Origin of the sequence: Streptomyces sp. NPDC058291 (assembly GCF_042880855.1) — a bacterium.
Taxonomy (GTDB): Bacteria; Actinomycetota; Actinomycetes; order Streptomycetales; family Streptomycetaceae; genus Streptomyces.
Map to the genome: position 1 here is coordinate 1 of NZ_JBHVYK010000059.1, position 51,991 is coordinate 51,991.

38 protein-coding genes and 2 pseudogenes are annotated in these 51,991 nt (G+C 68.5%); 26 read left to right on the top strand and 14 right to left on the bottom strand.

Features of this window, described 5'->3' with window-relative positions; translation table 11 throughout:
• Positions 1 to 269 precede the first annotated feature (269 nt).
• Positions 270 to 1,304 (bottom strand): ribosome small subunit-dependent GTPase A, encoded by a 1,035-nt coding sequence (rsgA, locus tag ACFVYK_RS26040; RefSeq protein WP_389778165.1) that lies wholly within the window; start codon positions 1,302 to 1,304, stop codon positions 270 to 272.
• 628 nt (positions 1,305 to 1,932) lie between these two features.
• Between rsgA and rox the strand changes: the two genes are divergently transcribed.
• The gene (gene rox, locus ACFVYK_RS26045) at positions 1,933 to 3,360 is read left to right on the top strand and encodes a rifampin monooxygenase (protein ID WP_389778166.1); all 1,428 of its coding nucleotides are present in this window, start codon (positions 1,933 to 1,935) and stop codon (positions 3,358 to 3,360) included.
• Between the two features lie 316 nt (positions 3,361 to 3,676).
• On the opposite strand, the gene ACFVYK_RS26050 is transcribed toward rox, so the two are convergent.
• Positions 3,677 to 5,164, bottom strand: a complete 1,488-nt coding sequence (locus ACFVYK_RS26050) for a cellulose binding domain-containing protein (RefSeq protein WP_389778168.1) — start codon at positions 5,162 to 5,164, stop codon at positions 3,677 to 3,679.
• Between the two features lie 486 nt (positions 5,165 to 5,650).
• A complete protein-coding gene (locus ACFVYK_RS26055; protein WP_389778169.1) occupies positions 5,651 to 6,970 on the bottom strand; it encodes a radical SAM protein in 1,320 nt (439 codons plus the stop codon).
• A gap of 150 nt (positions 6,971 to 7,120) precedes the next feature.
• Between ACFVYK_RS26055 and ACFVYK_RS26060 the strand changes: the two genes are divergently transcribed.
• From ACFVYK_RS26060 to ACFVYK_RS26085, 6 genes and pseudogenes are all read left to right on the top strand, one after another.
• Positions 7,121 to 8,365 (top strand): D-arabinono-1,4-lactone oxidase, encoded by a 1,245-nt coding sequence (locus ACFVYK_RS26060; RefSeq protein WP_389778171.1) that lies wholly within the window; start codon positions 7,121 to 7,123, stop codon positions 8,363 to 8,365.
• Between the two features lie 151 nt (positions 8,366 to 8,516).
• Positions 8,517 to 9,770: an ROK family protein gene (locus ACFVYK_RS26065; protein WP_389778172.1), complete on the top strand. Its 1,254-nt coding sequence runs from the start codon at positions 8,517 to 8,519 to the stop codon at positions 9,768 to 9,770.
• Between the two features lie 453 nt (positions 9,771 to 10,223).
• On the top strand, positions 10,224 to 11,480 hold the full coding sequence (locus tag ACFVYK_RS26070) for an ABC transporter substrate-binding protein (protein ID WP_389778174.1): 1,257 nt from the start codon (positions 10,224 to 10,226) through the stop codon (positions 11,478 to 11,480).
• 20 nt (positions 11,481 to 11,500) lie between these two features.
• On the top strand, positions 11,501 to 12,466 hold the full coding sequence (locus tag ACFVYK_RS26075; protein ID WP_389778176.1) for a carbohydrate ABC transporter permease: 966 nt from the start codon (positions 11,501 to 11,503) through the stop codon (positions 12,464 to 12,466).
• A complete protein-coding gene (locus tag ACFVYK_RS26080; RefSeq protein ID WP_389778178.1) occupies positions 12,463 to 13,359 on the top strand; it encodes a carbohydrate ABC transporter permease in 897 nt (298 codons plus the stop codon). Before ACFVYK_RS26075 ends, ACFVYK_RS26080 begins: the two co-directional genes overlap by 4 nt.
• 12 nt (positions 13,360 to 13,371) lie before the next feature.
• Positions 13,372 to 16,291 (top strand): annotated as a pseudogene (locus tag ACFVYK_RS26085) (glycoside hydrolase family 2 TIM barrel-domain containing protein).
• A gap of 618 nt (positions 16,292 to 16,909) precedes the next feature.
• On the opposite strand, the gene ACFVYK_RS26090 reads toward ACFVYK_RS26085, so the two are convergent.
• From ACFVYK_RS26090 to ACFVYK_RS26105, 4 genes are all read right to left on the bottom strand, one after another.
• The gene (locus ACFVYK_RS26090) at positions 16,910 to 17,701 is read right to left on the bottom strand and encodes an isocitrate lyase/phosphoenolpyruvate mutase family protein (protein WP_389778180.1); all 792 of its coding nucleotides are present in this window, start codon (positions 17,699 to 17,701) and stop codon (positions 16,910 to 16,912) included.
• A gap of 143 nt (positions 17,702 to 17,844) precedes the next feature.
• The gene (locus ACFVYK_RS26095) at positions 17,845 to 18,216 is read right to left on the bottom strand and encodes a VOC family protein (protein ID WP_389778182.1); all 372 of its coding nucleotides are present in this window, start codon (positions 18,214 to 18,216) and stop codon (positions 17,845 to 17,847) included.
• Positions 18,217 to 18,475: 259 nt separating this feature from the next.
• The gene (locus ACFVYK_RS26100) at positions 18,476 to 20,230 is read right to left on the bottom strand and encodes a DUF2264 domain-containing protein (protein WP_389778184.1); all 1,755 of its coding nucleotides are present in this window, start codon (positions 20,228 to 20,230) and stop codon (positions 18,476 to 18,478) included.
• 89 nt (positions 20,231 to 20,319) lie between these two features.
• Positions 20,320 to 21,363 (bottom strand): rhamnogalacturonan acetylesterase, encoded by a 1,044-nt coding sequence (locus ACFVYK_RS26105; RefSeq protein ID WP_389778185.1) that lies wholly within the window; start codon positions 21,361 to 21,363, stop codon positions 20,320 to 20,322.
• Between the two features lie 190 nt (positions 21,364 to 21,553).
• Between ACFVYK_RS26105 and ACFVYK_RS26110 the strand changes: the two genes are divergently transcribed.
• Positions 21,554 to 23,230: a rhamnogalacturonan lyase B N-terminal domain-containing protein gene (locus ACFVYK_RS26110; protein ID WP_389778186.1), complete on the top strand. Its 1,677-nt coding sequence runs from the start codon at positions 21,554 to 21,556 to the stop codon at positions 23,228 to 23,230.
• Between the two features lie 6 nt (positions 23,231 to 23,236).
• On the opposite strand, the gene ACFVYK_RS26115 is transcribed toward ACFVYK_RS26110, so the two are convergent.
• The gene (locus tag ACFVYK_RS26115; RefSeq protein ID WP_389778188.1) at positions 23,237 to 24,649 is read right to left on the bottom strand and encodes an RICIN domain-containing protein; all 1,413 of its coding nucleotides are present in this window, start codon (positions 24,647 to 24,649) and stop codon (positions 23,237 to 23,239) included.
• A gap of 756 nt (positions 24,650 to 25,405) precedes the next feature.
• On the opposite strand from ACFVYK_RS26115, the gene ACFVYK_RS26120 reads away from it, so the two are divergent.
• The 4 genes from ACFVYK_RS26120 to ACFVYK_RS26135 all read left to right on the top strand — a co-directional run bounded on the left by ACFVYK_RS26120 (position 25,406) and on the right by ACFVYK_RS26135 (position 30,543).
• Positions 25,406 to 27,610, top strand: coding sequence for an autotransporter (locus ACFVYK_RS26120; RefSeq protein ID WP_389778190.1), 2,205 nt, complete (start codon positions 25,406 to 25,408; stop codon positions 27,608 to 27,610).
• 196 nt (positions 27,611 to 27,806) lie between these two features.
• A complete protein-coding gene (locus ACFVYK_RS26125; protein WP_389778216.1) occupies positions 27,807 to 28,040 on the top strand; it encodes a DUF2283 domain-containing protein in 234 nt (77 codons plus the stop codon).
• Between the two features lie 258 nt (positions 28,041 to 28,298).
• The gene (gene mmuM, locus ACFVYK_RS26130; protein WP_389778192.1) at positions 28,299 to 29,240 is read left to right on the top strand and encodes a homocysteine S-methyltransferase; all 942 of its coding nucleotides are present in this window, start codon (positions 28,299 to 28,301) and stop codon (positions 29,238 to 29,240) included.
• A 169-nt stretch (positions 29,241 to 29,409) separates the two neighbouring features.
• Positions 29,410 to 30,543, top strand: a complete 1,134-nt coding sequence (locus tag ACFVYK_RS26135; RefSeq protein ID WP_389778194.1) for an IS630 family transposase — start codon at positions 29,410 to 29,412, stop codon at positions 30,541 to 30,543.
• A 39-nt stretch (positions 30,544 to 30,582) separates the two neighbouring features.
• On the opposite strand, the gene ACFVYK_RS26140 is transcribed toward ACFVYK_RS26135, so the two are convergent.
• Both ACFVYK_RS26140 and ACFVYK_RS26145 read right to left on the bottom strand, forming a co-directional pair.
• Complete coding sequence (locus ACFVYK_RS26140; protein ID WP_389778196.1) at positions 30,583 to 31,206, bottom strand: multiprotein-bridging factor 1 family protein; 624 nt, start codon at positions 31,204 to 31,206, stop codon at positions 30,583 to 30,585.
• A 448-nt stretch (positions 31,207 to 31,654) separates the two neighbouring features.
• The gene (locus tag ACFVYK_RS26145; protein WP_389778218.1) at positions 31,655 to 33,361 is read right to left on the bottom strand and encodes a carboxylesterase/lipase family protein; all 1,707 of its coding nucleotides are present in this window, start codon (positions 33,359 to 33,361) and stop codon (positions 31,655 to 31,657) included.
• Positions 33,362 to 33,717: 356 nt separating this feature from the next.
• Between ACFVYK_RS26145 and ACFVYK_RS26150 the strand changes: the two genes are divergently transcribed.
• From ACFVYK_RS26150 to ACFVYK_RS26160, 3 genes are all read left to right on the top strand, one after another.
• The gene (locus tag ACFVYK_RS26150) at positions 33,718 to 34,731 is read left to right on the top strand and encodes a hydroxyacid dehydrogenase (RefSeq protein ID WP_389778197.1); all 1,014 of its coding nucleotides are present in this window, start codon (positions 33,718 to 33,720) and stop codon (positions 34,729 to 34,731) included.
• A gap of 204 nt (positions 34,732 to 34,935) precedes the next feature.
• On the top strand, positions 34,936 to 36,036 hold the full coding sequence (locus ACFVYK_RS26155) for a LacI family DNA-binding transcriptional regulator (protein WP_389778198.1): 1,101 nt from the start codon (positions 34,936 to 34,938) through the stop codon (positions 36,034 to 36,036).
• A 494-nt stretch (positions 36,037 to 36,530) separates the two neighbouring features.
• Entirely contained in the window at positions 36,531 to 37,568 is a 1,038-nt protein-coding gene (locus tag ACFVYK_RS26160; RefSeq protein ID WP_389778199.1) for a LacI family DNA-binding transcriptional regulator, read from the top strand.
• A 133-nt stretch (positions 37,569 to 37,701) separates the two neighbouring features.
• Here ACFVYK_RS26160 and ACFVYK_RS26165 read toward each other — a convergent pair whose 3' ends face one another.
• Together ACFVYK_RS26165 and ACFVYK_RS26170 are read right to left on the bottom strand one after the other, a co-directional pair.
• A complete protein-coding gene (locus ACFVYK_RS26165) occupies positions 37,702 to 38,676 on the bottom strand; it encodes an oxaloacetate decarboxylase (protein WP_389778219.1) in 975 nt (324 codons plus the stop codon).
• A 165-nt stretch (positions 38,677 to 38,841) separates the two neighbouring features.
• Positions 38,842 to 39,489 (bottom strand): ThuA domain-containing protein, encoded by a 648-nt coding sequence (locus tag ACFVYK_RS26170; RefSeq protein ID WP_389778200.1) that lies wholly within the window; start codon positions 39,487 to 39,489, stop codon positions 38,842 to 38,844.
• A gap of 267 nt (positions 39,490 to 39,756) precedes the next feature.
• Between ACFVYK_RS26170 and ACFVYK_RS26175 the strand changes: the two genes are divergently transcribed.
• A complete protein-coding gene (locus ACFVYK_RS26175; protein WP_389778201.1) occupies positions 39,757 to 40,152 on the top strand; it encodes a VOC family protein in 396 nt (131 codons plus the stop codon).
• 106 nt (positions 40,153 to 40,258) lie between these two features.
• Here the strand turns inward: ACFVYK_RS26175 and ACFVYK_RS26180 are convergent, their stop codons facing one another.
• Entirely contained in the window at positions 40,259 to 40,939 is a 681-nt protein-coding gene (locus tag ACFVYK_RS26180; RefSeq protein WP_389778203.1) for a helix-turn-helix domain-containing protein, read from the bottom strand.
• Positions 40,940 to 41,661: 722 nt separating this feature from the next.
• A complete protein-coding gene (locus ACFVYK_RS26185; RefSeq protein ID WP_389778205.1) occupies positions 41,662 to 42,843 on the bottom strand; it encodes a YihY/virulence factor BrkB family protein in 1,182 nt (393 codons plus the stop codon).
• Between the two features lie 123 nt (positions 42,844 to 42,966).
• Here ACFVYK_RS26185 and ACFVYK_RS26190 point away from each other — a divergent pair, with 123 nt between their 5' ends.
• The 10 genes and pseudogenes from ACFVYK_RS26190 to ACFVYK_RS26235 form a co-directional block, all read left to right on the top strand.
• Positions 42,967 to 44,616 (top strand): acyl-CoA dehydrogenase family protein, encoded by a 1,650-nt coding sequence (locus tag ACFVYK_RS26190; protein WP_389778207.1) that lies wholly within the window; start codon positions 42,967 to 42,969, stop codon positions 44,614 to 44,616.
• Between the two features lie 344 nt (positions 44,617 to 44,960).
• Complete coding sequence (locus tag ACFVYK_RS26195) at positions 44,961 to 46,247, top strand: GAF domain-containing protein (RefSeq protein ID WP_389778221.1); 1,287 nt, start codon at positions 44,961 to 44,963, stop codon at positions 46,245 to 46,247.
• Positions 46,248 to 46,404: 157 nt separating this feature from the next.
• Complete coding sequence (locus tag ACFVYK_RS26200) at positions 46,405 to 47,727, top strand: hypothetical protein (RefSeq protein WP_389778208.1); 1,323 nt, start codon at positions 46,405 to 46,407, stop codon at positions 47,725 to 47,727.
• A gap of 17 nt (positions 47,728 to 47,744) precedes the next feature.
• Positions 47,745 to 48,317 carry a GNAT family N-acetyltransferase gene (locus tag ACFVYK_RS26205; RefSeq protein ID WP_389778209.1) on the top strand — a complete coding sequence of 191 codons (573 nt, stop codon included), beginning with the start codon at positions 47,745 to 47,747 and terminating at the stop codon, positions 48,315 to 48,317.
• Between the two features lie 150 nt (positions 48,318 to 48,467).
• Positions 48,468 to 48,551 (top strand): putative leader peptide, encoded by an 84-nt coding sequence (locus tag ACFVYK_RS26210; RefSeq protein ID WP_309486338.1) that lies wholly within the window; start codon positions 48,468 to 48,470, stop codon positions 48,549 to 48,551.
• 127 nt (positions 48,552 to 48,678) lie between these two features.
• Positions 48,679 to 50,376 carry a nitrite/sulfite reductase gene (locus tag ACFVYK_RS26215; RefSeq protein ID WP_389778210.1) on the top strand — a complete coding sequence of 566 codons (1,698 nt, stop codon included), beginning with the start codon at positions 48,679 to 48,681 and terminating at the stop codon, positions 50,374 to 50,376.
• Positions 50,373 to 50,561, top strand: coding sequence for a hypothetical protein (locus ACFVYK_RS26220; RefSeq protein WP_389778212.1), 189 nt, complete (start codon positions 50,373 to 50,375; stop codon positions 50,559 to 50,561). Before ACFVYK_RS26215 ends, ACFVYK_RS26220 begins: the two co-directional genes overlap by 4 nt.
• The gene (locus ACFVYK_RS26225; protein ID WP_389778214.1) at positions 50,558 to 51,268 is read left to right on the top strand and encodes a phosphoadenylyl-sulfate reductase; all 711 of its coding nucleotides are present in this window, start codon (positions 50,558 to 50,560) and stop codon (positions 51,266 to 51,268) included. Before ACFVYK_RS26220 ends, ACFVYK_RS26225 begins: the two co-directional genes overlap by 4 nt.
• A 31-nt stretch (positions 51,269 to 51,299) precedes the next feature.
• Positions 51,300 to 51,872 (top strand): adenylyl-sulfate kinase, encoded by a 573-nt coding sequence (gene cysC, locus ACFVYK_RS26230; protein ID WP_389778215.1) that lies wholly within the window; start codon positions 51,300 to 51,302, stop codon positions 51,870 to 51,872.
• A pseudogene (locus ACFVYK_RS26235) lies at positions 51,869 to 51,991 on the top strand (sulfate adenylyltransferase small subunit); the annotation flags it as partial. The gene cysC and the pseudogene ACFVYK_RS26235, both read left to right, overlap by 4 nt.

The following is a 51,991-nucleotide window of genomic DNA, read 5'->3' on the forward strand; positions in this document are numbered from 1 at the left end:
GGGAGCGGGCCGTGCCGCCGGGGCACGGCCCGCTTGCCGCGAAGGACGCAGAAGGCCGCGGAAGGCTGCGGAGTCCGCAGCGATGGCAGAGAGGGTGTTGCACAGCGGGCGACCGGCGAGCAGTCTGGGAAACCGGTTACGCAACGGAAAGCGGCTTCGCGACGGGATTCCGTCGCGTCGGAGGTGAAACCGGTTACCGAAGGGGAAGCGCTACGAAATCGTTTCCCGCAAGACAACCGGTTACCCAGCGACTACTGCTAGCCGAACGGTTACCGAGGCGGTGCAGGCCGCCACGGCCCTCGGCCCCTTTTAGCGTCCCCCGCCGCCCGGCCTTCGGCCTGCCTTCGCTTCCAGTCCTGGCGTACGCCGGCCCGCATGCGGGCGTCGGACTTGGCGACGATCCACTGGTTCTCCCGGACGAGTTTGCGGTAACTCTCCAGTCTGCGCAGCGGTAGTTCGCCGTCGTCGACGGCCGCCCGCACGGCGCACCCCGGCTCGGCATCGTGCGCGCAGTCGTGGAACCGGCAGTCCCGGGCGAACTCCTCGATCTCCGCGAAGACTTGGCCGACACCTGTGCCGGCGTCCCAGAGGCCGACGCCGCGCAGGCCAGGCGTGTCGATGAGGACGCCGCCGCCGGGAAGCGGAAGCAGGTTGCGGGTGGTGGTGGTGTGCCGCCCCTTGCCGTCCATGTCACGGATGGCCTGGACGTCCATCACGTCTTCGCCGACGAGCGCGTTGGCGAGTGTGGACTTCCCCGCACCGGACGCCCCGAGCAGCACGGAGGTGCCGCGCCCGATCAGCGCAGCCAGTTCCTCGACGCCCTCGCCCTCCCGTGCGCGGACGGTCAGCACGGGCACACCGGGTGCGCTCGCCATGACGTCCTCGACCAGGTAGGACAACGCGATCGGGTCGGGCACCAGGTCGGCCTTGGTGAGCACGACGACCGGCTGGGCTCCGGACTCCCAGGCCAGGGCCAGGAACCGCTCGACCCGGCCGAGGTCGAGTTCGACCGCCAGGGACATCGCGACGACGGCGTGGTCGACGTTCGCGGCGAGGATCTGGCCCTCCGAGCGCTTGGAGGAGGTGGAGCGAACGAAGGCGGTACGGCGCGGAAGGAGCGTCCGCACGTATCGCGGGTCGCTGCCGACGGGGTCGAGGGCGACCCAGTCCCCCGTGCACACGACCTTCATCGGATCGCGGGGCACGACGAACTCCGTGTCGGCGCGGACCACGCCGGCCTCGGTAACGACGTCGCACATGCCTCGGTCGACGCGTACGACACGGCCGGGCAGCAGCTTCTCCATGAAATAGGGAAGGAACTCGGTTTCCCAGCCCTCGTCCCAGCCGTAGGCGGCGAGAGGATGCGAAGAAACCGATGACGAAGAGGAATGCAAGGGAGACCCTTCACAGGGGCAGCCTCGGCAACAATCCGCTTCCGCATGTGAAAGCGTTCACGTAAGTGAAGCAGAAGGGAACGGAAGGGCAAATCGGTTCAGCCGGAGACCGCGGAGGTGGAGTGAACGAACGTCTGGCCGCTGCGCACAGCGCCCCTCGTGGCGACAGTCATCGGTCACACCCCCTGTTCGTCGTACGGCTGACAACGGCGGCCTCCTCGGCCCCGCAAAGACCCGCCCAGGATAAGGGCGTCAGTATCCAGTTGCCACGCATTTTCCGGCAGGGACTGCGGAGGCAGCGAGGGCGTGAAAGACAGGAACGCGCCAAGCGTCGCGACGGTGTCGGCTGTCCGTCCACCGACCCGCCCCCGCATCCACCCGTCCATCCGAGTGGACGACAAAAGAGACAGAAAAAGGCAAGGAGGTAATCCTCTCCTTGCCACTCTCAACATATAGCGCATTGGGGGGCTTGCGGCAAGACCCCCGCCGCAACGGAGAATTCCCTGCCGAAACAGGAAACTACGGACAAGGGGTTGCGATGATTGATGTCGTCATCGTCGGCGGTGGGCCGACCGGGTTGATGCTGGCGGCCGAATTGCGGCTGGCCGGAGTGCGGACGGTCGTGTTGGAGAGGTTGACCGAGCCGACCGGGCAGTCCCGCGGCCAGGGCCTCCACACGCGCAGCGTCGAGATCATGGACCAACGAGGCCTGCTCGACAGGTTCCTCGCGGTCAGTGGGAAATTCCAAGCAGGCGGTTTCTTCGGCGGTGGCGCCACGTCGTGGCCGGATCGGCTGGACACGGCTCACCCCTACAGCCTTGCCACTCCCCAGCCGGTCACCGAGAAGCTGCTCGCCGAACGAGCCCTCGAACTCGGCGCCGAGATCCGCCGCGGCTGCGAAGTCGTCGGGCTGAGTCAGGACGAGGACGGGGTGACCGTCGGGCTGGCGGACGGCACGCGGCTGCGCTCGCGTTACCTCGTGGGCTGCGACGGCGGCCGCAGCAACGTGCGCAAGCTGCTCGGCGTCGGGTTTCCCGGCCAGCCCGCCACCGTCGAGACGCTGCTGGGCGAGATGGAGGCGACCGAGGAACCGGCGAAGATCGCCGCCGTCGTCGAAGAAGTCCACCGGACTGAGCCTCGATTCGGCGCCAACCCCCTCAAGGGCGGAACCTACCGCGTGGTGGTACCCGCCGACGGCGTGGCCGAGGACCGTTCGGCCACGCCGACCTTGGACGAGTTCAGGCAGCAGTTGCGGGCCTTCGCGGAAACCGATTTCGGCGTGCATTCACCGCGCTGGTTGTCCCGGTTCGGCGACGCGACGAAGCAGGCCGAGCGCTACCGGGTGGGCCGTGTGCTGCTGGCGGGCGACGCGGCGCACATCCACCCGCCGACCGGGGGGCAGGGGCTCAATCTGGGCGTCCAGGACGCGTTCAACCTCGGCTGGAAGCTGGCCGCGGAGGTGAACGGCTGGGCCCCGGATGGGCTGCTGGACACCTACCACGAGGAACGGCACCCGGTCGGCGCACGTGTCCTCGACAACACCCGGGCGCAGATCACGCTGTTGGGGGCCGACCCCGGGGCGACCGCACTGCGGAACCTCCTGTCCACGCTGATGGACTTCGAGGAGGTGAACCGGTACGTGACCGGGATGATCACGGCGGTCGACGTCCGTTATGACTTCGGCGAAGGCCACGAACTGCTCGGTCGGCGGTTGCGCGACGTGAAGCTGAAGCACGGCCGCCTCTACGAGCGGATGCATGCCGGTCACGGCCTTCTGTTCGACCAGACCGGCCGGCTCTCGCCGGAGGGCTGGGCGGACCGAGTGGATCACGTCGTCGACTTCAGCGATGAACTGGACGTGCCCGCAGTGCTGTTGCGGCCGGATGGCCACGTCGCCTGGGTGGGCGAAGACCAGCAGGACTTGATGCGTGCGCTCGGGAAGTGGTTCGGCGCAGCCGTCGCCTGAATCCGACACCTGGCGATGACAACGCCGGAGGCCGCGGCTGCGGCGACCTCAAGCACGCCACGACGTCAGCGATGAAACCGGTTGCAGAGCTGCTGTTTCCGTCGCGGTTCCTGTTGCTGTTTCCGTCGCGGTTCCTGTTGCGGTTGCAGCAAGCCGCGCTCAGCGACACCAGGCAGCCTCAGCGCCGCACGGTCGGCGGGCCTGCCGATGTTCCCATGGCCTGCAGACCAGCGCGTCGACGCCGGCGGGCCGCCATGCCCCGAGAGGCCGCCGTGCCTCGCCGGGCGGGGCCGGGGCCCGATCAGCCTTCGCCTCCTCAAGAAGCGGTGCACGTCTTCCCGTTGAGGGTGAAGGCGTAGGGCGCCGTGTTCTTGTTGTGCCAGGAGGCGAGGAACCCGAAGGTGAGGGTGCCGTTCGCGGAGACGGTCCGGTTGTAGTCGGCGGCCGTCGCGGTGACGCGGGAGCCGTTCTGCGCGAGGCTCGCGTCCCACATCTGGTCCACCCGCTGACCGTCCCGGAAGGACCAGGCCACGCGCCAGGAGTCGAGGGCGTCGGCGGTCGTGACGGTGACGGTGGCCTGGAAACCGTCCGGCCACTGGTTGACGAGGTCGTAGCGGACCTCGCAGGCCGCCTCGCTCTCGCTCCCCCCGGCGCCCGCCGTGGACGAGGAGGTGCCCTGGGGCTCGGGATCGGGTTTGCTCGCATGGGCGGAGCCGTCGGCCGACGGCGTGTCCTCGCCGGACGGCGCCGGACCGGACGAGGACGGCGTGGCGGAGGTGGCCGGCGAGGCGGGCGGCCCGGCGGAGCCTGGACCGGCCACCGGGCTGCTGTCCGTGGGGCCGCTCTTGGCGGTGACGTCGCCCCCGCTGTCGCCGGGCATCATCGAGACGGCGAGGGCCAGCCCGGAGACGAGGACGGCGGCGGTGAGCAGGGCGTTGCGCCGCACGCGTGCCTTGTTGGCGGCGGCTCGTTGGGCCGCGCCCTCGGGGTCGGAGGTGTCGGGGCGTCCGGGGCCGAGGCGCACCTCGGCGGCCCGGCGGCGCCGCTCCAGGTAGGCGAGGCCGCCCCAGCCGATCACGCCCTGGGCGAGGGCCGCGGGCAGTCCGCCCCCGTGCAGGCGCAGACAGGCGGCGGCCTCCGCGCACTCCACGCAGGTGGCGAGGTGCCGGGAGAGGTCCGGCGGGGTGTCGGCGGCGGGCGATCGGGTGACCGCGTCGAGCAGCCGGACGTAGCTGCGGCACTCCGCGTCCATCGGCGTGTCGAGATGGTTGCGGTGACAGCGGTCTCGAAACAGGCCGCGGACTTCGTTGAGTTCTTCCACTGCGGCGGCCGGGTCCAGGCCCTGACGGCGGACGACGGAGTGCAGCGGCAGCGCCTCGACCTCCGCCAGCCACAGAAGGGCCGCGTCCGGTTCCTGCATGTCACGCAGACCGCGCAGGGCGATGGGACGGCTCAGGGGCGGTCCGACGTACCGTGCGGCCTTCCCCGAGTTCAGCCACAGGCGCAGGTCGGGGTCGAGTTTGTGGCCCTGGCCCTGGGCCTCCCAGGCGGCCGCCGTGGCGCGTACGGCGGTCAGCAGCAGGGGGATCCGGGGCAGCCGGGACGAGCGGCGTCCAGCGCCTCGCGCGGTGCCGTCCTCGGCGGCGCGGGCTTCGCGTATGCCGAGCGCGAACGCCTCTCGGGCCAGCTGATTCGCCGCGGTCGAGCCGGACGTGCACAGGTCCGCGTACGACAGGACGGCGTCCCAGCACTCGGAGAACAGCGCGGCCTCGGCGGCGTCCTTCGGGGTCGGCAGGTCGGGCATGGGTCTCCTGCATCCACAAGCGAGGTCAACTCACCATGACGGGGACGGAGTTGGGGGGAACCTCGCGGCAGGGGCAGAGCTTTTCACGTTTCCAACACAACTGACAAGCGCCCTGTTCAGATGTCATGTCAGGACAGGAGGACAGGACACGCAGGGCGGCCGCGCCCGCCACTCCGGCCTCCAGTACGGACGCCGACCGCTTCACATTCAACGCCGACAGCATATTTCGCAACCGGGTTCACGTTCGAAACCGATTTCTCCAACATTTCCCACCAGACCGCCCCGGAAGGCCTGGCGCGACGCCCTCTGCCTGGCTTGGCGTTGCCGGATGACCGGCTTGCCGCGTTGCCGAGCTACCGACTTGCCGAGCTACCGGCCTGTCGGGCTACCGGGTGGCCGAACCGCCGCGTCGCCGAACTGCCTGCTTCGAAACCGCTTCCAGGACCACAGGACCATCCGTCCGGGGACTTCCGGAGCTTCCGGCGACTATACGGTCGCCGTGTCCTGAGCCGGAAGGCTGTCCATGAAGGAACTCACGGAGAACACCGCGCGGCCGGGTCCGGGCGGGCCGTAGCCGGGCGGCGAGGAGAGGCCGAACTCGTCCATCGTCGCGCGGTAGGCCTGCAGCAGCCGGATGTGGTACTCCAGCGGCGCACCCTGCGGGTTGGCCTTGCCGAGCGGGGTCGTCGGCTCCGGGCACCAGGTGGTGAAGCGGGGCGTGATCCCGTGCGACATGAAGAAGCGCAGGCCCTCGGTGGTGGAGGCGATGGCCTCGTCGACGGACCCGAAACCGAACGGCTCGGCCATCTCGACCCCCGCGACGAAGTTCGGGATGACGTTGCGGGCGCCGAAGATCTCCGCCGAGTCGAGGATCCGCTTGTGCCACTCGTCGCGGCCGACGTAGCGCTCCTTGCCCGGGCAGTACAGCTCGAACAGCCTGCGGTCCCAGACCTCGTAGTTCGGGTGGTAGATCTGCACTCCGTAGTCCTTGAAGCGCTGCACGTCGTCGCGGGGCAGCGCCTGGGCGACGACCTTGCCGATCCAGCGGCCCGGGAAACGCTCCTCGATGGCCTTGGCATAGTGGCCGTAGAAGTCGGCCTCGTCGCGGCCGGCGACGGTCTTGGTGATCGCGCCGCCGGTGAGCGTGTAGGCGGTGGAGGCCCTCTGGGTGTCGTAGCGGTCGATGATCTCCAGGGCTTCGAGGACTTCCTCGACGTCCTTCACGCCCGTATAGGGCCGCCCGGCCGCCTTGTGCTGACGCCAGTTGTGGTTGATGTCGCAGTACTGGCACTCCTCCTTGGCGCCGAAGTACTGACACACCCGGAAGACGGTCAGGTAGATCAGGTAACCCCACTGGATGGTGGGCGCCACCTCCATGACCGACTTGCCGTTGGAGAGCTTGTGCCGGTAGTACTCCGGCATCGGCGGCACCCCGACGTCGGCGATGCGCTGTCCGTCGAGGTAGAGGCCGAGCAGGCCCTCGTCGTCCGCCGCGACGCGATACGGCGAGGTGGGGTTCACCCGGACCGAGACGACCGTGCGCCGCAGGTCGTAGGGGCCCCCAGTGAGGATGATCTCCTCCGGCGGGCGGCGCAGCGCGGCCTCGCCCAGCTCGGGCAGGGTGCCGTGGTCGAAGGAGAAGATGAAGTACGACTTCGGCTTGACCTCCCCCGACTCGTTGTCGCTGAGGGCGGAGGCGTCGAAGGCCACGCCTCCGCGCAGCAGGTCCTCCTTGATGACGGCCTCCCGCGGAACATGCGGAAACCGCTCCATCAGATCCTCGACCAGCGCGGTACGGCTGCCCATCCGACTCTCCTCCCGGCTCAGGCGTACGACTCCTCACGGTATGCCCCTGCCGGCGCGGAGGTGGGGGCGGGGGGCCTCGTGTTGCGGGCAGGGTAGGTTCCACCTGGGAACCGAGGGTTCTCGATCTCCTCGGGAGGGACGAGCAGTCGCATGACGGAAACCGTTACCAACTGGGCCGGCAACATCGTCTTCGCCGCGAAGGACGTGCGCCGGCCGGACTCCCTCGGCGCACTGCGCTCGCTGGTGGCGGACAGCTCGCGGGTGCGTGTGCTCGGCAGCGGGCACTCGTTCAACAAGATCGCCGACCCGGGCGGCGACGGGGTGCTGCTGTCGCTGGGCGGGCTGCCGGCCGAGATCGACGTGGACGGGTCGGCCCGGACCGTGCGGGTGGGCGGTGGCGTCCGGTACGCCGAGCTGGCGCGCCGGGTGCACGAGCGGGGGCTCGCGCTGGCGAACATGGCGTCCTTGCCGCACATCTCGGTCGCCGGCTCGGTGGCGACCGGCACGCACGGTTCGGGAGTCGCGAACGGTCCGCTGGCCGGCGCGGTGCGAGAGGTGGAGATCGTCACCGCCGACGGCTCCACCGTCGTCGTCGGACGCGGCGACCGCCGGTTCGACGGGACCGTCACGTCCCTGGGCGCCCTCGGGGTCGTCACCGCGCTGACCCTCGACCTGGAACCCGCTTACGAGGTGGAACAGCACCTTTTCACCGAACTCCCCTTGGAAGGGCTCGACTTCGAGACCGTCGCGGGTGCGGCGTACAGCGTCAGCCTGTTCACGGACTGGGGTGCGCCCGGGTTCCGGCAGGTGTGGCTGAAGCGGCGCACGGACGAGCCGCTCGCCGAGTTCCCGTGGGCCACGCCCGCCGTGGAGGCCCTGCATCCGGTGCCGGGGATGCCGGCCGTCAACTGCACCGCGCAGTTCGGTGTGGCGGGGCCGTGGCACGACAGGCTGCCGCACTTCCGGGCGGAGTTCACCCCGAGCAGCGGAAACGAGTTGCAGAGCGAGTATCTGTTGCCGCGTCGGCATGCCGTCCGGGCCCTGCAGGCGATCGACGGCATCCGGCGGACGGTGGCCCCCGTGCTGCAGATCTGCGAGGTGCGGACCGTGGCGGCCGACGAGCAGTGGCTGAGCCCCTCCTACGGGCGGGACACGGTGGCGCTCCACTTCACCTGGGTGGAGGACACGACGGTCGTGCTGCCGGTGGTGCGTGCGGTGGAGGCGGCGCTGGAGCCGTTCGAGCCGCGGCCTCACTGGGGCAAGGTCTTCGAGCTGGCTCCGGGCATGGTCCGCGGCCGCTACCCCCGGATCGACGACTTCGCCGCCCTCGCGCGGGAGCTGGATCCGGTCGGCAAGTTCAGCAACGTCTTCGTCCGGGACGTCCTCGGCGGCTGACGTCCGACGGCTTCCGCCTACTTTATAAAGCCCCTTTCCTAACCCCTTGTCGAACCGGGCGGCACGCCATAGCCTGGCGCGGCGCCGATGTCGTCGCGGTGCCGGCCCGCCCCGTGCACAGGGGACGGAAGGGATGAGGGGGGCACGTTCCATGAAGCGCGGCACGTCACGGGACATCCGCACCGCGAACCGCTACGAGGTGCTGCGCCAGATCATCGCCGCTTCGCCCACCTCCCGGCAGGAGCTCGCGGCCGCGACGGGGCTCTCGCTCGCCACCGTCGCCACGCTGGTCGGCGAGCTGCTCGACCTCCGCATGATCACGGAGGTCGGTTTCGAGGACTCGGCGGGCGGCCGCCCCCGGGGACTCGTGGCCGTCAACGCGTCGGGGGGCGCGTTGATCGGCGTGGACATCGCGGAGACGTACGTCCACGTCGAGCTGTTCGATCTCGCGCTGAACGTGCTGGCGCGCGCCGAGGAGAACATGCGGCCGGGTGAGAGCCGTCCGCAGCAGGTGGTGAGCCATGTCGCCGCGGCCGCCGGTTCGGTGGTCGCGCAGGCCGGCGTCGAGGCCGCGCGGGTGCTCGGCGTCGGGGTCAGCGTGCCGGGTCAGGTGGATCGCGCCACCGGCGTCTCCGAGTACGCGCCCAACTGGGACTGGCACGACGTGCCGTTGCTCGATCTGCTGGCCGAACACATCGCGTATCCGCTGTACTTGGACAACCCGCTGCGGGCCGGCGCGGTCGCCGAGCTGTGGTTCGGGGCAGCGCGCGGACACGGGGACGCCGTGGTGGTCAACCTCGGGACGGGCGTCGGAGCGGGCCTGGTGCTCGGCGGTGGTCTGCACCGGGGGGTGAGCAACAGCGCCGGGGAGTGGGGGCACACCACTCTCGTGCTGGACGGCCGGCTGTGCCGTTGCGGCAACCACGGGTGCGTGGAGGCGTACGTCGGCGCCCCCGGCATCATGCAGAATCTGCGGGAACTCAGCCCGCACAGCCCGCTGTTGCACTCCGACGACCAGACCGCCACCATCGACGCGCTGGCGGCCGCGGTCGCCGCGAAGGAACCGGTGGCCCTCAAGGTCGTCCGCGAGACCGCCCGTTACCTCGGCGCGGGCATCGCCAACCTGATCAACGTGCTCAATCCCGAGGTGGTCGTGCTGAGCAGCTGGGTCGCCGCCCGGCTCGGCGAACCCCTCCTGGGGGAGGTGCGCGAGGCGGTGGCGCGGCACGCGCTGAAGCGGCCGCTGGCCGCCAACCGGATCGTCATCAGCCCCATTCCGACCGACCCGGCCTGCCTGGGCGCGGCGACGTTCGCACTGGAGGGGGCGCTGCAGTCCGTCGGACAGCGAAACGTCAGACGCACCGCCTCCGTGGGCGTGCGCAGCCGTACGTCGCCGTCCGCGTGAACGGTCGCCCGCAGGACGACTGTCCGACGACGCAGGACGGCGAGCGCACGAGCAGCCGGCCGCGTCGCCCTCATGAGGGTCGAAGGGCGCGACGGTGAAGCGCGGCGCGGGACGTGACGGATCCGTCGGGCCCACGGGGGCCTGAGCGGGCGGTGGTTCGCCCGCGGGTCACCCCTTTGAACCGAGGGCCGCCGGCCCTGACACCGGCGGCCCTCATCCCGCGCACCGCACGCTTGGCGTCCGCCGCACTCGGCTTCCCCCGCGCCTCGCGCCGCGAACGCCTCTGTTCGCCATCCCGAACCGAACACAACGCTTCGAACAGGCTTCGTCCAACCCCTTGCCGAAGCCTTAGCCGAAGGTTAACGTCCCGCACCGCAACGCCATTTGAGCCCCCCGGCACCGAAGCCGTCGAGCCGCAGCCGTACTCGAGACAAGGACGTCACCATGTCGGCAATGAGCAACAGCAACTGGTCCCGCCGATCCCTCTTCCGGGCCGCGGCCGGCATGGCCGCGGCCGGGACGCTCGCCGCGTGCGGCAGCAACAACGGCAGAAGCGGAGGGTCGGGCTCGGGCGTCAACCTGACGCAGTTCTTCCACGCGTACGGCGAGCCGGGCACCGAGCAGGCGATCAAGAAGTACGCGAAGGCCTACGACAAGGCGGACGTGACCACTCAGTGGATCACGAGTGCCGACTTCGAGAGCAAGCTCTTCGCGACGTTGCTCACCAAGAGCGCGCCCGACCTCTTCGAGTTCCACCCGCAGATCCAGTTGATCAGGAGCGGGCAGGTGGCGGATCTGACCGACATCGTCGAGCCGGTCAAGAGCGACTTCAACCCGGCCGACATCACCTCGCACACGGTGGACGGGAAGATATACGGCGTCCGCATGATCGACGACCCGCAGTTCTTCTTCTATCGCAAGTCGATGCTGGAGAAGGCCAAGGTCCAGGTGCCGACCACGCTCGACGAACTGATCGAGGCCGCCGCCAAACTCACCACCGGCAAGGTCAAGGGCCTGTACATGGGCAACGACCTGCACAACGTCATCAACCCGATGATCTGGTCGGCCGGCGCCGACACCCTCGACGACAAGAACCAGATCGCCTACCACACCCCCGGCGTCATCGAGGGTCTGAAGAAGATGCGCAAGCTGTTCACCAGCGGCCATCTCCTGCTCGGCGCCCCGACCGAGTCCTGGGACCCGTCCTCCCTCAACCAGGGCCTGTGCGCCATCCAGTTCTGCGGCATGTGGGCGATGCCGGGCATCCAGAAGGCGCTCGGCGACGACTGGGGCGTCTTCCCGTTCCCCAAGACCGTCGACGCCGGCAAGCAGTCGGTCTACAACGGCGGCTGGTCGATGTTCGTCAACGCCAAGGGCAAGAACGTCGACGCGGCCAAGGAGTACGTCAAGTGGCTGTGGCTCGACCAGAAGCAGTACCAGGAGGACTGGGCCACCTCCTTCGGCTTCCACATCCCGCCGCGCACCTCGATCGCCCAGAGCGCCGACAAGCTCAAGTCGGGCAACGCCGCTGAGGGCGTCAGGCTCTTCAACGAGTTCGGGCACTTCGACAACATCGGCTGGACCCAGGCCATGATCACCTCGCTCGAGGACGTCTTCGCCAACGCGGTCCGCAAGGACATGGACCCGGAGGCCGCGCTGGACAAGGCCGACACGGCCGTCAACCGCGAACTCAAGAAGCTGTTCGGATAGGCCGCGGGACGGACCACGACATGTCGACGACCCAGACGCGCGACCTCGCGAGCCCCGCCCCGGCGAAGGCCTCACCGGCCAAGCCGCGGCGGGGACTGCGGGGCAGCCCCACCGCCAACTTCTGGCTCTTCACCGGGCCCTTCCTCATCGGCCTGGCGATCTTCGTCTACGCCCCGATCCTGTGGAGCATCTGGCTCAGCTTCTTCGAGGCCCGCTTCACCGTCACACCCGACAAGTTCGTCGGCTTCGAGAACTACACGTACATGCTGACGAACGACGACTTCGTCGGCTCGCTCGTCACCTTCACCGTCTTCGCCGCGTTCATCGTGCCCACCACCTGGGCGCTCTCGCTGGGGCTGGCCCTGCTGGTGAACCGGCTGCGGTTCATGCGGGCGTTCTTCCGTTCGGTGTTCTTCCTGCCGACCGCCTGCAGCTATGTGGCCGCCGCCCTGATCTGGAAGATGTCCATTTTCAGCGGGGTCCGCTTCGGCATGATGAACACGGTCCTCAGCTGGTTCGGGGTCGAGAACATCGCCTGGCTGGCCGACCCGAACCCGCCCTGGTACTGGGTCGTCATCGTCTCGGCCCGGCTGTGGCTGCAGTCCGGTTTCTACATGATTCTGTTTCTGGCCGCGTTGCAGAACATTCCGGGTGAGCTGTACGAGGCCGCCGCCATCGACGGCGCCAAGCCGGGATGGCAGACATTCCGTCACATCACCTTGCCGCAGTTGCGCGCCACGTCCACCGCGGTGATCCTTTTGCTGCTGATCGCCGCGTACCAGGCCTTCGACGAGTTCTTCAACCTGCTGTCGAAGACGACGTGGGGTCGTCCGCCCCTCGTCGAGCTGTACTACAAGGCCCTGGGCGAGAGCCAGGACTACGGCTCCGGCAGCGCGGGCGCGGTCATCCTGACCGTGCTGATCTGTGCCGTGACCCTGCTCCAGGGCAGGTTCCTGGGCTTCGGAAGGGGGGAGGAGTCCAAGTGACGACCACACTGCCCGAGGTGGGAGAGTCCGCACCGCCGTCGGACCAACCGCGCCGGCAGCGGCGCGGCGGCGGGGTGATGAGCTCCACCGGCCTCTACGTCGCCACCGGCATCGCCGGCTTCTTCTTCCTCGTCCCCTTCTACCTGCTGATCCGCAACGCCCTGTCCACGGACGCCGAGATCACCGGAGAGAACTGGAAGTTCTTTCCCACGCACCTGCAGTGGGGCAACGTCAGCGAACTGTTCTCCGACGAGACGGTGCCCTTCGCCCAGTCCCTGTGGAACTCCGCGGTCGTGGCCACCCTGCACACGGCCGGCGTCCTGCTGGTGTGCTCCCTCGCCGGCTACGGCCTCGCCCGCATCCCCTACCGGCACGCCAACAAGGTCTTCTACGCCGTGCTGGGCACCCTGATGGTCCCCACGGCGGTCACCTTCGTCCCGAGCTTCGTCCTGGTGTCCTCACTCGGCTGGGTGGACACCTACCGGGGTCTGATCGTCCCGGGACTGTTCAGCGGTTTCACGTGCTTTCTGTTCCGGCAGTACTTCCTCGGGTTCCCCAAGGAACTGGAGGAGGCGGCGCGGGTGGACGGACTCGGTTACTGGGGCGCGTACTGGCGCATCGTGGTGCCCAACTCGCTGAACTTCTTCGCGGCGATGGCGACCATCACGTTCATCAACGGCTGGAACTCCTTCCTGTGGCCGCTGGTCATCGGCCAGGACCCGGGTTCGTGGACCGTCCAGGTCGCGCTCTCCAACTACATGACCAACCAGACCGTCGTCTTCCACCTGATCTTCATGGCGACCGCCTTTTCCATCCTGCCCCTGGTGTTCGTGTTCCTCTTCCTCCAGCGCTGGCTGGTGCAGGGGATCGCGCAGACCGGCATCAAGGGCTGACCTAGGAGACCGATGTCCTTGCGCACCTCCCCCTCCCCCGGTTCCGCTCGAGTCCCCTCCCCCGGTTCCGCCCGAGCGGGTGGCACCCCGTCCGTCGATTACGTCGAGAACGTCTCGCCGGGCCACGGAGCCCTCCCGCCTCGCGCCTGGTACGCGTCCTCGGACGCGAAGTCGCTGTCGCTCGACGGGCGGTGGCGGCTGCGCGTCTCGGCGACGACCGACGCCGAGGACGACGCGTTCGCCGCGGAGGGGTACGACGCCGGGGACTGGGCCGAGGTCACGGTCCCCGGCCACTGGGTGCTGCAGGGCGAGGGAGCGTTCGGCTCGCCGATCTACACCAACCACCTCTACCCCTTCCCGGTCGACCCGCCCCGGGTGCCGACGGAGAACCCGACCGGCGACCACCTGAGGGTCTTCGACCTCCCCGAGGGGTGGCCTGACGTTTCTGAAGGCGGTTTCGTCCTCCGTTTCGACGGCGTCGAGTCCTGCGCGCGGGTCTGGTTGAACGGCACGGACATCGGTGAGTTCAAGGGGTCGCGGCTGGCGCACGAGTTCGCGGTCGGGCACCTGCTCCGGCCGAGCGGAAACGTCCTGGCGGTCCGCGTCCACCAGTGGTCGGCGGGCTCGTATCTGGAGGACCAGGACCAGTGGTGGCTGCCGGGCATCTTCCGTGACGTGACCCTGCTGCACCGTCCCGCGGGCAGCGTGCTCGATTTCTTCGTGCACGCCTCCTACGACCACGTCACGGGCGAGGGCGCCCTGCGCGTCGACTCCGATGTCGACGGCCGGGTGACCGTGCCCGCCCTGGGCATCGATGTCGCGACCGGGGAAGCGGTTACTGTGTCGGTGCAGCCGTGGACGGCGGAAACGCCCACGCTGTACGACGGAGGGCGAACGCGTGCCCCTGCGCATCGGTTTCCGCACCGTCGAACTGGCGGACGGGCTGATCAAGGTCAACGGCCGACCGATCCTCTTCAAGGGCGTCAACCGGCACGAATGGCATCCTGAGACGGGCCGCGCCCTCGATCTGGAGACGATGCGCGAGGACGTGCTGCTGATGAAGCGGCACAACGTCAACGCCGTCCGCACCTCGCACTACCCGCCGCACCCGGCCTTCCTCGACCTGTGTGACGAGTACGGTCTGTGGGTGATCGACGAGTGCGATCTGGAGACCCACGGCTTCGTCGAACAGGACTGGCGGGACAACCCCGTCGACGACGACCGCTGGACCCCCGCCCTCCTCGACCGCGCCGCCCGCATGGTCGAGAGGGACAAGAACCACCCGTCGATCGTCATGTGGTCCCTGGGCAACGAGGCCGGCACCGGGCGCGGGCTGACCGCGATGGCCGAGTGGATCCACGGCCGCGACGCCTCCCGCCTCGTGCACTACGAGGGGGACGTCAACTGCCGTGATACAGACGTTTATTCACGCATGTACGCCTCCCACGAGGAGGTCGAGCGGATAGGGCAGGGGCTGGACGGCGGCGCCCTCGGTCGGCGTCGACTCCCCTTCATCCTCTGCGAGTACGCGCACGCCATGGGCAACGGCCCCGGCGGACTCGCCGACTACCAGCGGATCTTCGAGGCCCACGACCGGCTCCAGGGCGCTTTCGTGTGGGAGTGGATCGACCACGGCGTCAAGCATGCGCGGCTGGGCTACGCCTACGGCGGCGACTTCGGCGAGGAACTGCACGACGGCAACTTCGTCTGCGACGGCCTGGTCTTCCCCGACCGCACCCCCTCCCCCGGTCTCGTCGAGTTCAAGAAGGTGATCGAGCCGGTCGCCCTGGACGCGACCGACTCGGGCACGGTCCGCGTCAGCAACAAGCAGGACTTCGCCGACCTCTCGGCACTGGACTTCACCTGGGCGTTCCAGGCGGACGGCGAGACCGTGGCGTCCGGCCCGCTCGCGGTGCCGCCGCTCGCAGCGGGCGAGTCGGCCGACGTGAAGCTGCCGGAGCCGCCGGCCGGGGCCCCGGCCGGTGCGGAGACGGGCTGGACCGTCCGGGCCGTCCTGGCCGAGGACACCGCCTGGGGGCCGGCGGGACATGTGGTCGCCTGGGGTCAAGTGGCCGTCTCAACAAGGACGTTGCCGTCCATCGCACCGGCCGTCGCACCGGTCGTCGGCGAACGGCTCGTCACCCTGGGCCCGGCCGCCTTCGACGCCCGCACGGGCGAGCTGCGGACCCTCGGCCCGGTACCGGTGACCGGGCTGCGCCTGGACGTGTGGCGGGCTACCACCGACAACGACGACGGCGCCCCCTGGCAGTCGGACGTCCGCCACGGCCTGCTCTGGCGCAAGCTGGGCCTGCACCGGATGCGGCACCGGCTGGACGCGGTCGAACTCAGCGGCGACGCCCTGACGGTGCGGACCCGAGTGGCGCCTGCCGGCTGGGAGGTGGGCCTGTCGACGGCCTACCGATGGACGTCCGACGGCGACCGCGTGCGGCTGACCGTCTCGGTGACCCCCGAGGGCGACTGGACGGTGCCGCTCCCCCGCCTGGGCATCCGCTTCGGGCTGTCCGGGGCCGACCGGGTGACGTGGTTCGGCGGCGGCCCCGGCGAGGCCTATCCCGACAGCAGGTCGGCGTCCGAGGCCGGCCGCTGGCAGTCGACCGTGGACGCCCTGCAGACGCCGTACGTCCGACCTCAGGAGAACGGCGCCCGCGCCGACGTCCGCTGGGCCGAACTCGGCGGGCTGCGCATCGAGGGGGACCCCGAGTTCTGGTTCACGGCGCGGCGCTGGACCACCGAGCAGTTGGACGCCGCCGCCCACCGCACCGACCTGGTCCCGGGCGAGACGGTGTGGGTCAACCTCGACCACGCTCAGCACGGCCTCGGCTCCCAGTCCTGCGGCCCGGGCCCGCTGCCCCGGTACTTCCTGAACGCGGCGCCCGCACGGTTCTCGTTCGTCTTCACGGCCACCGGCTGACCATCGGGCCCTACGACGCCGCTGCCCGCCCCGCATCGACCGGACGCGACCGGCTCCGTCCGACCCTGTTCGACCCCGCTCGCCCCGACCAGGCAGGACTGTAGGGGCTGAGGGGACAGAAGAGATCAATCCATTGACCGTTTGATCGACAGTCCGACACGGTGTTGACGTCTCCCGCGGCCGACCGGCTCTCTCCTGCCGGCCGGCCGCGCCTTGCTGGAGGTCGAAGGAGTGATCGGCGGCATCGAGGTGCGCGGCCTGTCCCGCGCCTTCCACACCACCGTCCGCCGACCCGGCCTCGTCGGAGGCCTGCGTTCCCTGGTGGAGGCTGGCGCTGGCGCCGGCACTGATTCCGGCCATGAGGCTGCCGCGGCGGCGAAAAAGTGGAAAACGGTTGCCGGCCTGACGGCGGATGCCCCGACGGGCGGTTCGGGGAAACGGTTACCCAGAGCCCGAGCACGTTCCGCGATTACTGCCTGCTGGAGGCCGGCGGCGGCTTCGGCGCACCGCGGGATGTGCGGCGCTCGAGGGACGGTCCAGCCATGGCGAGCGACACCCTGCACATGGCGTCACCCGCACTGGCCATGGGAGAGGGACGAGTCCGGCAAGGGACGCCGGTCAGAAGACGGCCGCGTCGGGCGCGCCGAGACTCAACGTCTCCTCGTACGTCGGCGTACGCCCGCTCGGACGACGTCCTTGACTGATCTCGTCCATTGCCTCCAACGCCGCGCCGAGAGCTCGCCGGTACAGAAACGAACCGAGGCTGATGCGGCTCACGCCCAGGTCGGCCAGGTGGGAGACGGTGGGGCCGCTCGGCGAGTAGAGGATGTTGAGCGGAACGTCGAGCCGGGCGACGAGCGCGGCGATCCGCCGGCCATCGGCCAGGCCGGGGACGAACACACCGTCGGCGCCCGCCTGTTGGTAGGCGTCGAGCCGGGAGAACGTCTCTGCTTCGTCGTGTCCACCGAGCCAGTACGTGTCCGTTCGCGCGTTGACGAACAGCTGGGGTGCGGCGGATTTGGCAGCCGTGATCTTCGCCGCGTGCCGGTCGACCGCTCCCATCCCGTCTTCGAGATTGATGCCGACCGCACCGGCTGCCGCCAGCTGACGTGCGAACTCACCGACTTCATCCGGATCCTCGCTGAAACCGTTTTCAGCGTCGACCGACAAGAGAAACGGTTGCGACCCGAGCAGCAGCGCCAGCTTCATCGTCCCGTCCCGAGTGGCCGCCGCTCCGTCCGGCAGACCCGCTGCCGAAGCCACAGCGAGACTAGTCGTTCCGATCGCCGGAAAGCCCTGCCCAGCCAGGGCCACCGCAGAGGCGTGGTCCCAGGCATTGGGCAGGAGAAGGGGAGTCTCGGCGTGGTGAAGGGTCGAGAAGGAGCTCGGGGTGGCGCTGGGTGGACGCATGCTGCTCAACGTAGCGGCGTGTCTGTTCGGCGGACGGCGAATCGTTTCCTGCGACCGACCTCCACAACCCCCGCGACCCGACAGTCATTGCGGAGTGGTCTGTGCGGAGCTGTCCGTTGCCGTGTCTCGGCGCAGCCGCAATGTCACCCGGCCGCCCGCTCCCCCGCACTGCGCTCGACACAGAACTCGTTGCCCTCGGGGTCGGCCAGAACCGCCCACCCGGTGCCGTCAGGCTTGCGGCGGTCGTCGACGAGGGTGGCGCCGAGGGCCAGCAGGCGCTCGACCTCCTCCTCCCGTGTACGGTCCTGCGGCTGCAGATCGAAGTGGATCCGGTTCTTCCGGCTCTTGGCCTCCGGGACCGTCACGAAGAGCAGTCGTGCGCCCTCGATCAGCGCCTCCTCGTCGCCTGGCTTGTCGTCCTCATGAAGAGGCTGGCCGAGCACCTCGGACCAGAAACCGGCGAGGGCGTAGGCGTCGGAGCAGTCGATCGTCACATGGCGCAAGGCAGAAGTCATGGGGGGATTCTTGTGGAAGCGGTTACGCACGGCAACGGGGATTTCCTTCGCGACAGGGCTGCGGCGGTCGCGCCGTACGACGAACGAGGTCCCCTGCTCGCGGGGCGAGCAGCCGCGAAGGGCACCGCCCACGCCCGCCGGCGCCCCTCCCCTCACGCCCCGACTGCGCGACGGTGCCCCCGCAGCGCCGTCCGGTCACTCTTACTGCACGACGGCGCCCTCGCAGCGGCGTCCCTTCACACCTACCGCACGACGGTCGTCACCGAGGCGCCACCGACCATGCCGAGGTTGCGGACCGCTCGTCGGGGACCGTGACACCGAAGCGGAAGTGCTGCGGCGACCCGGTCGACCAATGGACGGTCAGGTCATGGGCGTCGTGGCCCTCACGGTCCGTCGCCCTGCGCACCTCCACGGAGACCAGCTCGGCCAGGGGCAGGGGGTCACGCTCTGCGGTCAGGCGGGCCAGCGCGACGAAGACCGTCGGACCGTCTCCCATCACACCCGAAAGCCGGGAGTCGCCCGTCAGCCCGTACACGCCGACCAGGTCGGCCCGCTCGTTCCCGCACTCCGTCGCTGCCCAACCCGTGACGAGTACGGCCGTCCCGGGGGCCGCGCCCGCCACCAGATGCGCCCGCACCTCCACCGCGCCCTCGGCCACCACCAGGCTGGTGATCTCGGCGCCGGAGCTCAGGGTGTGCCGGGAGGCCGCCCAGCCCTTCCCGACCCCGATGGGGTCGATGCCTTCGCGGTGCGGATCGCCCCCGACCGTGACGGAGTTGTCCGGCGGTGAGATGAGCGGCCGGGTGACCGTGGAGTAGGCGAGGCGCGTGTAGTACGGGTCGTAACGGGCGTCCTCGCTGCCGTGGTTGTGCAAGCGGACCAGACCGTCCGAGCTCGTCGACTGCAGCAGCCAGTTGGGGCCGGTCACAGGTGTGACCGCGGTCTGCCGTTCCGCCGGTCCCGGTTCCTCCCGCGCCGTCCACACCGGGTGGTCCGGCGGGAGCAACAAGCCGAGAAAGCCTTTGCTCGCCCAGTAGGGGGAGGCGGGTCCGGAATAGCCCTGGAGCACCGACGCATCGGGGCCGTGCCAGCCGAGCGTCAGCAAACCGCGTTCGTCCACCGCGTCTCGCTCCAGGAAGTACTTCAACGCGCCCGACGCCAGACGGCGGGTCTCCCCGGGCAGCAACGGGGTGTGGCCGGTCAGTGCCCCCAGCCACAGGGGTGCGGTGGTGGCGAAGCGGTAGGTGAGGGAGCGGCCCTGGTGCAGGGGCGCCCCGTCGCCGCCGAACAGGCGGGCGTAGTCGGCGAGATGCGCTTTCAGTCGGCCTCCGTAGAGGCTGAGCAGGTCGGGGTCGTCGGCCAGCCAGGCGTGCAGGACCGGGTAGAGATGCATCGCCCAGCCGTTGTAGTAGTCGAAGGCGCGGCCGGGGCCGTCGGAGTACCAGCCGTCACCGACGTACCACTCCTCGATGCGCTCCAAGCCGCGGTCGATCGCCTTGCGCGAGGTTTCCTGCTCATGTCCGACGGACGCCAGGAAACCACCTACCGTGACGGGGAACAGTTCCCAGTTGCACGGCCAGGGTTCGGCGGTCAGCGCCTCGCCGAGCCAGGCCGCCGCGCGCTGTCGGACTCCGTCGTCGAGGCGGTCCCAGAGCAGGGGACGCGTCAGGCGCAGTGCGAGGGCGATCGATGCGGCCTCCACGAGGGGCTGGCTCCGGTCCTCGATGCGGGGCCAGACGCCGGAGACGCCTGCCTCGAGACCGGTTGCGTAACGTTCCAGGGCTGTTTCGTCGCGACGGAACGCCGCCAGCAGAAGGGTGCGGGCGTACCCCTCCAGTCCGTCGGAGAGCCGACCGGACCAGCTCCCCCGGGTGCCGGGAAAGTGGTAGAGAGCGCGATCGTCGGTGGCGTAGGGCTCCACCGCGGCGATCAGGGCGTCGGCGGCCGCCTCCCAGTGCTCGCGGGTGTAGCCGGTGCGCGGGCTGCGGGTGGCATCGGGCGGGGGCAGGTGCATCTGTTGTTTCTTTCCTTCACGACCTGGTCGAAGCCTGAGGTGTCAGGACCTGGGGGCGTCCCGGTTCCGGTCGAGGCGCCCCCAGGCGTTCATCCCACCCGCACGGTGCCCTTCGGCACCAGATGCCGGGCCACGAGTTCGTCACGTACCAGGCCCGCGTAGACCGTGGCGCCGTGCAGGGAGGTGTGCGTGTTGTCGCGTTTCTCGTTGTAGAGATAGAGCGCCTTGGAGCCTTCGACGCCCAGGGACTCCACCAACGCCTTGGTCTTGGCCGTGAGGTCGATCAGCGGGACGTCGTGCGCGGCGGCGACCGAGCGGATCACTGCCGGGTGGTCGACGCCGAGTCCGTTGACCAGGAGAGCTGTTCCGTTGTTCAGCGTGCCGTCTGCGTTGAACCAGCGGCGGACGATGGGGGTGACGAGGACCGGCCGCCCGCCCTTCTCCCTCACCCCTGCCACCAGTGTCTCGAGGTTCGCGCGGTAGGTCGTCTCGTCGGTCGTCTTGTCGTTGTGGGCGAGCTGGACCAGGACGAGGTCGCCCGGGCGGATCAGTGGCTGAACCGTGTCCCAGAGCTGCGGGTTCCCGAGATACGTGACCGTACTCTCCCCCGAATCGGCGTAGTTGGCGACCGATACGCCCTTGCGCAGGTACTGCGGCAACTGCTGGCCCCAGCCGGTGTAGGGCTCGGCCGGCTGGTCGCAGACGGTGGAGTCACCGATGAGGAAGATCTGCCGGACGTGCCGGGCGGGGGTGACCCTGATGTCGGCCAGCGCAGGCGCGGAGCCGCCGAGCACCAGGTCCAGGCCGGGCGTTCCGTCGGCGCCCGTCGGCTCGCCCTCGGGGGTGCGGACGTCCACCGTGAAGCTGCGGGCGATGCGTGCGCCGGCGGGGACGGCCGTCTCGGGCAGCAGGGCGCGCCGGGTCTCTGCCGTGACGCTGGTGAGCGACTCCCCGTCGCCGCCGAGGACGAGATTCACGTCGTAGGAGCCGGGAGGGACGTCGAAGTGGCATGCGGTGGCCGTGCAGTGATCGATGCCGAGCGACGCCCGACCACCCTGGGCGGCCGCGGGAACGGCCGTCGGACCGGCGGCCAGAGTCAGGGCCGCCAGTACGGCCATGTTGAAACGTCTCACGTGCGGCTCCTCCGCCACGGGAACAGGGGCTGGCGGCTGGACCGTACCGTCTCCGGCAAGCGCTTTCTAGGTCTTGAGCAGATTTTCCGAGGTGCCGATCTCACGCTGGTGAAAGCCCTTTCGCGAAATCGATTCAACTGTCACCCTCTCAGGCACCCGCATCCCCGCACCTCTCGAAGGAGGCACCCCCATGTCCGGATCCGACAGCCGCAGGCCGGTCCGACGCCGCACCTTCGTCCTCGGCGCCGCCGCCGGTTCGGCCGCGCTCGCCGGGCCCCTCGCCGTCCCGGCCGCCGCGGCTGCGTTCGGCTACACCGACGACGGCTCGAACTACGTCGTCGACACCGGCGCCGCCCTGGTGTTCAAGGTCAGCAAGACCACCGGCGACCTGACCTCGCTCATCTACCGAGGCACTGAATACCAGGGCTACGGAGGCATGAACTCGCACATCGAGTCGGGTCTCGGCAGCTCCGCCGTGACGATCGCACAGTCCGGCTCCACGATCCTCGTCTCGGTCACCCACGGGACCCTCAAGCATTACTACGCGGCCCGCAGCGGCGAGAACAACGTCTACCTGTGGACCAACAAGGCCGACACATCCGTTTCCGCAACCCGTTACATCGTGCGCGTCAAGGCGGGCCGGTTCCTGAACGACGAACCCGACTCCTACACCTACACGACCAGTACGGTCGAGGCGTCCGACGTCTTCGCGAAGTCCGACGGCCAGACCCGCTCCAAGCACTACTCCAGGCTGCGCGTCATCGACTACGACTACATCGGCTGGACGTCCGGCAGCGTCGGGCTGTGGATCGTGCGCAGCAACCACGAGAAGGCCTCCGGCGGACCTTTCTACCGCTCGCTCCTGCGTCACCAGAGCGCCGACGGTGGTGGCCTGTACGAAATCCTTTACTACGGGCAGAACCAGACCGAGGAACAACGCTTCGGTCTCCAGGGTCCGTACGTGATCGCCTTCACCGACGGCGGCGCACCCTCGTCCTCGCTGTTCGCCGGAAACCTGACCACGCCCTGGGCGGACTCCCTCGGCATCTCCGGCTACGTCGGCGCGAGCGGACGCGGCCGGATCGCCGGAGTCGGCATCACCGGGCGCGACACCGCTTACCCCTATACGGTCGGAATCGCCAACCCTGCAGCTCAGTACTGGAGTTCGGCGCGACCTTCCGACGGTTACTTCTCGATCACCGGGGCGCTGCCGGGGTCGTACACGCTCACCGTGTACAAGAGCGAGCTGGCCGTGTACAGCACGCAGGTGACCGTGTCCGCAGGCGGAACGACCACCCTGAACTCGATCGCCATCCCCTTGTCGAACGACCCGAGCAAAGCGAGCGCGATCTGGCGCATCAACGATTGGACCGGGACACCGAGCGGCTTCAAGAACGCCGACCTCATGACGTACGCCCACCCTTCGGACGCCCGGGCCGCCGCCTGGACCGGCAACGTGGTGATCGGCAGCGGCAGTGAGACTTCGGCGTTTCCCTGCTACATCTGGAAGGACGTCAACAGTGGTCTGCTCGTGTACTTCAAGCTGACCGCGGCCCAGGCCGCCGCCGCGCACACCCTGCGCATCGGCGTGACGACGGCCTACGCCAACGGCCGACCGCAGGTTGTCGTGAACGGCGCCTGGGCCTCGGCCATCCCCTCCCCTCCTGCCCAGCCGAACACCCGATCCCTGACGAACGGGTCGTACCGGGGCAACAACCACACGTTCACCTACAGCATCCCGGCAAGCGCCTGGCTCACGGACACCAGCCAGTACAACGTGCTGAAGATCAACGTGGTGAGTGGTTCGGGGTCGACCTCCTACCTCAGCGCGGGCACCTCGATCGACGCTGTCGACCTGCTGCCCTGATCATGTTCATGAACCACGCGTCCACTGCTGGTTCGTTCCTCCGTTGCAGGTGTAGGTGATGACGGCGGCCGAGTTGGCGGTGGACGCACCATTCACGTCCAAGCACTTACCGCTGGTCCGAGCCTTGACGCTCACGTAACTGCCGGAGGTCGTCAGCGACCAGTGCTGGCTGCCGGCCGTCGCGCTGCAGTCCTCCTGGCTGATCGTGCCCGTGTTCTCCTGCAGACACAGAGAACTGTTTCTGACGATCAACTGGTAGTAACCGCTTCCAACGGACTTGAACCAGTACTTCTGGTTGTTTCCACCGTTGCAGTCGTACTGCTTGAGCTGAGCTCCCGCCCACAGGGACTGACTTGTGACGTCGGCACACTTTCCGCTGTGCCGAGCGATGAGCGTGCTGTACGTGGCGTTCGTGCCGGTTACCGTCCCAGCGGCCGTGTCGACGGTGACTTCGGGGGCCCATGCCATCGACAGTGAGGTGGACATAGGGAAGGTCAGGGGCAACCAGACGTAGCGGGAGTCGTTGACGGTACCACCGAAGGAGTTGCCCCAGCGGTCTCCCAGGTAGAGGTAGGAGGTTCCCGAACTCCCCTGGACCGGGAGGACGTAAGCGGTCTGCGAGCCGTAGGCCGTCGAGTCTCCGACGTTCGCCATGGCCGTCCAGGGACCGGCGAGGGAGGTGGCCGTGGCGTACTGCTGCTGATTGGGGTTCCAGCCGGTCGCCGCCGAAGTGAGCATGAAGTAGACCCCGTTCCGCTTGAACAGTGCGGGGGCTTCTCGATGCCCTCCGTGCCAGGGGTCGGCGACCAGGCTCGCGATACCGGTGTAGTCGGCGGTGAGCCGGTAGATCTGCAGGTCGTAGTTCTCGCGGGCGGCCGACACCATGTACCCGGCGCCGTCGGTGTCCACGAAAACCGTGATGTCCCGCGACATGTGTTGGTCGAGCGGGCGGAAGCTCCCCTGCCAGGTGTAGGCGCCGTCGACGGTGTCGGACACGGCGACGGCGGCCCGGGCCTCGCTGTAGTCGGCGCCGTTCTCCTTGTGCATCCACATCACGTACTTGCCGGTGGCGGCGTTGTACATGACCTTCGGGCGCTCGATGTTGGCGGAGGCCAGCTCGGCGGCGCTCGACTGGGTGAGAACGTGATTGCGGAACTCCCAGTGTTTCAGATCGGTGGAACGGTAGGCGTCCACGTACCGAAACGTGTTGTCGGCGTTGCGGTTCTCACCGAACCAGTAGAAGTAGGAGCCGACCTTGAGGACGCCACCACCGTGGGCGTGCACCGCGCTGCCCGAAGCGTCGGTGAACTGGATACCGTTGTCGATCGTCTCGGGCGCCGCCTGGGCGGGACCCGCGGTGGCGAAGGCGCCGACCAACGCCAGACACAGGGCGAGCAGGATTGCATACGCACGTCTCATCTCACGCACTCTCTTTCACGTCCTTCACGGTGTCGGCGAGGGGAAGCGCCGCAGTGGGGCCTCCGGCGTTACGGCCGCAGGCGGTCTGAGTCGAAGCGAGGTCGCTGGGATCGTTCAGGGAAGTCGTGCATTCCCTCTCCCGGGCGGGCGCGGTCCGGCAGGACGTCGATCCCACCGTCCTCAACAGTCGTCAATGAGGTGTGCCGGGCGCCGTACCCGCAGCCGGACCCGAAGACCGTGAGCGCCACCATGGGCCCTTGGACCACACGCCCGGCCCCTCTCAGCCGAAGTCCCGCGCGACGGGCCGGAGTGTTCTGTTCGAAGTCGGACGCGGATCGCCCGCTCCTCCTCTGCGAGTGCGGGTGCGGGTGCGGGGCGGTCGCGGCCACGGTCTGAGAGCGGCCCGGGGAAGCACTCAGGCGTCGGGATCGGGACGGGCCGCCGTGACGTCACGGAAGCCGTCACCGTGACGATCGATCTGCGGATCAGCGCGACGAAGGACGAGCGGGGCGGCATACAAGCAGTTGCCTCTCAAGAGAGGGGCTCGTTCGGGACGACGAACGACATGTGGAATGACGAACGCCGAAAAGGTAAGGGCGCGTTACGGGCAGGTCAACGGGTCGGACGGGACTTGATGGAAAGCCCTTTCCGGATTTTTCGTGCCGGACAGTGGCTTTCTGACTCCTGCGAACCGGTCGGCACTCGGAGAGAAGCAAATTTTCTGTTATCGGTCTCGCTGTGCCACGTCTCCCAGGTGTGCGCAGCCCACTTCACTCCTCAGCCGCGGTCACCGGCGCCCTCGCGGCCGTCGCAGGCCTCCTCGCCATCGCTCCCCCGGCCATGGCCGTCGACGTACGGGACATCACCGCCGACGTGCTGGCCAACCGGGACGTGACACTCACCGGTGACTCAACGGTGAACGTACCTGTCGGAACGACGACCTACAGCGGCGTGCTTCGCGGTCAGGGAACGCTGACCGTCCGAGGCGGAGGGACGCTCGTGCTCAGCAAAGACAGCGACTTCACCCTGCCCACCGCACGCCGCCGGCAGGTCGTGCGCACACAGGGCGGCAACCATCCGTACACAACCGTCAGCAATCCCGATCCGCCCGCCGTCACCGTGGAGCGGGGAACAACCCTGCAGTACGGCACGGGTGGCGGCACGGGGCTGATCGGACACTTCCCCTACGACACCCCTGGCTATCGGCTCAACCAGCTCAACATCCGCGTCGACGGCACGCTCCGCCTCTCACTGACCCGTACGTTCAACATCGGCACGATCAGCGGGTCGGGCCTGGTCACCCAACCGCGGAATATGTGGGGCACGCTCGACCTGGCCGGCACGCACCCCTTCTCCGGTGTCATCGACAACGGCACCGGCATGGCGGCGGGCCGGCCCGAGTACCCGGTGTCCCTGCCCAACGCCCGGGCGATCCTCAACCAGGGCTCCTGGATCATCGACACCCCACTGGACCAGACGGTCACGCTGCGGCAGAACTTCTACCAACGGCAGTACGGCAGCGACGTCAACGTCCACACCCGACCAGGCGGCAAGGTCGTCCTCACCGGTCAGTACAGCTACAGCGACCGGGGAGGCGACACCGCGCCCTCACTCAGCGACCAGGGCATCAACTGGCGCTCGATACCGCACCAACTGAACAAACGCGGCACGAACATCGAGGGCGCGAACGTGCAGTGGGGCGACGGCACCACACACAGGATCTTCATGCCGGGAACAAAAGACACCGTTTACATCAACTTGCACGGGGCGGGCGGACGTCGGTCGCTGCTGACGTTCGACTACAACGGACCGGTGACCCTGGGGGCGCCCATCGGCGGCGGCAGATACCACGACACGCTGGCCGCGCCCGGTGCCGGCGACGTCGTCATCGCCGGCACGAAAGGAAACGACGTCACCTTCGCAGCCGCGCAATATTACGACGGGTCGACGACCGTGCAGAAGGGGGCGGTCCTGCGACTCGGGGCGACGCAAGGGGACGGCTCCCTGCTCACCGGAACCGACCGGCGGCGAATCGTGAACGACGGCACCCTCGTCGTACACAACACGAAGACCGCCGTCTCACTGTCCCGCCTCGGAGGCAGCGGATCGCTCGTTCAGTCGGGGACCGCGACGACGACCCTCACCGGCTCCGCGGTGACGTACACGGGGACCACCACGGTCGACCAGGGAACCCTCGCGCTCGAGAACGGGGCGACACTGGCCAACAGCAGGGCGATCCGGCTGACGTCCACGGCAGCGCAAGTGGACACCGGCGGCTCGGGGCTCCGCGTGACGAGCACGCTCAACGGCCAAGGAACCGTACGGGGAGCCGTGACGAACGAGGGCGTCGTCACCGGGGGCCTGACCGTCACCGGTTCCTATACCCAGCAGGACGAGGGGCAACTGGTATTGGGTAAGGGTCCCTTGACGGTTCGGGGCACGGTGAGTCTGGCCGGTGGACTCGACCTCTCCACTGCGCCGACGGCCGCCGCGCCGACCCATTCTGATACCGCTTTCGACAAGACTTCCCCGGCGCAACGCAACGAGACCGATTCCAGCAAGGCTTCCGACACGACCAGTAGCCGTCCCCTTCGCCAGATGACTGTGCTGAATCACACCGGGAGCACCCCGGTCAAGGGCACCTTTGACGGCCTGCCTGAGGGCGCCGAAGTGAAACTCGGCGACATCGTTTACCGAATCAGTTACAAGGGAGGCGACGGCAACGACGTCGTCCTGTCGGCCACGACAGGTCGCCCTTCGATGAAGGCAAGCAGGCAGGCTGCCTCCCGAGCCGTCACAGGTGAGGCACGCGACGCCGCAGTGGCGGATTCGGGCGCGTTCGGGTGGTGGCCGTACGTTTTGGCAGCCGGGCTGCTCGGCGCGCTCCTGGTGCCGACGACCAGACGCTCACGCGGCGGACCGCGCAACCGGGGCGGCCGACACTCGGCACCCCGAGGCTGAGCCCTGCCCTCTCCAGCGTTCGCGGCGCCTGCACAAACTCCGTTGCCACACCACCCGCATGACCGACATCGTCAAAGCCGTCCTGGTCCCGCATCTCGCCACGTCAGCCTGTGATCGCTGCGGTCGGAGACAGGGACGAGAAAAGCGCCGCCGGCAAACGACAGCAACGGAGCCCGCTCACGCGGCAGAGATCAGAGTGACCTATGACAAAAAAACTGCAGACGCAGCGTACGTGTACCTCACCGAACCGCATGCCCTGCGTGAAGTCGCGCGCATGTATCCCTGCGACCCGGTGGCCGTCGACGCCATGATCAACCTCGACTTCGACAAGCAGGGCCGCCTCATCGGCATCGAGGTGTTGGCCGCCAGTTCGAAAATGCCAAAGCACCTGCTCCAGTCCGCGGAGCGGCTGGACACCGAATGCCCGTGAACCGTCGGGCACCGCGTCGGCGGCGACCGCGGTGCGACTTACAGCAGATGAAGGGGCCATGCGTACACCGAGCGACCGCCCACCAGCGCCGGCGCTCGCTCTGACTCGACATCGCATCAGAGTCACACAAAGCGATCAGAGAGCCATCAGAAAGAATTGCTGCAACGTGATCACTCCGCAGACGTCCCACGATGCGGTCTCCTTCCCACAGAATGGACTCATGGGGCTGTCCGCCGTCCCGTCGACTAGCGTCGTGACATGACCAGCGACAACCCTTCTCCGCTCGCGGAGACCTCCCTCGCCACGGCTCTCGCCACCGCAGCCGTCGTCCTCGACGGCGGCATGTCGAACCAGCTGGAGGCTGCCGGACACGACCTGAGCGACGAACTGTGGTCGGCGCGGCTACTCGACGAACGCCCCGAAGCGATCATCGATGCCCACCGCGCCTATTTCGAGGCGGGTGCGAACGTGGCGATCACGTCCAGCTACCAGGCCACGTTCGAGGGATTCGCGAAGCGAGGGATCAGCCACCAGGAAGCGGCCCGGCTGCTCAGGCTGAGTGTCGAGCTGGCCAGGGAGGCAGCCGTACAGACCCGGAGCGAAGGCGCCCTGCGCCCGTTGTGGGTGGCAGCGTCGGTCGGACCGTACGGAGCGATGCTTGCAGACGGTTCGGAGTATCGAGGACGGTACGGCCTGAGCGTCCAGGATCTGGAACGCTTCCATCGTCCCCGGCTGGAGGTGCTGGCCGCCGCCGCACCCGACGTGTTGGCGCTGGAAACGGTTCCCGACGCGGACGAGGCCGAGGCACTGCTGCGCGCGGTGCGGGGACTCGGTGTGCCGGCCTGGCTCTCCTACTCGATCGCCGGATCTCACACGCGTGCCGGGCAGCCGTTGGAGCAGGCGTTCGCTCTGGCCGCGGATGCGGATGAGGTGATCGCGGTCGGCGTGAACTGCTGCGCACCAGAGGATGTCGACGCCGCCGTGGCAGTCGCGGCACGGGTGACCGGCAAACCCGTCGTCGTCTACCCGAACAGCGGCGAAGCCTGGGACGCGGAAGCCCGCGCCTGGAGCGGCCGTTCCTCGTTCCTGTCGGAGCAGGTGCTGGGCTGGCAGGAGTCCGGGGCACGCCTCATCGGCGGCTGCTGCCGGGTCGGTCCCGAGGCCATCGCCTCGATCGCCCGCACGCTGACCTCCGTATAGCTCCTGTCCACCGACCTGTGCTGATGTCGATGTCGGCGACGGCTAGCCCCTTGCTGGCACAGTCCGGCGGAGGACGAGAGGACTAGTGCCGCATCAGGCAACGTTCGCCCCGTCGTGATGTGTCGCCCGGATGCTGTGCCGGGCGGCGCTGGGCCGTCAGAATGATCACGTGGCTGAACGCGTGCAGGTCCGTGAGATCGATGACGACGAAGGCAGGCGGCTGCTACGGATCGTCCGACGGGGCACCGGGTCGGTGGTGACCTGGCGGCGAGCCCAGATGGTGCTGCTGTCCGCCCAGCGCATGCCCGTGGCGAAGATCGCCGAGGTCACGTTCACCAGCGCGGACCGGGTCCGCGACGTGCTCCACAATTTCAACGCGGACGGCTTCGACTCGCTGTATCCCAAGTACAAGGGCGGCCGGCCGAAGACCTTCACCCTCCCCGAACGCCGGGAGATCAAGAAGATCGCAAAGTCGAAGCCGGCCGAGCACGGCCTGCCGTTCTCGACCTGGAGCCTGGCCAAGCTGGCCGACTTCCTGGTCGCCGAGGGGGTGGTCGACGACATCAGCCACGAGGGCCTGCGCATCCTGCTCCGCGAGGAGGGCGTCTCCTTTCAACGCGTGAAGACCTGGAAGACCTCACGCGACCCGGACTACGCGGCCAAGAAGGCCCGCGTCGAGCACCTCTACGCGATCGCCGACGGTGAGGTCATACCTGAGGAAGGCGAGCCCGAAGTCATCTTCTGCATGGATGAGTTCGGGCCGCTCAACCTCCAGCCGCACCCCGGCCGGCACTGGGCCGAACGCGGCGGCCGGCACAAGGACCCCGACCGTGATCCCCGACCTCGTCGGCGGGCGACCTACACCCGCCCGCACGGCGTCCGCCACCTGTTCGCCGCCTACGACCTGGCCAAAGACCAGCTCTACGGGCACATCAAGAAGACCAAGAACAGGTCGAAGTTCCTGGAGTTCTGCCGCTACCTGCGCTCGCTGCACCCAGTCGAGAAGCGCATCGCGATCGTCTGCGACAACTACTCACCGCACCTGACGACGAAGCGGTGCCAGCGGGTCGGGACGTGGGCCGCGGCGAACAACGTGGAAATCGCCTACACCCCGACCAACAGCTCCTGGCTCAACCGGATCGAGGCCCAGTTCACCGCCCTGCGCTACTTCGCCCTCGACGGCACCGATCATCCCAGCCACAAGGCCCAGGGCAGCATGATCCGCCGCTACATCATCTGGCGCAACAAGCACGCCGCCGACGAGCGCCTACGCGAAGTCGTCACCAGGGCGAACGTCGCTTGACGCAGCGCCAACTCCGCATTGTGCGCCGTCACCTGTCAGCTACTGCGTACTGCCGTCGCCGAGTCCGGCGATGACTCTGACGTCCGCTTCGGACATGTCCAGGATCCCGGCGATCAGGCGGGCCTGCAGCAAGTTCGGATTGTGTCCGCGGCGGAGCATGTGGATGGTGGACATCGACAGTCCGGCGGCCCTAGCCATGTCCCTGACCGGAATCCCGCGCTGGTCCATCAACCCGGTGAGCATCCGTCCGAACGGATGGGGCTCCGACCGCCCGGCAGGGGCAACGGCCGGGCCGATGACAACGTCACCGATCTTGGCCTGGAAGCGCATGAGTTGGTCGCCCGTGAACCCGACTTTCGCGACGAACGGCAGGCTCTCGCCGTTGTCGGAGGCGACCGTTCCCGGGATCGACACCTCGGTGAACCTCACGGCGGGATCGCAGCGGTGATCCCCGGTCTCTGCGGGATGTCCCGGCTGGACGCGGTCGACTCTCCAGTCGCGGTTCCACCACGGAAGGTCCTGCAGCGTCTGGTTGAAGAAGGGCGGCAGGACGGTCATGTCGACCGGGTCCGGAGGATTCTTCTGACCTCCCCATATGACACCGGGCCAGTACCTCAGTGCCGCGATCACGTCCGCCGTCAGCGCGCGGTTGGCAGTCTCCACGGCCACACTCTCCCCCAGTCGACGGAGCAGTCTCCCACGACGGGGCGAACGTTGCCTGATGCGGCACTAGGTGACGGGGTTACTCGTCGAATCGGCACTAGGCGGCGCTTTCGCCCGAAAGCCGACGTTCTCCCGGACCGCGAGTGGCTTCGGCGACAGTGGCCGGGCCGCCAACCATAGGGTCGCCGTCGGAACGTCGGCCATCCGGCTCCACTGCCCAAACAGGCTGAGCAACTTTTCAGTGACCGTTTACATCGGCATTCCATACACGAGCGAAGTGCGCAGGCACTGGCAATGACCACTGTCGTCTGTGGAGACGCCGGGGACAGACGGCCCCCAACAGTGCCTGTCACTCCTTCGACGCATGGGGCGAGCGCCCGCTGAGGGCGCCCCTAGGACAAGTAACGGTAGAGAATCACGTCTCCTTCCGCGCCACGGCGGTCGACGATCAGCGCTCCCGTACTGCTCCGGCGCGGCGCAGTCGTCGCATCGCCGATCGCAACTCTGCGCGACGCACGGCCCTGCCGTTCAACGCGTCCGGCGCCGGCGTCTTGGCGATGGGCCCGTCCGAGGCGACGGCTCCAGCTTCCGCCACCGTCCACAGCGACAACTCGCGATCGCGCAGGCCGTGCGCGGTGTAAGACACGGGGTCGGCCGCGTGCGGCATACTGTCGACCTCCGCCCGCCCGCTGCCCGCTCGGTCACCGACACCGTCGAACGCCGCGGCGCCTGTGTGGGTCCCAGGAATGCTGTCGAGTTCGGCCCTGCCTCTGCCGACCTCTCCGAAGACACGCACGGGATGCGACGCGCCCCAGGCCTCCCAGCCCGGGTCGCCCGTCGCGACGAATCGTGCCCACGCGCGGTGCATCGTGTCGGCGAGCGCCTGTGGTGCTCCCTCACCGGCGAGCTTCGCGGAGGCAGGGGTCTCGCCGGTATCGAATACGAAACCGAGTTCCAGCCCGTGGCAGGCGCCCAGTCCGGGGCGCAGCGACGGCCAGGCGAACTCGTACACGTAAGACGCCCCGGCGCGGGCTTCGGCCAATTGCTGAAGCGGCAGCCGCAGCAGTTTGTCGGTGACCATCTGGCCGACGAGTTCGGCGGTGCCGGCCTCAGGGTGCAGCGCTCGGTAGCCGCGCGGGACCTCGTGGCCACAATGACAACGGGCCATGGCACCGGCGAGAGCGACGGGGCCCAGCCGGTCGACGCGTTCCATCAGGCCGCCCGGCACCAGCCAGAGCCGGTACTCGTCGCGTGTCCAGCCCAAGAGCAGATCGACGCCCCGGGCCACGTTTTCGTCGACGAGGGCCTGCAGAGGATCGCGCGGGACGAGGTCGCCGTCGATCACGATGCCGAAGGCCGGGCCGCCCAGGACAGGACTGCTCAGCCTGCCGACCTCGGCCTGGGCCCTCAGCAGCACATCGCGGTCGACACCGCCGAAAGCCTCGGCGGTCGCGGGGATCTTCAACCGGCTGGCCATGCGTCGCACCATGCGCCGAACCCTGTCCCGCTCGAAGACTTCCGGCGGGCCGCTCTGCAGAACCGCCCGCCGGAAGAGCCCCTGCGCCTGCGGGACCGCTATCAGGGCGCCGACGCTGATGGCGCCTGCGGACTGGCCCGCCAGGGTGACAGCGTCGGGGTCGCCGCCGAAGGCCTCGATGGCCCGGTGGACCCATTCGAGCGCCGCAAGCTGATCGCGCAGGCCTGGGTTGGCGGGGGCGTCCGGGAAGAGTCCGTAGCCCTCCACGCCCAATCTGTAGTTGACCGATACGAAAACGATTCCATCGTGGGCGAACTTCCACCCGCCGTAGACTGGCACAGCTGAGGAACCCCTGGTCAGCGCGCCGCCGTGCAACCACACGAGGACGGGCAGCCGGGCGCTCGGCGTGGGTTGGGGCGTCCACACGTTGAGGTTCAGGCAGTCGTCGCCCGGCACGTCGGGGTCGGACAGGTAGTGGGCGAAGGCCTCGGAGTACGGCGGTTTGGGCGGCGTGGCGCCGAAGGCACCCGCGTCGCGCACCTCGTCCCAGGTCTCGGGCGGGACGGGCGGCCTGAACCGGCGTGGCCCGAACGGGGGCGCCGCGTACGGGATCCCCCGAAAGACCGCGATGCCGTTCTCGTTTCTGCCGCGAACAGCTCCGTAGGGGGTCCTGACCACGGGATGAGGGTCGTATGCCGCCTGGGCGTCATCCGCAGAAGTCGCCTGGTCTGCTGCCACCTGCTCACCAGCCCTTCGCCGCGCTCACGCACCGGTAACACCAGAGCACCACAACCGCGCCCGGTATTCCGGTGCACGAGCCTGCGGGAGGGCTATTCGGTGTACATGAACGTGCCGAAGGAAAGCTGGTCGTAGTTACCGCTGGCGGAGCGGCAACGAGCCATCACCGCCCTCGGAAGCCGACGGTGGCGTGCGGTTTCTCCCTCACGTGCCCTCCGACCGATTGACCGTCCCTCACTCCGGACCTACCGTAGAAACGGTTACAGAAAACGCTTACTAAACTCCTCGGGAGAGTCATGCCCAGCGCCCCCTTGCCGAGGGCCGTGTTCGCCATGGATCCGGTGCACCTCCCCCTGCTTTTTCCCGAGCCCTTGATGGCCAGGTTGCGCCGCACGGCCGAGATCGACTCCGCGCTCGTCGTACGCGACTTCTCCGACGGCTCAGCCGCAGCGCAGCTGGCAGATGCCGAGGTCCTGATCACCGGCTGGGGCTGCCCCCGTCTCGATGACCGCCTGTTCGCCTCGGCGCCCCGCCTGCGGGCAGTACTCCACGCCGCGGGCTCGGTTCGCTCACTGGTCGACGATGCCTTGTGGGAACGAGGGGTGACCGTCTCCAGTGCGGTCACCGGCAACGCCGTCCCGGTGGCCGAATACACCCTCGCGATGATCCTTTTGACCGGAAAGCACGTCTTCACTCACCGTGAGCGGTTCCGTCGCACCCATGCTCTACCGACCTCGGCCGAGACCGCAGCCACGGGAAATGTCGGCCGCAGGGTAGGTGTCATCGGCGCGTCTCGGGTAGGGCGGCGTCTGTTGGAACTGCTGCGTGCGCACGACTTCGACGTCCTCCTGCACGACCCGTACGTGGACGCGGCCGAGGCGGCCGAACTCGGCGCACGGCTGGTCCCCTTGGACGATCTGCTTCAGCGCAGCGACATCGTCAGTCTGCATGCGCCGGACATCCCCGAGACCCATCACCTGCTCGATCACGCCCGCCTCGCTTTGATCCGGGACGGCGGCGTGCTCATCAACACGGCACGGGGCGCTCTCGTGGACCACGCCGCGCTCACCGATGAATTGGTCTCCGGCCGACTGCATGCGGTGCTGGACGTCACCGAACCGGAACCGCTGCCGGCCGACTCTCCTCTATACCGCTTGCCGAACGTCTTTCTGACCCCGCACATCGCCGGATCCCTCGGCAACGAGCTGGAACGACTCGGCCGTATCGTCGTCGAGGAGCTGGAAAGGCTGGCCGCCGGCCTGCCTCTTGTCCACGAAGTGCGCCATACCGACCTGGCCAGGGTGGCCTGACGTCGCAAGCGACAAAGCCTGCCAGCCAGCGGTGGTCAGCTGTTACCGGGGTTATCCACAGGCCGCTCCACCTGCAGGGCCCCGAGGATACGGTTCCCGCACCGACGGAGGGACGTTCCCAGCCGTCCGGTGATCAGGCCACGCCGACGTCCGAGACCGTGGCCCCGAGACGCCCCACGGCGCACGACGGTAAGGAGCAGCAACGTGAGTCAGCGCAAGACGACCGGCGACAAAGTGGGCCGGGTGACCATAAAGGACGTGGCTGTACACGCGGGCGTGTCTGTCGCAAGCGTTTCCCGTGTTTTGTCGGGCGGCAACTACCCCGTTTCCGACGCAGTCCGCAGCCGCGTCATGCGGGTCGTGCGGGACCTGGACTACGTGACGAACGCGCACGCCCGCTCTCTGGCCGGTGGGGGCACGCCGACGGTGTCGATCCTGATCAACGACATCACCGGTGCGGCATTCGCGCACGTCGCGAAGGGCGTGGAGGGCGCGACCGCACTGCGCGGCTGGCTGTCGCTGGTCGGCACCACCGGCGACGATCCAGACCGCGAGCTGGCTCTGGTCAACCTCATGCGGCAGCAAGGCGTCGCCGCTGTCCTGCTGCTCGGCGGTGCCTACGACTACGACGAGTATCAGTTGCGTATGGCCCGCTTCGCCCGTTCGCTCGACGCGGCCGGCTCACACCTGGTCCTGGTCGGCAGGCCGGGCTTGCGGGGTGACGTCCCGGCCACGACGATCGACTATGACAACGAGTCCGGCGCCTACGCCATGGCCTGTCACCTGCTCTCAGCCGGTCACCGACGCATTCTGGTCCTCCCCGGGCCCGCACAACTCACCACGGCACAGGGCAGGTTGAACGGCGCTCGCCGGGCCTTCGAGGCGTACGGGGCGCCGTTCGACAGAGGGCTGGTGCGGCACGGTCCCTATGTCGACGAGTACGGGTACGGGGCAGTGGAAGCGGCGCTGCATGAGACTCCCGACTTCACCGCGGTGCTGGCCGGCACCGACACGGTCGCCGCGGGCGCCCTGCGGGCATTGCGTGCGGCGGGACTACGGGTGCCGGACGATGTGTCGATCGCTGGCTACGACGACATCCCGCTGGCGTCCCAACTCTCCCCCCGGCTCACGACGGTGCATGTGCCTTACGAGGAGATGGGTCGAGTCGCGCTGCGAGCGGTGGCGGATCGACGCAAGGGCGCCGGGACCGCAACACGGTACACGAGCGTGGACGCCGAGCGCCTGGTGCTGGGCACCCATGTCGTCGTGCGGGACTCCGTGCGCCCGCCGAAGCGCGGTCGCTGAATCCGAGCGCATGCCGCGGCCTGTCCGAGTATCGCTCTCGCAAGCGTCTTCTCCAGCGAACTCATGGGGAAAACGGGCCTCGACAGACGTGCCAGCACGTTTCTCCCCGACTGAGCGCAATCCGCCGACCCCGCACATCCGTCGGCTTCTGTGGCCTGGGGTCGCATCATGTGGGGACCGGTTACCGTGTCGGTGCAACGATTCCTGCGCAGCCGCGGACGGCGCCGGAGGGTTGGCCCTTCGCGGTCACGACAGCCGGTTACCACTACTGGAGCCGAACAAGTCGGCACCGTCCGACCTTCCGACCGCCGTTCCGGGCCGCCACCCGGCGTTCCCGGGCGGCCATGATCCCGCATGGGCGAGCGTCTTCCCGCCACGCCGAGGCCCCCCTAGGATAGCAAGCGCTTTCTGCGAGCCGTCTGTCAGTGAGCGGCTTCAAACGGAGCTGGTCGAACTTGCGCTGGCCCTCGGGCGGGCCGGAGAGGTGGTTCCGAATGGTGCGCACGGCGAGTGCGAGCGGGACGGCCGGGCCGACCCTGGCGGTCGTGGCCCGCGAGGCAGGGGTGTCCGTTCCCACTGCTTCCAAGGTGGTCAACGGGCGAGAGGATGTAGCTCCTGAAACACGGCGCCGAGTCACAGAGGCACTGGACCGGCTCGGCTATGTACGCAGACCTCGCTTCGACGCGTCCAAGCCGCCTCGGTTGGTTGACCTCGTCGTCCACTCACTGGACAGCTCGAGGTCGGGCGCCGTCCTGCGCGGTGTGGAGGAGGCGGCGCACGAAGCCGGTCTGGACCTGGTCGTGTCTGCCGCCCTGTCCCGCACGCGTGGCGGACGCCCGCAACGGGGCTGGTTGGACAAACTGACGGTGCGCGGATCGGCGGGAGCTCTCTTCAATCTGGCCGAGTTGACGACCTCTCAATACGCCTGGCTGGAGCAGCACCGCATCCCGTTCGTGATGATCGATCCCGTTGTGGAGCCTCCGCCCGAGGTCATGTCGGTGGGTTCGGCCGATTGGCAGGGCGGGCTCATGGCGACCGAGCACCTACTGACACTCGGCCACCAACGTATCGCGGTGATCACCGGGCCGAAACGGAAGATGTGCAGCAGCGCCCGGGTAGCCGGTTACCGCTCGGCCCTGGCCTCGGCCGGTATCGCGCCCCCTGCGGAGTACGTCCGCGACGGCGGCTTCGACGAATCCGTCGCGCACCGTCGCACGCACGAGCTGCTGGCCCTGCCTGAGCCGCCGACGGCCGTGTTCGTCTGCTCCGATCGCATGGCCCTGGGCGTCTACCGGGCCTTGGCGGAGCGGGGGGTGCGGATTCCGCACGACGTCAGCGTGGTCGGGTTCGACGACCTGCCCGAGTCTCGCTGGACCACCCCCGCTCTGACCACGATGCGTCAGCCGCTCGCGGAGATGGCGGCGACGGCACTGCGCATGCTCGTGCGAATGATGGACGGGGAACGCCCGGAGGGCGCACGAACGGAGCTGTCGACGCGCCTCGTACAGCGGGCGAGTACTGCGTCACCGTAGGCCTGACGGTGACGACTGCCGTGTTCGCTCGCCGGTTCGTTCACCTTTGTGCCGGCGCCGGAATCGACACTTGTCGTAGCTTTCGTGGGTACCGAACATCGCGCGCAGCATGGTTGCGTAAACGCTTACCTCCTCACACGTTCGCTTTTGTCATTCGCTTCTTCCCTCCTTCGATCTCCTGCTGGTTCCCTTCGTTTCCCGTTCCTTTCCTCTTTCCTGTTTCTCGAGTGTTTCCTGTTTCTTCCCGGGACGCTGCGTTCTCCGCGACCGCGCGGCGGTGCGCGATGTTGCCCTCCAGAAGGCGGGTCGCAGTCGCCACACCGACGCTGTTCCTGACGTCCGGGCTGGGGAGCCGCCCGTCCGTCCGTTTCAGTTCTGCAAGGGCGGAGTGCATCGCCTCATGTGCCGCGAAGAGGCACGGGGTGCTGTAGATCGCGACATCCACGCCGAGGTCGGACAGCTCACTCAGAGACAGACGCGGTGATTTACCGCCGGCGATCTGGTTGAACAGCAGCGGCTTGTCGCCGACCACAGCGCGGATCCTACGGATCCACTCCACGCTGCGGACGCCATCGACCAAGACGACGTCCGCGTCCGTGGCAGCGATGGTCTCAGCACGGTGGAGGATGTCCTTCTCGTCAGTGGCGTCCGTGCGGGCGACCACGACCAGGTCCCGACGGGTCGCCAGCACCATCTCGAGTTTGGCAAGGTACTCGTGCAACGGCAGCACCTGCTTGCCGTCCGCGTGCCCACATCGGCGCGGCCGTTTCTGGTCCTCCAGGATGACGCCGGACGCGCCGATTCGATCTAGGCCTTCGACCACGTGACACGCGACCTCCGGGTCGACGTATCCGTCGTCGATGTCGACGAGCAAGTGGTGCCTCGGGAACGCGCCCCGCAACCTCTGCACGAAAGCCATCATGTCCGGCCACGCGATGAAACCGATGTCCGGCAGCCCGTAGTACGAGGCTGCAAATCCGAACCCGGAAACGAACATCCCGTCGTAGTGCTGGGCCGCGATCGATGCCGAGTACATGTCGTACACGCCGATCAGGGGGGTGGTACCAGGGCCTGCGATCTGCTCCCGCAGCTTGGTCCCGTAAGTCAACGTGGGGCTCCTCCTGGTATCCCTTCCCGGAAAGATTTCCGGAAAGGCGTTGCGCAACGTCTTCCGAATCAAGAGGATCTCGACGCGCCTGTCGGCCCCGTCCAGCGCACCGCCTTCACTCACCCCGATGGCGCAAGCAGTTCACCGAAGAAACGTCACTTGGACTCACTCGGCACGGGCCACCCACATGAGCCCACCCACCAGATGGGCGAGGAAGGAAGGATCATGGTAGGCGTCAGCCGCGTGGCCGAGCGCCGTGTAGAAAACGCGTCCTCGGCCCTGCTCACGACACCAGATCAGCGGGTGGTCGCTCCCCATGCCGCCGCCTTCGTACGACGACTCGTCGGCCACGGCCAGAACACGTACCTGGTCGCGCGGGTTGGCCCGGAAGTCGTACCACTCGTCGGTGAAGCGCCAGACGTCCGGTAGCAAGCACGTCGCAGGGTGTTCACGGTCTTCGACCAGCGCCTTGCCGGGCTGGTACTCGGGGTGACGGTCAAAGCGAGCGCCGAGGAGCTCACCGTAGTACGGCCAGTCATACTCCGTGCAGGCCGCCGCATGCACCCCGGCGAAACCGCCGCCCGACTCGACATAGCGGGTGAGCCGATCTCGTCCGGCCGGAGTCAGCACTTCGCCGCTGGTGGAGAGGAAGACGACAGCTGCGTATGCGTCGAGCGAGGCCTCCAGCGCCGACGGGTCCTCGGTGTGATCGACGGCGAAATGGCCCAGGCCTCGGACAGCAGCGACAGCGTCCGGGATGGAGGCGTGGCGGTATTCGGTGGTACGGGTGTACACGAGCAGCCGAACGGTCATGCGAGTGAGCCTAAACGGATTGGAGTCCTCCTCTCAGGTGGATGGTCACGTCGAAATGGCGCATCCACCCCCGGCAGGTACCGGAAACCGCTGAGTAAGCGATTTCGAGACCCAACCAGAGGCAGCGGCGAAAGCAGAGGACATGACGCAGGCGGAGGGCAGGGACACAGCCGAGCCGGTTTCGAAGCGTGCGGCGATGGCATCCCACTAGCTGACGTGTCCGTTTCTTTCAAGACCGGTTACACCGCTTCTGCCTACCGTGGCCATATGAGTCCACGATTCGATGCCATAGGGCTGGTCGTCTCCGACATGACCGCCTCCGTCGCCTTCTACCGCCAGCTCGGGTTGGCCTTTCCCGAGGGAGCCGAGCGGGAACCACACACCGAGGCCGAGCTCCCAGGCGGCCTGCGGCTGCTCCTCGACACTGAAGACACTGTCCGCTCGTTCCATCCTCAGTGGCAGCCGCCCTCCGGAGGCGGCCGATCCTCCCTCGCACTGCGCTGCGACACGCCCAGCGAGGTAGACACGGTGTACGAGCAGCTGGTGGGTATGGGTCACCGCGGGGAACTGGAACCGTGGGACGCCTTCTGGGACCAGCGCTACGCCGTGGTGCTCGACCCCGACGGCAATGGCGTCGACCTCTTCGCGCCGTTGCTCCAGTAACGGGACGGCACGCTGGAGGCCTCGCCATCGCCCACGCCTACGCGACTGCCGGGCGGACCGCATCGCTGGGCGGCAGCCGGTCGGCCCGGTCCATCCTGCCTGGACCCTACTGCCGGCGCAGCAGTTCTCCCAGCGTCACATTGGTGAACTCCTTGACGTCCCGCGAGAGATGGGCCTGGTCGGCGTAACCACATTGCACTGCCGTTTCTGCGTACGGCAGGCCTGCTCGAACGAAGGCGAGGGCCCGTTGCAGGCGCAGGATCCGGGCCAGCGTCTTCGGACCGTAGCCGAATGCTGCCAGGGAACGCCGGTGCAACTGTCTTGCGCCGAAGCCGAGTTCGTCGGCCGTTGTGGCCACGGAACGGCCTGCAGCGAGGGCGGATACCAGCGTGCGCAGTGCCCGCTCGGGCGGCGCGGCACGCTCCAGCGCCAGCGATTCCAGGGCCGACGCCGGGTGCGGTGCCGCAGCGATCCGATCGCTCAAGCGCCGTACCTCCTGCACCGGCCAGAGGTCGGCCAACTGCACGCGCCGGTTGCGTAGTTCGTGGGCCGGCACACCGAGAAGGCCAGGTGCGGTGCCGGGGAAGAAGCGAATGCCCGCCCAGGAGGCGGGCGGGCCTTCGGGGATGTAGGCCCGGGTGTCAGGTCCTGCGACGAGGAGCTTGCCCTGGCTCCACAGCAGGTCCATGCAGCCGTCCGGCAGCACGGGGTGCGCGGCGGGCTCCGTCGACGGCGTGTTCGTCCACACCACCGCCCCGCTCAGCCTGGAGGGCCGCTCCTCGTACACACGCGCAGCCTACGCCGTCGGGAGTGAGAAAAGCCCGTCTGCGGCCGTTGCCGGCACTCGCTGGGCATTGCGCTGGTCCACGCCGTGCATCGCGGCATGTCAGGTTGGCCGACGCCCAGCACCAGGCGGGCACCGCCGCTCCAGGACGGACGAACCCGGGCGCAGCGCGGCGATGATCAGCAGGTGAGGCATGCGGTTCAGAACCACTTCCTGTCCTGGTTCGTCGCGAAATGATCTCTCCCATGGAACGTGGCGTTACCGGGCACTGCCACACGTCGGAGGTGGGGACAGCAGCGGCAACGCGTTGAGCAACCGGTTCCTGATCTCGCTCCACAACAGGTCGCGGCGATCAAGACAACTGTGGATCCAGCGAGGCGGTCGCCCCAAGTGCGGGCACCCCGATTTCGGGGAGGCGTTCAGCAGACGACCGTCGGGACAGGCGCACTCTCCGCTCCTGAGGATCAGCGCCTGCGGAAGCGCGCCACAGGCGTCGGCACAGTGTTCGGGGCAGGGCCGTGGGCGTCTCGGCCGGGCTTTGTCCCCGGAGTGGCTGCGACTCCGCAGCCTCCCCTCCCCAGCCCACGGTGAAACCGAAGCGTCCTCGCCACTGCGACGCAGACGACTCCGGTACCCGAGCCACCGCCACCCCGACGGCATCCTCCACCGAAGCCCACCGCGACCCCGACTGCCCGCTCAGCACGATCCGCCGCGTCACCGAGCGGTCACTCCTCCGGGCGCTCTTCCTCCCCGTTGCCGCCGTCCGTTCCGTTCGTTCTCGGGGAGCTCTTCACGTGAGCGCGGAACCGTCCCGTCAGGTCTTCCGGCGGAAGGAAGCGGGACCATCGCTCGGGGAACTCGGACGGCATGTCCGGGTCGTCCGGGTCGTCGTCCTCGTGGGAGCGGGCCACGGTCATGCGCGCGACGTACTCCGCGGCCTCCTCCTGGCGCAGCCTCTCGTTGGCGGCGCGGGCGGCGGCCGTCGCGGCGGCCGGCCAGACCCGGTCGATCGCCGCGTTGACGGCGGCGCCCACCAGCACGGCGAAGGCGGACACGCCGATCCACAGCAGAACGGCCACGGCGGCGGCGAGGGAGCCGTAGATGGTGGCGCCCTCGATGGTGCTGGTCAGGTAGATCCGCAGCAGGAAGCTGCCCAGCACCCACATGGCGAGCGCTACGAGCGCGCCGGGTACGTCCTCGATCCACGGCGAGCGCACGGGTACGGAAACGTGGTAGAGCGTCGTCAGGAAGGCCACCGACAGGACGATCACGACGGGCCAGTACAGCACCTGCACCACGGTCGTCGACCACGGCACGATCCGCACCACGGCGTCGGGTCCCGCCACCATCAGCGGCAGGGCCACCGAGCCGATCAGCAGGGCCGCCACGAACAGCAGAAACGCCACCAGTCGTGTCTTGACAATGCCGCGCACGCCGTCGAGGCCGTACATCACGGTGATGGTGTCGATGAAAACGTTCACCGCGCGAGATCCGGACCACAGGGCGAAGAGGAAGCCTATGGAGATGACGTCGGGACGGCCGCCCTTCAGCACGTCGTCGAGGATCGGCTGGGCGATCTGTCGCACGCCCTTGTCCGACAGCACCGTGCGGGAGGCCTCGATGAGGTTGGTCTCCAGGCTGGTGATGGTGTCGGTGCCGGTCCAGTCGTCGACGTAGCCGAGCAGGCCGATCAGGCTGAGCAGCAGGGGAGGCACGGACAGCAACGTGAAGAATGCGGCTTCTGCAGCAAGTCCGAGGATGCGGTACTCGACGCAGGAGTTGACCGTGTCCTTCAACAGCAGCCAGGCGGTCCGCCGCTTGGAGACGTTCCGATAAAGGGCACGCGCCCGGTGGAGACGCCCGGCGGGGCTCCCGGGTTGCTCGGGTGAGTGACTTGCTGGCTGCACGCCCTAAAGGTATCCGCCGTTCGGGGTCGCACTCACCTCCGGCGAGACAGCTTCACCGGGTCGGGGAACACGGCTGGGGCTTCGGACGGCCATGACCGCCGTACCCGGGGGTAGGTTCGGGCTATGGCAGGCAGCACGCACACGGTGACCAACCAGCCCCCGCCCCTGAACGGGTACGACGTGTACGGCGCCGACCAGGCACTGGTGGCGGCCGTGGAACGGCACCTGGATCCGGGTCTGGTCGACGAGGCGCACAGCGAGTTGTCGGCGCTGGGGCGGGCGGCCGGATCCGCGCAGGTGCAGGAATGGGCGGCGCAGGCCGACGACTACCCGCCGAAACTGCGCACCCATGACCGCTACGGCCACCGCATCGACGAGGTCGAGTTCCACCCGGCCTGGCACCGGCTGCTCGGCAAGGGCGTCGGCGCCCAGCTGACGGCCGCCTGGTCCCGGCCGGGCGGTCATGTGCGGCGGGCGGCCGGGTTCCTGGTCTGGACACAGGTCGACGCGGGCAACTGCTGTCCGCTGTCGATGACCCACGCCGCAGTCCCTGCGCTGCGCGCCGACCCGGATCTGGCCGCCGAGTGGGAGCCTCGGCTGACGTCCACGATCTACGACCGTGAGCTGCGGCCGGCTCATCTGAAGGCCGGGGCGTTGTTCGGCATGGGGATGACGGAGAAGCAGGGCGGCAGCGACGTACGGGCCAACACGACGGTCGCCACTCCGCTCGCCGAGGACGGGACATACGAGCTGACCGGCCACAAGTGGTTCTGTTCGGCCCCGATGTCGGACGGTTTCCTGGTGCTGGCCCAGGCGGCTTCACAGCAGAGCAAGGGAGGGCTGACGTGTTTCCTGGTACCGCGGGTTCTCGAAGACGGTACCCGTAACGTTTTCCGTCTCCAGCGCCTCAAGGACAAGATGGGAAACCGTTCCAACGCCTCCAGCGAGGTCGAATTCGACGGGACGTGGGCGCGCCGGGTCGGTGAGGAGGGGCGCGGGGTGCGCACCATCATCGACATGGTGGCGGCGACCCGGGTGGACTGCGTGCTGGGGTCGGCGGGGCTGATGCGGCAGGCGGTGACGCAGGCGATCCATCACTGCACGTACCGTGAGGCGTTCGGCGGGAAGCTGGTCGACAAGCCCTTGATGCGCAATGTCCTGGCCGACCTCGCGCTGGAGTCGGAGGCGGCGACCGCCCTCGCGCTGCGGCTGGCCGCGGCCTGCGACGACGACGGCGAGCAGGAGCGGGCGCTGTTGCGGATCGCGGTGCCGGCGGCCAAGTACTGGGTGACGAAGCGTTGCGCGCCAGTGGCGGTGGAGGCGTCGGAGTGCCTGGGTGGAAACGGTTACGTCGAGGAGTCGGGGATGCCCCGGCTCGTGCGTGAGTCACCGTTGAACTCGGTCTGGGAGGGCGCGGGCAACGTCCAGGCGCTGGATGTCGTGCGGGCTCTGCAACGGGAGCCGCAGGCGCTGAACGCCTATCTGCAGGAGGTAGGACAGGCGCGTGGGGCCGATCACCGGCTGGACGGCGCGATCAAGGGCCTGCTGACGGACCTGGCCGATCTGGACGGCGCCGAGGGACGGGCCCGACGATTGGCGGAACGGTTCGCACTGGTACTCCAGGGCGCACTGCTCGTACGATTTGCGCCGCCTCAGGTCGCCGACGCGTTCTGCGCCTCGCGACTGGGCGGGGACGGCGGCTCGGCCTTCGGGACGTTGCCGCACACTCTGGACCTGGCGTCGATCGTCGATCGCGCATCGCCCCAGACATGACACCTTCGGCCTGCGAAAACGTCTGGAAGGGCGCGGAAGAAGCGGGGAAAAACAGGAAGCGGGGGTGGTGCTGCGCCGACACGGCACCACCCCCGCCCTAATGGCCCTGCGAGGCCAGAATCGCCGCTCGGGGCGGCGTGACTCAAGTTTCAAACAGTCTGTGGACGTTCACCAGGGTTGCAGGGGGTTGCAACTCTTCGGCGGTTGTGACCGGACTATGCCCCTCCGTCACGCGTGGACGGCAAGATAGGGGGCTTCAGTAAGACCGGAAACAGTTGCCGCAAAAACTTGACTTCCGGTCGCCGGCCTGTGCGCCTCCGGGAGGCCCAGTGGTGATGCCACCGATGAACGTGCCGCAGTTGGCGGCCGTCGACGCCGCGAGGGCGGCGCGGGTGCTCAACGAGGTACGCGATGCCCGGCTGGCCGGACAGCAGGCGCGCGTGGCGCCGCGCCCGGTGATCGAGCAGTCCTGGAAGCGCATGCTGCGCAGCGGCGTCGATCCGGAACACGATTTCAGATCCGGTCTGCTGAGTTCCGACGAGGTGCGGCGACGGCGTGAGGAGTCGCCGTTGCGGGAGGTGCTGCCGGTGCTGCGCGAGGGGCTGCTCTCGGTCGCGGACGTGGCGCACCACATCATGGTGGTCGCCGACGCGGAGGGCCGGGTGCTGTGGCGGGAGGGCTGCAACCCCGTGCTGCGCAAGGCCGACGGGCTCGGGTTCGTACTGGGCGCGGACTGGGGCGAGGCCGTCGTCGGCACCAACGGTGTGGGGACGCCGGCCGTGGTGCGCCGGCCCGTACAGGTGTTCGCCGCCGAGCACTTCGTGCGCTCGCACACGGCCTGGACCTGTGCGGGCGCTCCGATCACGGACCCGCGCGACGGCCGGTTGCTGGGTGTGGTCGACGTCAGCGGGCCCCTGGAGACGATGCACCCGGCCACTCTCGCCTGGGTCGACTCCGTGGCGAAGCTCGCCGAGGCCGGGCTGCGTGAGCGGCATCTGGGTTCGCTGGAGCGGTTGCGGGCGGTGGCGGCGCCGGTGCTGGCCCGTGTCGGCGGCCGGGCGGCGGCGGTGGACGCGGACGGGTGGACGGCGGCGGTGACCGGGATGCCGTACGTGAGCCGGATCGCGCTGCCCAAGTCGCCGTCGCCGGGACGTCGGTGGCTGCCGCCGATCGGGGCGTGCTCGATCGAGCCCTTGGCCGACGGATGGTTGGTGCGTTCGGTGGAGGAGGCCGCCGAGCCGGCGGCGCGCGACGCGACACGGATCGTGCTGGACCTGACCAGGGCCCGGAACTGGTCGGTGACGGTGTCGGGGAACGCGAGGTCGTGGTCCCACGAACTCAGTCCTCGGCACGCCGAATTGCTGTTCCTGCTGGCGGTTCACCACGGTGGCCGCAGCGCGGCGGAACTGGCCGAGGACATGTTCGGCGACCCGCACCGGACAGTGACGGTGCGAGCCGAGATGTCTCGGGTACGACGGTATCTGGGCGGTCTGCTGGAACACCGGCCGTATCGTTTCTGCGAGCATGCCGAGGTCGAGGTGCTGCTGCCGACCGATCTCCAGAACCTGTTGCCCCACTCGACAGCGCCCGCAGTGGTGAGAAACCGGATGTCGGCACCGCAGCAACGATGACGCATCGTCGTTTCTCCGGTGGCCTCTTCCGCATATTTGCGCAGTCTTCGTCCTCAGAGGTGGCCTACTGCCGTAGCATCCCTCTACGGGTCACCCCACCTGCTCCTCGGTCAACGTACGGATCATCAGGCGCAGTTGGCCCGCCTCGGGAGGACGAATGAGACATCGCGGGCGACACCGTCGGCGCAGGCGAGGCAGGGCGGTGCGGGCGTTTCTGTCCGGGACCGCCCTCGCTCTGACCGCTGCAGCCACCCTGATCAGTGCCTCCCAGGCGACGGTCACCCACGACGGACCAGGGCGTCTGAAACCCCTTACAGCAACAGCCGAGATCGGAAAGCTGCAGCTCACGGAGGACGTGGTTCCACAAGCGTCCCTCAACCGGCTCGCCGCCGGGATGGGCCGACCGGTCGGCGTCAGCGCCGTGCTGGACGAGGCCGACCGCACCCTGCGGGACGCGATCGACTGCTCGCCCGCCGAGCGCAGGGCCTTGCCCGTCTCCCCCACGGCCACACGTGCGTACTGCTGGAACACGGACGACACTCGGGGATGGCAGCCGGGCGCGGTCACCACGTCGGGAGACGCAGACGACGACGGCGTCTGGGGCGCGAACCAGGTCATCCTCTCGGGCTGGTCGCGCAGCGGCGGTTCGACGGCCGACCACGGGCTGGCCAGGGTCGGCTTCGTGAACGCGAGCGACCTGAACCACCTTGCGTACACCTGGGCGCTGCTCGCCGTCCCGGTCGACGGGGGGCGCGACTATCGGGGCCTGGTCTCCCACGTCTCCGGGATGGTCTGGTACCAGGACAAGCTGCTGGTTACCGCTGACGACGGGGATCGGGCCGCGCTCTACGTCTACGACATGAACCGCGTCCAGCGGGCCACGGTCGCCCAGGACGCGGTCGGCCGGGTGCCGGGCGGCTGGTCCGCACACGGTTACCGCTTCGTACTGCCGGCCGTCGCCTCCTACGAGCTGGGAGGCGGCTCGGACGCGCCGCGTCCGGCAACGGTTTCTCTTGACCGCAGCACCGTGCCGGACAGCCTGGTGGCCGGCGAGTGGACCCTCGACGAGGGGGACCGGGGCGCCCGTCTGTGGCGTTACCCCTTCAGCACCGCCCCCGGGCACGCGGGGCTCCTCGCGGCGGGGCCGGCCGGCCGGGTCCATGCCTCGCAGGCGTACGAGACGAAACTGACCGACGTGCGGGGCGTGCTGTCCTACGGGGAGCAGTGGTACGTGACCCGTGGCGCAGGTCCGCGCGACCGGCACGGAACGCTCTGGCGGCAGTCCGCAGACGTCGACAGGACGGACGACAAGGCGAACGGTTCCGGCGCCGCGGTGTGCGGGGCCGCAGAAACGCACAGCTGCTGGAGCTCGCAGACGGAATCGCTTTCCTACTGGGAGGCGACCGGCGAGGTCTGGACCCAGTCGGGTCGGGCGCTTTTCGCTTTGCCGCTTGGCTCGATCGACAGAACGACGGAGTAAATGATTCCCTGACGGGCATGGCCAACATCCCCGTGACCACCTGGTCCCTCGAGCAGACGGACCCGGCTGATCTCCTCGCGGCCGCCGCGCCGGAGGGTGACGTCCGGATCGTCCGCTCCGAGGTTCCTTCTCCCGAGTTCAGCCGCTTTCTCTACGCGTCCGTCGGCGGGGACATCCGCTGGATCGACCGGCTGCGCTGGACGTACGCGCAGTGGCAGGAGTACCTGGCGCGTCCGGGAGTGGAGACCTGGGTCGCCTACGACCGGGGCACACCGGCGGGATACGTCGAGCTGGAGCCGCAGGACGACGGGAACGTAGAAATCGTTTACTTCGGTCTGCTCCCCGCTTTCCGTGGACGGCGGATCGGCGGCCATCTGCTGTCGTTCGGCGTAGGCCGGGCCTGGGATGTGGCGGAACGCTGGCCCGCGCTGCCGCAGACCAAGCGGGTGTGGCTGCACACCTGCAGCCTGGACGGCGAACATGCGATGGACAACTACCAGCGGCGCGGTTTCACGTTGTTCGACACCAAGGTGGAGGAACAGCCGGAGGTGTCCGCGCCGGGCCCCTGGCCCGGGGCCTTCCCTGCCTGATCTGCCGCTCTTACCGTTTCTGACCTGCGCGGACAAGAGAGCGTGCAGCCCATGTGATCGAGGACACCCTTGTCTCGTAGACCGAGACAAGGGTGTCCGCATCGCGGACGAAGCTGGACTGTGTCCAGATCGCCGTGACACGCTTTCGCCATGTCCGGAACTGGAATTGCCTTGGTGAGTCGGCGGCACGTCGACCTCGGCCGCATGTCCAGCGCCATCTGTCCGGCGAGCTGACGAGCCGCAGCACCGCCGACGTCTCCGCAGGAGCCTCCTGCCTGCGCAATGACACGCATCATCTTCCCATGCGCCCGTACGCGCAGGTCAGAGCCGCTTCCCGCCTGTCCCGAAGGACGTATCACCCATGGCCGCCACCCCGCAGAACCCTGCCGCCGCGACTCCCCGCCGCAAGGTGAGCCGTCACCGCGGCGAGGGCCAGTGGGCCGCGGGTCACTTCACCCCGCTCAACGGCAACGAACAGTTCAAGAAGGACGACGACGGTCTCAATGTGCGGACACGCATTGAGACGATCTACTCCAAGCGGGGCTTCGACTCGATCGACCCCAATGACCTGCGCGGCCGGATGCGCTGGTGGGGCCTGTACACCCAGCGCAAGCCCGGGATCGACGGCGGCAAGACGGCGATCCTCGAGCCGGAGGAGCTGGACGACAAGTTCTTCATGCTGCGGGTGCGCATCGACGGTGGGCGGCTGACCACCGAGCAACTGCGTGTCATCGGGGAGATCTCGCAGGAGTTCGCGCGCGGCACGGCCGACATCACCGACCGGCAGAACGTGCAGTACCACTGGATCCGCATCGAGGACGTGCCGGAGATCTGGAACCGCCTGGAGGCGGTCGGTCTCTCCACCACCGAGGCCTGCGGTGACACGCCTCGCACCATCCTCGGCTCGCCCGTGGCCGGCATCGCCGAGGACGAGATCATCGACGGCACGCCGGCCATCGAGGAGATCCACCGCCGCATCGTCGGCAACCCGGCCTTCTCGAATCTGCCCCGCAAGTTCAAGACCGCGGTTTCCGGCTCGCCGCTGCTGGACGTGGCGCACGAGATCAACGACGTCGCGTTCGTCGGCGTGCACCACCCCGAGCACGGCCCCGGCTTCGACGTGTGGGTGGGCGGCGGCCTGTCCACGAACCCGAAGATCGGCGTACGCCTCGGCGCCTGGGTCCCGCTGGACGAGGTGCCGGCCGTCCACGAGGGCGTCGTCTCGATCTTCCGGGACTACGGTTACCGACGGCTTCGCAACCGTGCCCGGCTGAAGTTTCTGGTGGCGGACTGGGGTCCGGAGAAATTCCGGCAGGTACTGGAGGACGAGTACCTTCAACGCAAACTGGCCGACGGTCCCGCTCCCGAGCAGCCGGTGGACCGGTGGCGCGACCACGTCGGCGTGCACCGTCAGAAGGACGGCCGTTTCTACATCGGTTTCGCACCGCGCGTCGGTCGGGTGGACGGCGCCACCCTGACGAAGATCGCCGAGCTCGCCGAGGCGCACGGCTCGGGACGGGTGCGTACCACGGTCGAGCAGAAGATGATCGTCCTCGACGTCGAGGAGGCGCAGGTCGAGTCGCTGGTCGAGGCGCTGGAAGCACTGGACCTGACCGCCCGGCCGTCCGCGTTCCGGCGCGGCACCATGGCCTGCACCGGCATCGAGTACTGCAAGCTCGCCATCGTCGAGACCAAGCAGCGCGGTTCCGCGTTGATCGACGAACTGGAGCGACGACTCCCGGAGTTCGACGAGCCGCTCACCATCAACATCAACGGCTGCCCGAACGCCTGCGCCCGCATCCAGGTCGCGGACATCGGGCTCAAGGGCCAGCTGGTCCTGGACGACCGCGGCGAGCAGGTCGAGGGGTACCAGGTGCATCTCGGTGGCGCGCTCGGACTGGAAGCCGGTTTCGGTCGCAAGGTCCGCGGGCTGAAGGTCACCTCGGATGAACTGCCGGACTACGTGGAACGTCTGCTGAAGCGGTTCCAGGACGAGCGCGAGGACGGCGAGCGGTTCGCCGCCTGGGCCTCGCGGGCCAGCGAGGAGGCTCTTTCATGAGCGAGCGGGTTGCCCCTTTCTACTGCCCTTACTGCGGCGACGAGGACCTCCGGCCGAGCGAAGCCCTGGAGGTCGGTCACGGCGCCTGGGAATGCGCGGCATGCAACCGCGCATTCCAGCTGAAGTTCCTCGGGCTGCTCGCCCGGAACGTTCAGCGCGCCGACACGGGAGGGGAACGGACATGACGACCGTTCAGGAAGGCCGTACGACCGACGAGTTGAAGGCGCTGGCCGAGCAGGCGGGCCGCGACCTGGAGGAAGCGTCCGCCCTGGAGATCCTCCAGTGGGCGGTGGACACCTTCGGCAGCGAGTTCTGCGTGACGTCCTCGATGGAGGACGCCGTGGTGGCGCACCTGGCCTCACGTGTCCTCAAGGGTGTGGATGTCGTCTTTCTCGACACCGGTTACCACTTCCCCGAGACCATCGGCACCCGGGACGCGGTGGAGGCCGTGATGGACGTCAACGTCATCACGCTCACCCCGCGCCGGACGGTCGCCGAACAGGACGCCGAGCACGGGCCGAAGCTGCACGACCGCGACCCCGACTTGTGCTGCAAACTGCGCAAGGTGCAGCCGCTGGAGCAGGGGCTCAAGAGCTACCGGGCCTGGGCCACCGGCCTGCGACGCGACGAGTCGCCGACCCGGGCGAACACGCCGGTCGTGGGCTGGGACGAGAAGCGGCAGAAGGTCAAGGTCTCGCCGATCGCCCGCTGGACCCAGGACGACGTCGACGCCTATGTCACCGAGCACGGCGTGCTGACCAACCCCCTGCTGATGGACGGTTACGCGTCGGTCGGGTGCGCCCCCTGCACCCGCCGGGTCCTGGAGGGCGAGGACGCGCGCGCGGGCCGCTGGGCGGGCCGGGCCAAGACCGAGTGCGGGCTGCACGGCTGACCCCCATGACGTCCCTGTGCCGCACACCCGCATGTCCACCCCCACTTCTACGAACCGGGAGAACCACGTGACGACCGGAGCCACCGTCTGGCTCACGGGTCTGCCGAGCGCCGGCAAGACCACCATCGCGTTCGAGCTGGCCGACCGGCTGCGCGAGGAAGGCCACCTCGTCGAGGTACTCGACGGCGACGAGATCCGCGAGTTCATCTCCGCGGGCCTCGGCTTCAGCCGTGAGGACCGGCACGTCAACGTGCAGCGCATCGGTTTCCTGGCCGAGTTGCTCGCCCGTAACGGTGTGAAAACGCTTGTGCCCGTGATCGCGCCGTACGCCGACAGTCGCGAGGCGGTGCGCAAGCGTCACCAGGAGAGTGGAACCGCTTACCTGGAGGTGCACGTGGCGACTCCCGTCGAGGTGTGCTCGGTGCGTGACGTGAAGGGCCTGTACGCCAAGCAGGCGGCGGGCGAGCTCACCGGCCTCACGGGGGTCGACGACCCCTACGAGGCCCCCGAGACGCCCGACCTGCGGATCGACTCCCAGGAGCAGACCGTGCAGGAGTCCGCGGCGTCGGTGTACGCCCTGCTCAGCGAGAGGGGACTGGCATGACGACGACCGTCGCCCAGACCGAGGAGGGCACGGTCAGCCCGTACGCCCTGAGCCACCTGGACTCCCTGGAGTCGGAGGCGGTGCACATCTTCCGTGAGGTGGCGGGCGAGTTCGAGCGG

Excerpts from the sequence above, each read along its gene's own strand:
- rsgA (WP_389778165.1), bottom strand. The coding sequence starts at position 1,304 with ATGGAGAAGCTGCTGCCCGGCCGTGTCGTACGCGTCGACCGAGGCATG.
- rox (WP_389778166.1), top strand. The coding sequence starts at position 1,933 with ATGATTGATGTCGTCATCGTCGGCGGTGGGCCGACCGGGTTGATGCTG.
- ACFVYK_RS26050 (WP_389778168.1), bottom strand. The coding sequence starts at position 5,164 with ATGCCCGACCTGCCGACCCCGAAGGACGCCGCCGAGGCCGCGCTGTTC.
- ACFVYK_RS26055 (WP_389778169.1), bottom strand. The coding sequence starts at position 6,970 with ATGGGCAGCCGTACCGCGCTGGTCGAGGATCTGATGGAGCGGTTTCCG.
- ACFVYK_RS26060 (WP_389778171.1), top strand. The coding sequence starts at position 7,121 with ATGACGGAAACCGTTACCAACTGGGCCGGCAACATCGTCTTCGCCGCG.
- ACFVYK_RS26065 (WP_389778172.1), top strand. The coding sequence starts at position 8,517 with ATGAAGCGCGGCACGTCACGGGACATCCGCACCGCGAACCGCTACGAG.
- ACFVYK_RS26070 (WP_389778174.1), top strand. The coding sequence starts at position 10,224 with ATGAGCAACAGCAACTGGTCCCGCCGATCCCTCTTCCGGGCCGCGGCC.
- ACFVYK_RS26075 (WP_389778176.1), top strand. The coding sequence starts at position 11,501 with ATGTCGACGACCCAGACGCGCGACCTCGCGAGCCCCGCCCCGGCGAAG.
- ACFVYK_RS26090 (WP_389778180.1), bottom strand. The coding sequence starts at position 17,701 with ATGCGTCCACCCAGCGCCACCCCGAGCTCCTTCTCGACCCTTCACCAC.
- ACFVYK_RS26095 (WP_389778182.1), bottom strand. The coding sequence starts at position 18,216 with ATGACTTCTGCCTTGCGCCATGTGACGATCGACTGCTCCGACGCCTAC.
- ACFVYK_RS26100 (WP_389778184.1), bottom strand. The coding sequence starts at position 20,230 with ATGCACCTGCCCCCGCCCGATGCCACCCGCAGCCCGCGCACCGGCTAC.
- ACFVYK_RS26110 (WP_389778186.1), top strand. The coding sequence starts at position 21,554 with ATGTCCGGATCCGACAGCCGCAGGCCGGTCCGACGCCGCACCTTCGTC.
- ACFVYK_RS26115 (WP_389778188.1), bottom strand. The coding sequence starts at position 24,649 with ATGAGACGTGCGTATGCAATCCTGCTCGCCCTGTGTCTGGCGTTGGTC.
- mmuM (WP_389778192.1), top strand. The coding sequence starts at position 28,299 with ATGACCAGCGACAACCCTTCTCCGCTCGCGGAGACCTCCCTCGCCACG.
- ACFVYK_RS26150 (WP_389778197.1), top strand. The coding sequence starts at position 33,718 with ATGCCCAGCGCCCCCTTGCCGAGGGCCGTGTTCGCCATGGATCCGGTG.
- ACFVYK_RS26160 (WP_389778199.1), top strand. The coding sequence starts at position 36,531 with ATGGTGCGCACGGCGAGTGCGAGCGGGACGGCCGGGCCGACCCTGGCG.
- ACFVYK_RS26170 (WP_389778200.1), bottom strand. The coding sequence starts at position 39,489 with ATGACCGTTCGGCTGCTCGTGTACACCCGTACCACCGAATACCGCCAC.
- ACFVYK_RS26175 (WP_389778201.1), top strand. The coding sequence starts at position 39,757 with ATGAGTCCACGATTCGATGCCATAGGGCTGGTCGTCTCCGACATGACC.
- ACFVYK_RS26190 (WP_389778207.1), top strand. The coding sequence starts at position 42,967 with ATGGCAGGCAGCACGCACACGGTGACCAACCAGCCCCCGCCCCTGAAC.
- ACFVYK_RS26195 (WP_389778221.1), top strand. The coding sequence starts at position 44,961 with ATGAACGTGCCGCAGTTGGCGGCCGTCGACGCCGCGAGGGCGGCGCGG.
- ACFVYK_RS26200 (WP_389778208.1), top strand. The coding sequence starts at position 46,405 with ATGAGACATCGCGGGCGACACCGTCGGCGCAGGCGAGGCAGGGCGGTG.
- ACFVYK_RS26205 (WP_389778209.1), top strand. The coding sequence starts at position 47,745 with ATGGCCAACATCCCCGTGACCACCTGGTCCCTCGAGCAGACGGACCCG.
- ACFVYK_RS26210 (WP_309486338.1), top strand. The coding sequence starts at position 48,468 with ATGTCCGGAACTGGAATTGCCTTGGTGAGTCGGCGGCACGTCGACCTC.
- ACFVYK_RS26215 (WP_389778210.1), top strand. The coding sequence starts at position 48,679 with ATGGCCGCCACCCCGCAGAACCCTGCCGCCGCGACTCCCCGCCGCAAG.
- ACFVYK_RS26220 (WP_389778212.1), top strand. The coding sequence starts at position 50,373 with ATGAGCGAGCGGGTTGCCCCTTTCTACTGCCCTTACTGCGGCGACGAG.
- ACFVYK_RS26225 (WP_389778214.1), top strand. The coding sequence starts at position 50,558 with ATGACGACCGTTCAGGAAGGCCGTACGACCGACGAGTTGAAGGCGCTG.
- cysC (WP_389778215.1), top strand. The coding sequence starts at position 51,300 with ATGTCCACCCCCACTTCTACGAACCGGGAGAACCACGTGACGACCGGA.